The 57,671-nt window shown below is 44.1% G+C and carries 45 protein-coding genes and 1 pseudogene (2 of these 46 running past the window's edge); 20 read left to right on the top strand and 26 right to left on the bottom strand.

The window, feature by feature from the left end; genetic code table 11:
• Both GKS34_RS14210 and GKS34_RS14205 read left to right on the top strand, forming a co-directional pair.
• Positions 1–1,929, top strand: partial view of a TonB-dependent receptor gene (locus tag GKS34_RS14210; RefSeq protein ID WP_163385513.1) — the 3' portion only. The gene continues 498 nt to the left of window position 1, outside the view; 1,929 of the gene's 2,427 nt are visible here — the last part of the coding sequence; the start codon falls outside the window, past its left edge; its stop codon occupies positions 1,927–1,929.
• A 1,950-nt stretch (positions 1,930–3,879) separates the two neighbouring features.
• Positions 3,880–5,313, top strand: coding sequence for a DASH family cryptochrome (locus GKS34_RS14205; RefSeq protein ID WP_163385511.1), 1,434 nt, complete (start codon positions 3,880–3,882; stop codon positions 5,311–5,313).
• A 101-nt stretch (positions 5,314–5,414) separates the two neighbouring features.
• Here the strand turns inward: GKS34_RS14205 and GKS34_RS14200 are convergent, their stop codons facing one another.
• From GKS34_RS14200 to GKS34_RS14190, 3 genes are all read right to left on the bottom strand, one after another.
• Positions 5,415–6,017, bottom strand: coding sequence for a DNA-3-methyladenine glycosylase I (locus GKS34_RS14200; RefSeq protein WP_163385509.1), 603 nt, complete (start codon positions 6,015–6,017; stop codon positions 5,415–5,417).
• Positions 6,018–6,095: 78 nt separating this feature from the next.
• The gene (locus GKS34_RS14195) at positions 6,096–8,615 is read right to left on the bottom strand and encodes a M14 family metallopeptidase (protein WP_163385508.1); all 2,520 of its coding nucleotides are present in this window, start codon (positions 8,613–8,615) and stop codon (positions 6,096–6,098) included.
• Between the two features lie 112 nt (positions 8,616–8,727).
• Entirely contained in the window at positions 8,728–9,390 is a 663-nt protein-coding gene (locus tag GKS34_RS14190; RefSeq protein WP_163385506.1) for a Tll0287-like domain-containing protein, read from the bottom strand.
• A gap of 477 nt (positions 9,391–9,867) precedes the next feature.
• On the opposite strand from GKS34_RS14190, the gene prfA reads away from it, so the two are divergent.
• Positions 9,868–10,944 carry a peptide chain release factor 1 gene (gene prfA, locus GKS34_RS14185; RefSeq protein ID WP_163385505.1) on the top strand — a complete coding sequence of 359 codons (1,077 nt, stop codon included), beginning with the start codon at positions 9,868–9,870 and terminating at the stop codon, positions 10,942–10,944.
• On the opposite strand, the gene GKS34_RS14180 is transcribed toward prfA, so the two are convergent.
• The 3 genes from GKS34_RS14180 to mfd form a co-directional block, all read right to left on the bottom strand.
• On the bottom strand, positions 10,941–13,748 hold the full coding sequence (locus GKS34_RS14180; RefSeq protein ID WP_163385503.1) for a YCF48-related protein: 2,808 nt from the start codon (positions 13,746–13,748) through the stop codon (positions 10,941–10,943). The genes prfA and GKS34_RS14180 overlap by 4 nt on opposite strands.
• Before the next feature lie 286 nt (positions 13,749–14,034).
• The gene (gene gldJ / locus GKS34_RS14175; RefSeq protein ID WP_435380170.1) at positions 14,035–15,207 is read right to left on the bottom strand and encodes a gliding motility lipoprotein GldJ; all 1,173 of its coding nucleotides are present in this window, start codon (positions 15,205–15,207) and stop codon (positions 14,035–14,037) included.
• Between the two features lie 399 nt (positions 15,208–15,606).
• Positions 15,607–18,951: a transcription-repair coupling factor gene (mfd, locus tag GKS34_RS14170; protein ID WP_163385500.1), complete on the bottom strand. Its 3,345-nt coding sequence runs from the start codon at positions 18,949–18,951 to the stop codon at positions 15,607–15,609.
• 152 nt (positions 18,952–19,103) lie between these two features.
• Here mfd and GKS34_RS14165 point away from each other — a divergent pair, with 152 nt between their 5' ends.
• The 4 genes from GKS34_RS14165 to GKS34_RS14150 all read left to right on the top strand — a co-directional run bounded on the left by GKS34_RS14165 (position 19,104) and on the right by GKS34_RS14150 (position 22,233).
• Positions 19,104–19,715, top strand: a complete 612-nt coding sequence (locus GKS34_RS14165; RefSeq protein ID WP_163385498.1) for a cytochrome c oxidase subunit 3 — start codon at positions 19,104–19,106, stop codon at positions 19,713–19,715.
• Positions 19,716–19,805: 90 nt separating this feature from the next.
• Entirely contained in the window at positions 19,806–20,783 is a 978-nt protein-coding gene (hflK, locus tag GKS34_RS14160) for an FtsH protease activity modulator HflK (RefSeq protein ID WP_163385497.1), read from the top strand.
• Between the two features lie 29 nt (positions 20,784–20,812).
• The gene (gene hflC / locus GKS34_RS14155; protein ID WP_163385495.1) at positions 20,813–21,751 is read left to right on the top strand and encodes a protease modulator HflC; all 939 of its coding nucleotides are present in this window, start codon (positions 20,813–20,815) and stop codon (positions 21,749–21,751) included.
• A 29-nt stretch (positions 21,752–21,780) separates the two neighbouring features.
• On the top strand, positions 21,781–22,233 hold the full coding sequence (locus tag GKS34_RS14150; RefSeq protein WP_163385493.1) for an SRPBCC family protein: 453 nt from the start codon (positions 21,781–21,783) through the stop codon (positions 22,231–22,233).
• An 18-nt stretch (positions 22,234–22,251) separates the two neighbouring features.
• Here GKS34_RS14150 and GKS34_RS14145 read toward each other — a convergent pair whose 3' ends face one another.
• The gene (locus tag GKS34_RS14145; RefSeq protein ID WP_163385492.1) at positions 22,252–22,725 is read right to left on the bottom strand and encodes a Fur family transcriptional regulator; all 474 of its coding nucleotides are present in this window, start codon (positions 22,723–22,725) and stop codon (positions 22,252–22,254) included.
• Between the two features lie 205 nt (positions 22,726–22,930).
• On the opposite strand from GKS34_RS14145, the gene GKS34_RS14140 reads away from it, so the two are divergent.
• Both GKS34_RS14140 and GKS34_RS14135 read left to right on the top strand, forming a co-directional pair.
• The gene (locus GKS34_RS14140; RefSeq protein WP_240459305.1) at positions 22,931–24,190 is read left to right on the top strand and encodes an aspartyl protease family protein; all 1,260 of its coding nucleotides are present in this window, start codon (positions 22,931–22,933) and stop codon (positions 24,188–24,190) included.
• Between the two features lie 140 nt (positions 24,191–24,330).
• Positions 24,331–27,405, top strand: a complete 3,075-nt coding sequence (locus GKS34_RS14135; RefSeq protein WP_163385490.1) for an ATP-binding protein — start codon at positions 24,331–24,333, stop codon at positions 27,403–27,405.
• On the opposite strand, the gene nagB is transcribed toward GKS34_RS14135, so the two are convergent.
• From nagB to GKS34_RS14055, 16 genes are all read right to left on the bottom strand, one after another.
• Entirely contained in the window at positions 27,365–28,087 is a 723-nt protein-coding gene (gene nagB / locus GKS34_RS14130) for a glucosamine-6-phosphate deaminase (protein WP_163385488.1), read from the bottom strand. The genes GKS34_RS14135 and nagB overlap by 41 nt on opposite strands.
• Positions 28,088–28,183: 96 nt before the next feature.
• Entirely contained in the window at positions 28,184–28,786 is a 603-nt protein-coding gene (locus GKS34_RS14125; protein ID WP_163385627.1) for a trimeric intracellular cation channel family protein, read from the bottom strand.
• A gap of 35 nt (positions 28,787–28,821) precedes the next feature.
• Positions 28,822–29,439 (bottom strand): class I SAM-dependent methyltransferase, encoded by a 618-nt coding sequence (locus tag GKS34_RS14120; RefSeq protein WP_163385486.1) that lies wholly within the window; start codon positions 29,437–29,439, stop codon positions 28,822–28,824.
• Positions 29,440–29,468: 29 nt separating this feature from the next.
• On the bottom strand, positions 29,469–30,620 hold the full coding sequence (locus GKS34_RS14115; protein WP_163385484.1) for a BamA/TamA family outer membrane protein: 1,152 nt from the start codon (positions 30,618–30,620) through the stop codon (positions 29,469–29,471).
• 27 nt (positions 30,621–30,647) lie between these two features.
• A complete protein-coding gene (locus GKS34_RS14110; protein WP_163385482.1) occupies positions 30,648–33,050 on the bottom strand; it encodes a TonB-dependent receptor in 2,403 nt (800 codons plus the stop codon).
• Between the two features lie 66 nt (positions 33,051–33,116).
• Positions 33,117–33,830: a fatty acid desaturase gene (locus GKS34_RS14105; RefSeq protein ID WP_163385481.1), complete on the bottom strand. Its 714-nt coding sequence runs from the start codon at positions 33,828–33,830 to the stop codon at positions 33,117–33,119.
• A gap of 31 nt (positions 33,831–33,861) precedes the next feature.
• A complete protein-coding gene (locus GKS34_RS14100) occupies positions 33,862–34,707 on the bottom strand; it encodes a 4-hydroxy-3-methylbut-2-enyl diphosphate reductase (protein WP_163385480.1) in 846 nt (281 codons plus the stop codon).
• 15 nt (positions 34,708–34,722) lie between these two features.
• Complete coding sequence (locus GKS34_RS14095; RefSeq protein WP_163385479.1) at positions 34,723–35,424, bottom strand: lycopene cyclase domain-containing protein; 702 nt, start codon at positions 35,422–35,424, stop codon at positions 34,723–34,725.
• Positions 35,424–36,269 carry a phytoene/squalene synthase family protein gene (locus GKS34_RS14090; RefSeq protein ID WP_163385478.1) on the bottom strand — a complete coding sequence of 282 codons (846 nt, stop codon included), beginning with the start codon at positions 36,267–36,269 and terminating at the stop codon, positions 35,424–35,426. The genes GKS34_RS14095 and GKS34_RS14090 overlap by 1 nt, the downstream gene beginning before the upstream one ends.
• Before the next feature lie 25 nt (positions 36,270–36,294).
• Positions 36,295–37,776: a bifunctional phytoene desaturase/3,4-desaturase gene (crtID, locus tag GKS34_RS14085; protein ID WP_163385477.1), complete on the bottom strand. Its 1,482-nt coding sequence runs from the start codon at positions 37,774–37,776 to the stop codon at positions 36,295–36,297.
• A gap of 3 nt (positions 37,777–37,779) precedes the next feature.
• Positions 37,780–38,292, bottom strand: coding sequence for an RNA polymerase sigma factor (locus tag GKS34_RS14080; protein WP_163385476.1), 513 nt, complete (start codon positions 38,290–38,292; stop codon positions 37,780–37,782).
• A gap of 219 nt (positions 38,293–38,511) precedes the next feature.
• Positions 38,512–39,588 (bottom strand): dipeptidase, encoded by a 1,077-nt coding sequence (locus GKS34_RS14075; RefSeq protein WP_163385475.1) that lies wholly within the window; start codon positions 39,586–39,588, stop codon positions 38,512–38,514.
• Between the two features lie 20 nt (positions 39,589–39,608).
• Positions 39,609–40,721: a D-TA family PLP-dependent enzyme gene (locus tag GKS34_RS14070; RefSeq protein ID WP_163385474.1), complete on the bottom strand. Its 1,113-nt coding sequence runs from the start codon at positions 40,719–40,721 to the stop codon at positions 39,609–39,611.
• A 4-nt stretch (positions 40,722–40,725) separates the two neighbouring features.
• The gene (locus GKS34_RS14065) at positions 40,726–41,190 is read right to left on the bottom strand and encodes a RidA family protein (RefSeq protein ID WP_205602077.1); all 465 of its coding nucleotides are present in this window, start codon (positions 41,188–41,190) and stop codon (positions 40,726–40,728) included.
• A gap of 22 nt (positions 41,191–41,212) precedes the next feature.
• Positions 41,213–42,532, bottom strand: a complete 1,320-nt coding sequence (locus tag GKS34_RS14060; RefSeq protein WP_163385625.1) for a gluconate:H+ symporter — start codon at positions 42,530–42,532, stop codon at positions 41,213–41,215.
• Between the two features lie 284 nt (positions 42,533–42,816).
• Positions 42,817–45,147 (bottom strand): hypothetical protein, encoded by a 2,331-nt coding sequence (locus GKS34_RS14055; RefSeq protein WP_163385472.1) that lies wholly within the window; start codon positions 45,145–45,147, stop codon positions 42,817–42,819.
• A gap of 238 nt (positions 45,148–45,385) precedes the next feature.
• On the opposite strand from GKS34_RS14055, the gene GKS34_RS14050 reads away from it, so the two are divergent.
• The 4 genes from GKS34_RS14050 to GKS34_RS14035 are packed head-to-tail and all read left to right on the top strand — an operon-like array spanning position 45,386 to position 49,779.
• Positions 45,386–46,606: an Lnb N-terminal periplasmic domain-containing protein gene (locus tag GKS34_RS14050; protein ID WP_163385471.1), complete on the top strand. Its 1,221-nt coding sequence runs from the start codon at positions 45,386–45,388 to the stop codon at positions 46,604–46,606.
• Between the two features lie 55 nt (positions 46,607–46,661).
• On the top strand, positions 46,662–48,701 hold the full coding sequence (gene uvrB, locus GKS34_RS14045) for an excinuclease ABC subunit UvrB (protein WP_163385470.1): 2,040 nt from the start codon (positions 46,662–46,664) through the stop codon (positions 48,699–48,701).
• Positions 48,698–49,138, top strand: coding sequence for a hypothetical protein (locus tag GKS34_RS14040; RefSeq protein WP_163385469.1), 441 nt, complete (start codon positions 48,698–48,700; stop codon positions 49,136–49,138). Before uvrB ends, GKS34_RS14040 begins: the two co-directional genes overlap by 4 nt.
• A 5-nt stretch (positions 49,139–49,143) precedes the next feature.
• Complete coding sequence (locus tag GKS34_RS14035; protein WP_163385468.1) at positions 49,144–49,779, top strand: AlbA family DNA-binding domain-containing protein; 636 nt, start codon at positions 49,144–49,146, stop codon at positions 49,777–49,779.
• Here GKS34_RS14035 and GKS34_RS14030 read toward each other — a convergent pair.
• Positions 49,769–50,275, bottom strand: coding sequence for a regulatory protein RecX (locus GKS34_RS14030; protein WP_163385467.1), 507 nt, complete (start codon positions 50,273–50,275; stop codon positions 49,769–49,771). The two genes, GKS34_RS14035 and GKS34_RS14030, sit on opposite strands and share 11 nt — an antisense overlap.
• Before the next feature lie 73 nt (positions 50,276–50,348).
• Between GKS34_RS14030 and tpiA the strand changes: the two genes are divergently transcribed.
• Both tpiA and prmA read left to right on the top strand, forming a co-directional pair.
• Entirely contained in the window at positions 50,349–51,110 is a 762-nt protein-coding gene (gene tpiA, locus GKS34_RS14025) for a triose-phosphate isomerase (RefSeq protein WP_163385466.1), read from the top strand.
• A 77-nt stretch (positions 51,111–51,187) separates the two neighbouring features.
• The gene (gene prmA, locus GKS34_RS14020; RefSeq protein ID WP_163385465.1) at positions 51,188–52,024 is read left to right on the top strand and encodes a 50S ribosomal protein L11 methyltransferase; all 837 of its coding nucleotides are present in this window, start codon (positions 51,188–51,190) and stop codon (positions 52,022–52,024) included.
• A gap of 14 nt (positions 52,025–52,038) precedes the next feature.
• Here the strand turns inward: prmA and GKS34_RS14015 are convergent, their stop codons facing one another.
• On the bottom strand, positions 52,039–53,421 hold the full coding sequence (locus tag GKS34_RS14015; protein WP_240459304.1) for a DUF4270 family protein: 1,383 nt from the start codon (positions 53,419–53,421) through the stop codon (positions 52,039–52,041).
• Positions 53,381–54,193, bottom strand: coding sequence for a glycogen/starch synthase (locus GKS34_RS14010; RefSeq protein WP_163385464.1), 813 nt, complete (start codon positions 54,191–54,193; stop codon positions 53,381–53,383). The genes GKS34_RS14015 and GKS34_RS14010 overlap by 41 nt, the downstream gene beginning before the upstream one ends.
• Before the next feature lie 129 nt (positions 54,194–54,322).
• Between GKS34_RS14010 and panC the strand changes: the two genes are divergently transcribed.
• The 5 genes and pseudogenes from panC to GKS34_RS13985 all read left to right on the top strand — a co-directional run.
• Positions 54,323–55,180, top strand: a complete 858-nt coding sequence (gene panC / locus GKS34_RS14005; protein ID WP_163385463.1) for a pantoate--beta-alanine ligase — start codon at positions 54,323–54,325, stop codon at positions 55,178–55,180.
• Positions 55,181–55,188: 8 nt separating this feature from the next.
• Positions 55,189–55,536, top strand: coding sequence for an aspartate 1-decarboxylase (panD, locus tag GKS34_RS14000; protein ID WP_163385462.1), 348 nt, complete (start codon positions 55,189–55,191; stop codon positions 55,534–55,536).
• Positions 55,533–56,561, top strand: coding sequence for a lysylphosphatidylglycerol synthase transmembrane domain-containing protein (locus GKS34_RS13995; RefSeq protein WP_163385461.1), 1,029 nt, complete (start codon positions 55,533–55,535; stop codon positions 56,559–56,561). Before panD ends, GKS34_RS13995 begins: the two co-directional genes overlap by 4 nt.
• A 3-nt stretch (positions 56,562–56,564) precedes the next feature.
• Complete coding sequence (locus GKS34_RS13990; protein ID WP_163385460.1) at positions 56,565–57,257, top strand: zinc metallopeptidase; 693 nt, start codon at positions 56,565–56,567, stop codon at positions 57,255–57,257.
• 189 nt (positions 57,258–57,446) lie between these two features.
• Positions 57,447–57,671 (top strand): annotated as a pseudogene (locus GKS34_RS13985) (acyl-CoA dehydrogenase family protein); its annotated part runs 78 nt beyond the window's last position; the annotation flags it as partial.

The raw sequence follows: 57,671 nt of genomic DNA, 5'->3' as shown, positions 1-57,671 counted from the left end.
GACCCGGAAGGTGGTGTCAGCCTGAGGGGATCCAGCAACGTACGGATTCTGGTAGACGGCAAACCCTCTGGTTTGGTTAGCTTCAAAGGCAGCAGCGGCCTGCAACAACTCCCTGCGAGCATGATCGAAACCGTAGAAGTCATCACCAATCCCTCTGCCCGCTACGAAGCGGAAGGCATGGCCGGTGTCATCAACATTATTCTCAAAAAAGAAAACAACCAGGGCTTCAATGCCTCCTTCGAGGGAATTGCCGGAAACCCAACCAATTTTGGGTTGGCCGCAAACCTGAACTACCGCCACAAGAAAATCAATTGGTTTGTCAATTATGGCGTGGCCTACCGCCGCGTACCCAGGGAAGGAACCATTCGCCAGGAGGTCAGCAACGCCGATACCAGCTTTTACTCCTATCAAACCACTACGGGTACGGTGAATGGGCTGAACAACAATATCCGGGCAGGCCTGGACTATTTTTTCAGCGAAAACAGCATCCTTACCGGCTCCTACTTGTGGAGAAGAAGCGATGCCAGGCGTTTGACCAATATCCGATATAACGACTACGCGGCAGAAGGTGCCCCACTCGACAGTTACACCCTACGGACTCAGGATGAAGATGAGAAAGAACCCAATTCCGAGTTTAACCTGACCTATAAGCGAAGCTTTGACCAGAAAGGGCATGTTCTTAGTACGGCCATTACCTACCTGGATTACTGGGAAAATTCCGATCAGGTATACACGCAGGATGCTTATTTTCCCGATGGAACAGCCATTCCCGGAGGCTCCCTGCTCCAAACCTCTGTCAACGACGAATTTGACAGGCAATGGCTGCTCCAACTGGACTATACCAAACCTATTGGGTCGGAAGGTAACTTTGAAACCGGAATACGAAGCAGTATCCGCAACATGGAAAATGATTTTATCGTCAGCGAACGGACTGAGTCGGGAGACATGGTAGCCCTGCCCGGTCTGGACGATATTTTCCTATATGATGAAAACATCCATGCCGCCTATGCCATCCTGGGCAATAAGAGCAATAAACTTTCTTATCAGGGAGGTATACGGGCGGAATACACCGATGTGAGCACTACCCTGGTAAAAACCAATGAGGTCAATCCCCGGGATTATGCCAACCTGTTCCCTTCTGCCCATCTAACCTATAACATCAGCCCAGACGATGCCCTGCAGGTCAGTTATAGCCGCAGGATCCGCCGGCCCGTTTACAACGATCTCAGTCCCTTTATGACATTTTCGGATGCCCGGAATTTCTTTAGCGGCAACCCGGACCTGAATCCGGAATACACGGATGCTTTCGAACTCGGCCATATCAAATACATGGAAAAGGGCTCTATTTTCTCCACCTTGTATTATAGAGATACCGAGGACAAAATTGAGCGCATCCGTAGCGTGGATGAGGAGGGTAATGCCACCACCTTGCCTTATAACATAGTGGGCGAACAGTCCATGGGCTTTGAATTCACTACGGACTATTACCCGGTGGAATGGTGGAAGCTGGATGCCAATTTCAACTTTTTTTATGCCAAAATTGACGGCAGCAATGTATTGGACACCTACACGGCCGACACCTACTCCTGGTTTACCCGCCTGACTTCCCGCTTTACCTTAGCCAATGGCCTGGACCTGCAGCTCCGGGGAAATTATGAGGGTCGCAGAAGGGTGGCCCAGGGGGTACAAAAGGCCATTACCTACCTGGACATTTCTGCCAGCAAGGACATCATGAAGGGCCGGGGAACGCTCATTCTGAATGTAATGGATGTATTCAATTCCCGCAGAAATCGTTATGTATTTGAGGGACCTGGCTTTATGACCGAGGGGGACATCCTGCCCAGAAGAAGGCAAATCAACCTGACGCTCAACTACCGGATCAAGCAATCCAAAGCCCAAAGCAAGCCGACTATTTTGGGAGAGGATTAGGTTTTAAGAATGCAAAATTGCTCGCCTTTAAAATATGAGGTTTGAGATATATGGAGATTTTTCCCTCAATAGGATGGTGGCTTTAGCCCCATCCTGATGATTGGATTTCATGATTCTGGCCTTATCCGAAATTGGGGAGAGATTATGGGGGAAATGGGAAATAAATGCTTTACCGGATAAAGGATTTGGCTAAAGCCAATAGGTTTATTGCCTCCTTTTTACCCATAGCTAAAGCAGTTGTCAATTGAGTAATAATTGATTGCTAATCTTTTCTTAATAGGAATGCGGCTTTAGCCCATTCTCTAGAATGAGATTTCATGGACCCCGGCTTTAGCCAAAATTGAGGAGGGTTGTGGGGGAAATTGGATATAAAGGCTTCCCGAATAAAGAGTTTGGCTAAAGCCAATGATGCTAATAATCCAATTAATTGCCTCCAGCTGAAGCAGGAGGCAATTGATCAGTACGGTCCTGTCTATTGTTTTTGATCAATAATCTTTGACCTGTCCCCTTCAATAGGGTGGCGGCTTTAGCCCCATCCTATTGATAATGCCCGCCACCCAGGCTTTAGCCAAAATTCGAGAGAGAATATGGGGGAAATGGTAAATAAATGCTTTACCAGATAAGGGATTTGGCTAAAGCCAATTAGGTGTATTGCCTCCTTTTTACCCATAGCTAAAGCAGTTGTCAATTGAGTAATAATTGATTGCTAATCTTTTCTTAATAGGAATGCGGCTTTAGCCCATTCTCTAGAATGAGATTTCATGGACCCCGGCTTTAGCCAAAATTGAGGAGGGTTGTGGGGGAAATTGGATATAAAGGCTTCCCGAATAAAGAGTTTGGCTAAAGCCAATGATGCTAATAATCCAATTAATTGCCTCCAGCTGAAGCAGGAGGCAATTGATCAGTACGGTCCTGTCTATTGTTTTTGATCAATAATCTTTGACCTGTCCCCTTCAATAGGGTGGCGGCTTTAGCCCCATCCTATTGATAATGCCCGCCAACCAGGCTTTAGCCGAAATTGGGGAGAGAATATGGGGGAAATGGTAAATAAATGCTTTACCAAATAAGGGATTTGGCTAAAGCCAATAGGTGTATTGCCTCCTTTTTACCCATAGCTAAAGCAGTTGTCAATTGAGTAATAATTGATTGCTAATCTTTTCTTAATAGGAATGCGGCTTTAGCCCATTCTCTAGAATGAGATTTCATGGACCCCGGCTTTAGCCAAAATTGAGGAGGGTTGTGGGGGAAATTGGATATAAAGGCTTCCCGAATAAAGAGTTTGGCTAAAGCCAATGATGCTAATAACCCAATTAATTGCCTCCAGCTGAAGCAGGAGGCAATTGATCAGTACGGTCCTGTCTATTGTTTTTGATCAATAATCTTTGACCTGTCCCCTTCAATAGGGTGGCGGCTTTAGCCCCATCCTATTGATAATGCCCGCCACTCAGGCTTTAGCCAAAATTGGGGAGAGATTATGGGGGAAATGGGAAATAAATGCTTTACCGGATAAAGGATTTGGCTAAAGCCAATAGGTGTATTGCCTCCTTTTTACCCATAGCTAAAGCAGTTGTCAATTGAGTAATAATTGATTGCTAATCTTTTCTCAATAGGAATGCGGCTTTAGCCCATTCTCTAGAATGAGATTTCATGGACCCCGGCTTTAGCCAAAATTGAGGAGGGTTGTGGGGGAAATTGGATATAACGGCTTCCCGAATAAAGAGTTTGGCTAAAGCCAAGGATAAATTAAACATTTCCTGCCTTTACCAACAGCTAAAGCTGTTGGTAATTGATCAAAAGGGATCCTGATTTCTATTTTTGATCAATAATCGATGTCGAATCTTTTTTCAATAGGAAATCGGCCCCCATGAATTGGATTTCAAATTCCTGACTTCAGCCAAAATCAGCTTTATGTAAAAAACACTTTGGCTGAACAGGGAGTTTGGTTACCGTATGCGATACGAAAAAGCACTTGTCTGGCTGAGAAATGATCTGAGATGGGATGACAACCTCACCATTAAAAAAGCAACCGAACTTGCCAAGAGCATTGTACCCGTTTATTGCCTGGACCCCCGTCAATTTGGACCGGGAGATTTTGGGTTGCAGAAAACCGGTATTCACCGGGCCAGGTTCTTATTGGAAACCCTCCGGGACTTGCAGGAACAAATCGCTGCAAAAGGAGGAAAACTCCTGCTGCTCAGGGGCCATCCTGAAAAGGAAATACCTGCCCTTGCCCGAGATCTTGGCGCCGGGGTAATCTGCTTTTCCCAGAAAGTTACGGAAGAAGAAATCAAGGTAGAAGAAGTTCTGGAAAAAGAAGCCTGGCAACATGGGATAGCAACTGAAAGCTATTGGCAATCTACCCTTTTCCATATCGACGACCTTCCCTTTCCCGTAACCCAACTACCGGAAATGTTTACCCGCTTTCGCAAAGAATGTGAAAAATTGGTGCAAATTCGGCCGATGGAAACCATTTCCGATCCAGTTCGTTTCACTCCCTTGCCAGAAAATCACAGCATCGAATTACCGGACTTGCAGGAGCTGGGCTGTTCCCATGCCGGGCAGGAGCCGGCAGGGGATATGATTTTCAAGGGTGGTTCTGGTGCTGCCTGGGAAAGAATTCATCACTACTTCTGGCAAACGGAGGCATTGGCCAGTTACAAACAAACCCGAAATGGCCTGCTAGGCGCCGACTATTCCAGTAAATTTTCTCTCTGGCTGGGATTAGGAGCCCTATCTGCCCGGCAGATCTATTGGGAAATCCGGCGTTTCGAATCGGAAAAAACAAAAAACCAGTCCACCTATTGGCTGATATTCGAACTGATCTGGCGGGATTTCTTCCGTTTTATAGCCAAAAAACACGGGAATCGCATTTTCCAAATCCAGGGTATCCAGGACAAGCCGGGGTATTGGAAGGAGGATCGGGAAGTTTTTTTAAAATGGACAGCAGGGGAAACGGGGATTCCCTTTATTGATGCCAACATGAGAGAACTCAACCAAACAGGTTTTATGTCCAATCGGGGCCGACAATTGGTCGCTAGTTTCCTGGTAAACGACCTGGAAATCGATTGGAGATGGGGAGCTGCCTATTTTGAGCAGCAACTGATTGACTACGACCCCTGCAGTAATTGGGGCAACTGGATGTACATTGCCGGGGTGGGCAATGACCCCAGGCAAGATCGCTATTTCAATATCCTGCTGCAAGCCAAAAAATACGATCCTCAGGGGGAATACATTGCCCGGTGGATTCCGGAACTGGCAAAACTAAAGGGATTTGACCGGCACGTTCCCTTCCAGCTTACTTCGGAAACGTTGAAAAAAAACCGCTTGAGGCTGGGGAACGGGTATCCGGTACCACTGGTTTCTTTGGAAAACTGGAGCATCTAGTCCGGAAGAATTTCTAAAACCAACTTTATCAATTCGGTTTTTGGCGCATTCTTGATCCAAAAGTATCGGTAGTAGGGTCCTGTCATGATTGCTTGCTGATTTTACCGTGCCATGCGCTTGACTTCCTGATGCCGGAAGCATTGGACCAGATGGTCGCTTACAATACCGGTCGCTTGCAAATGGGAATAAACAATGGTGCTTCCCAAAAATTTAAACCCCTTTTGCTTCAGGTCACGGGCTATTTGGTTGGAGAGTTGGGTGGCCGCAGGAACCATTGAAAGGTCCTTCCATTCGTTTTGAAGGGGTTTTCCATTCACAAAACCCCAGATATAATCGGTAAATGTCCCGTAATCCTTCTGTATATCGATAAACTTACCAGCATTGTTAACCGCTGCCTCGATTTTCAAACGGTTTCTTACAATGGCCGAATTTTGAAGCAGATTTTCTATGTCAGCCTCGGTAAAAGCAGCCACTTTTTGATAGTCAAAATCATTAAATGCTTGAGCATATCCCTCCCGTTTTTTAAGGATGGTGGCCCAACTCAAGCCCGCTTGGGCACTCTCCAGCACCAGAAATTCGAAATGCTTGCGGTCACTGTATACGGGCACACCCCATTCTTCATCGTGATACTGAATGTACTGTTCGAATCCCAAACACCAGGGGCAGCGAAAGGTGTCGGTTTGGTTGAGGATAAAGTCGGCCATAGGTACGGAAAATTCCTAGGCAAGATAGGAAATAATTGAGAAAAAACGGTCATAGATTAAATCTATGACCGTTTTTTCTCAATTTCCGGAAAGGAAAAGGGCATTGGCAAGGATCAACTTGCCATCTTCCCAAAAACTACGAAATACGGGGTTATCAACCAGGTAAATCAATTGTCCCCTGCCTTTAGCTTCCACACCAAAAACCAGGGAACGTGCCATGCCGCCTTTGATTTTATATCCTATAAAACCGGTGCGGTGGCTGTCAGTTCCGGAGATATAACCTGCATTGATTCCCTGATCCATCAGCGCATACCGGTTGGAACTGTTTTTAAGGGTGTAAAAGGTTCCGTTTTTTCCGTAACCCAAAGGGTGGGTGGAATCCAATTGTACCTCAAATATCGCTCCGGCAGCATAATTGGATATGTCTAGCCGCTCTCGCTCTAGAAACGGAGCGATTTTTTCTGCCTCCATCGCCTTACCCTTGATGCTGTCCTGCAGGGCCTTTTCGTCCTCATCGGCAAAGGTACGTAACATCCCTTCTTCCTTGTCGGCAAATAGTGTCAGGGCCTCATCCAGTGCCAGTAACTTTCCACCCGCAGTTACCCATTCGGTAAGCGTTTCGTACAGCTCATCGGGATAACTCCCCGAAGGCAGCACCATTACATCGTATCGGCTCAAATCAGCGCTTGCTAATTGATCCCTTTCCAGAATCACCACCGGATACCTTAGTTCACTGTCCAAAAAATGCCAGATTTCACCAAAATTAAGCGATGAAACACCCTCTCCGCCTACCAGGGCAATGGAAGGTTTCTGAATGACGCGTACATGAGAAGAACCAAAATCTTTCCCACTGTCCACATATGCCGTATTCGTCTGGCCCAGGGAAATCTCAAATGAATTGGCCAAATCAGTCACCTTCTGGTGAAAGTTGGGTACATAATCATTTCCCCCACGGGTAATGATCAGCGAACCGGTAGGATAGCTATTTCCGGCCACTTCAAAGGGATACTCGTTGTAACGCACCCGAATTCCTTCCTGCAACAAAGCCGCGAGAAATTTGACATGAAGGGTGGCATTCCAGGGCGCAATATAGGCAAGTGTCTCCACATCAGGCTGGTTTGGCTCAAAGGCTGCTGCCTCGTAGGGCTGCCCCGCATCCAGGCGGCTTTCCATGGCAAAGGCCTCCAGCCCATAGGCATAAGGAAGGGCCCAGGAAGTAATGTCATAGGTTATACTATCGTTTAGCACCGGTTCGGGCTCAAAAAGCACCTGGGTCAAAACGGATTTGGGCTGGTAGGCGTTGATGATAATGTCATTTTCTTCCAGATTCAGGCGTTCTGACTGCCCGTTTTGATACGAAAAGCCGGTCAGGCTTGCGCTCTTCCCGCTGAGTCCATAGCGAATGTTGTTTTTGTCGAGCAAGTCCAGTAAGGCATGGACTTTTGCTGGAGGGTTGCTACCCTTGATTACAAAACTCTTGTACGGACCTACAGGATCCGAGCTGCTTCCTTCAAAATAATTAGAATAGGCTTCCAGTACCTTCTCCTTTAGATCAAATGTGGTTTGAATGGCAGAAATCCCGGTAGTGTGGTGGTGGATAATCCGGTCTTTAAGGGTAACAGTGTCCCCATCGGCCGTATATCCGCCTATTCCGGCACTTCCCGAGCCTCCTTGCTCAATCGTCATACCAATGGCCCCGTTGTACATGGGGTAGGTATCTCCGTAGCTGGGATAGAGTAAATCAAATCGCTCTTTGGTAAAATAAAACCAATCGTTTGCATCAAAATAAGTAGCCGTATTCCGGCCAAAACGTTCCTGATATTCCTGTTGAAAATCGGTCAACTGCACGTGAAGGGGCTCTGCAGCAGGGGCAAAATAATAGGGGGAATTGATTCCCTGCTCGTGAAAATCCAGGTGTACCTGAGGCAACCATTCGTTATAAAGTGCCAGACGCTGCTGAGATTCCACCTGTGTCTGCCAGGCCCAGTCCCTGTTCAGGTCAAACAAATAATGGTTGGGCCTTCCCCCCGGCCAGGGTTCGCGGTGTTCGATGGATTGCAGGTCGGGCTGCAGCACTTTATTCATTTTTTGTTGGTACCAGTTGACGTACCTTTCCTGCCCGTCCGGATTCACACAGGGATCTAAAACGACCAACATCTCATCCAGCCAGGGTCTGTATTGGGAACTATCGGGATCCACGAGCGAAAAAAGGGTCATCATGGTAGCTTCAGAAGAGACGGCTTCGTTGCCATGAACATTATAACTCATCCAATGTACCGGAATGGAAAGCTCCGGAGCCCCTTCCAGCATTCCTGCCCTCTTTAAATTATCCGTACGGATGGTTTCTAGTTGATTGATATTCTCTACCGAAGAGACAAAGGCGACAAGCAGCGGGCGCAATTCATTGGTTTTTCCATATTCTCGAAGCTTGACGGCGGGATTTTCCGATGCCACATGCTGAAAGTAGGCAACCACTTTATGGTGAGGTGTGAACCGTTCTCCTAATTCATATCCTAAAAATTCGGCTGGACTTTTGATTTGAGCCAGCAACATGGTCTGAAACATGAGTAAACCGGCCACTAAATAGACTTTTTTCATAAACAGATGAATAGGTAACAATACGTGTTCGCTTCACCATACGCGAAGGCGAATTTCTTTGCGAATATATAAAGGAAACTTTAAAAAGAAGGAAACAACCAAAGGGGTTGCTTTACATGTTTTTCACCACTTCTTTTTTGGGAATGGAAATGCTCCACATGCCCCGCAGGTCACCTACCTTAAAATTGATGGCTTTATCGTTAGGGTAGAGGGAATTGATTTTTTCAAGGGTCGCTTCGCTGATATCTTTGCCCGGCTCCCCGTGGCAATTCAAGCAAAGCCCTCCCGGGATGGTAATTGCTTTGGTAAACAACAGCACTTCTCCATCCTCTGCTTTCTGAATATTGGAGCGGCTATTGATATCGTTTTCGACATTGTACTGGTAAGCATCCAACAACGTTTTTTCCAGTTCATTGGGCTGGTTTTCAGGGTTCCGGTTTTTAACCGAGACCCTTCTAATTTCTACCTTGTGCTTTTCGGCTACCTTGTCCGTGATGGGCAATGCTTCTACCTGGCAAAAATCAATTGCTCCAGGCACTCCTCTTTCTTCTATTGCCTTTTGAAGGGCACCGATCAGCGTCGCCTGTGCATCCTGGCTAATTTCGTCCCCCCACTTCATGGCATGTGCGATGATTTCTGACTCGGCCACTTTTTTTACCTCATTTGCCTGGTTTACCTGTTCTACGATATCCCGGTCGATTTTTTTATTATTCCCACAGGAAATCAGAAAAAAAGAAACCGCTCCTATTGAAAGAAATGTCTGAATACTATTCATAAAAACCGTCTATCTATGTCTGCTAGTTAAAGATACACACTTGCTGCCAAAATTGTGCAATGGATGATTAAAATCATTTATGGCTTCTGTTTATGGGGTATAATTGGGAAACAGGGTTACTGGCGGTGAACCCATGGAACAACTCAAAGAGGCGGCAACGAAACGCCAATCTGAGGACGTTTTCCTTTGAATTTCTGCGCTAGGAAAATGGGAAAATTTGAACCGGTAAAAGTACCTTCCGCCCTCCCCGCGACGCCTTTGCACCCACCACTAGAAACAAAGCTGCTTCTATCTGGGACTAACAGGTATAGGATCGCAAAGTTCTATCCATCTACCCAATTTTCGAATTTTTTAAGATGATAAAGAATACTGGTCCCCTATTTAAAGCTAAAAGCACACTGCTACACCTTTCTGCTCCGCCGGGAGGGTATTCGTCAACAATATTGTTTATTTTTGCCCTTCAAACCATATCGTACCATGCTGGATAAACTGGAAGCCATAAAAGAAAGATTTGAAGAAGTAGCCCAGCTGATCATTCAGCCAGAAGCCATGTCGGACATGGGAAAGTACACCAAGCTTTCCAAAGAATACAAGGACCTGGAAAAGGTAGTAAATGTTTATGAAACCTACCGACTGACGCTGGAAAACATCAGCAGTACCAAAGCCCTTTTGGAAAAAGAAAAAGACCCGGAATTCAGGGAAATGGCGAAATTGGAATGGGAAACGCTCAAAGACCGCAAAGAGGAGCTGGAGGAGGAGTTGAGAAAAATGCTCATTCCAAAGGATCCCAACGATTCCAAGGATTGCATTCTGGAAATCCGGAGTGGTACGGGTGGTGATGAAGCGGCGATCTTTGCAGGGGATTTGTTCCGCATGTATGAAAAGTTTTGCGAAAAGCAAAACCTGAACCTTACTGTGCTGGATCTCACCTTTGGCACCTCTGGCGGGTACAAGGAAATCATCAGCTCCGTCTCTGGAGCTGACGTTTATGGTATGCTGAAATACGAATCTGGTGTACACCGGGTACAACGAGTACCAACTACAGAGACACAAGGAAGGGTTCACACCTCCGCTGCTACCGTAGCGGTGCTTCCTGAAATGGAAGAGGTGGACGTACAGATCGATATGAATGATGTGCGAAAAGATACCTATTGCTCCTCCGGACCGGGTGGACAATCCGTCAATACTACCTACTCTGCCGTGCGACTAACGCATGAACCTACCGGGCTGGTCGTTACCTGTCAGGATCAAAAATCCCAGATCAAAAACTTTGAAAAGGCCCTGAAGGTATTGCGGTCACGAATATACGAAATCGAATTGGCCAAGCACAACGAAACGGTAGGCGCTCAAAGAAGATCCATGGTGGGTAGCGGAGACCGATCCGATAAAATACGGACCTACAACTACCCTCAAAGCCGGGTCACCGATCACAGGATAAACAAAACCGTTTACAACCTGCCCGAAGTAATGGAGGGCAATATCGAAGAATTTATCAGTGCCCTTCGTTTTGCAGAAAATGCGGAAAAAATGAAAGAGGGAGGAATAGAGGACTAAAAAACAATGATTTTTCGTTTATAAGTAACTGTTCGGGTACGCAGAACCACGACATGCAATCCTTTGGGTAGGTCGGTAATGGGATACACAAACTGGCCTTCCTGCGTCTGAATCTGTCTGATTTTTTGGCCGCTTGCATTAAATACCTCCAGCCGGATCAATGATGGTAAGCCCTCCACCTGTAGGTGAATATCCCCAAATGAGGGGCTTGGAAATAGACGAATATCCGCATTAGCATCGTTTTCCGGCAGAGAAGTTATCAAGTTCACATTCACGGAAAGTACCTGACTAGGTCCCTGGTTACAGGCATTCATAGGCGTGACCTCCAACTGATGATCCCCCTCGTCGCTCCACCTGATACGGACCGAAGCAGTTCCCTGCCCATCGATTATTTCGCCTCCACCGTCCAGGGACCACTGGTAGTTGATATCCTGCACTGCTGCCACTTCATAATCCGCATCCTGAAAGCCGACTCTTCCGGGACCGGATATGGGTGCAGGCTGCTCCGGAATGGTAATCACCTGAATTAGTTTTTCCGTGGTCGGACCCTGTCCGCAAGGGTTCGTAGTGGAAACCGAAATGGACTGCTCGTTTAAATTAGTCCACTCAAGGGTAATTCGAGCCGTTCCCTGTCCGGAACGTACCACGCCACCGGTAGTTTCCCAAAAATACTGGGTTCCGGGGATGGAATCCACATAATATTCCTCCAGCGTATTCACACAAACTACTCCCTCGCCCTGTATGGCTGCGGTTTGCTGGGGTTGCTCTGACACGACCACTTCCAGCGCGGTAGTGGTTCCATTTCCGCAGTTGTTTTGGCCCCTCACCATGACCGCATTCCTTCCTGGTCCATCCCATCGTACGACAATCCGGGTGCTTCCCTGTCCTTCCAGTATCGTTCCCCCGTCTACTCTCCATTCATAACTGGTTCCCTCTTCTTCCAAATCCTGAATGGTATAGATTTGCTGACTAAGGCAAATGTCGACCTCTCCAAAAATGGTAGCGATGTCTAGTGGAACCTGGCAGGTATACTGATAAAAAATCCCATTTTCTCCCGCTGCATACCCAACGTTCAAGTCACCAAAACTCAGGCCGGTAAAATCCTGAAAGGTACCGGTAGGAAGCTTTTCCCAGGTTTCACCCGCATCAAAGGTCCGCATGATGGTGCCCTCATCTCCGGTAATAAATCCTACCGATTCATCCAGAAACTCCACATCACTGAAGTGTACCGGGACGCCTGTTTGGAGAGCAGACCAGGAATTGCCTTTATTAACGGTCTTCAAAACTGTTCCCCCATCCCCCACAAGCATGGCCGTATTTTCATCCAGCATTGTTACAGCATTTAATTTTGCGGTCTGGTTCAGGGGCACCCGATCCCAATTGACTCCTCCATTTTCGGAGCGAAGCAGGTATCCCTGATCCCCAATGATCAATCCGGTACCGTCATCAAAAAACAGAATGTCGCTGAAATTTATGTCGCTGTATCCGGAGGGAACCATCTCCCAGTTGACTCCTCTGTTTTCGGTTTTAGTAATCAGGCCCCTCTCTCCCACGGCAAAGCCCCTGTTGAAATCAAAAAAATACAAACCGTTGACATTCCGGTTAGTACCGGGATTTAAGGTGGTCCAACTTGCTCCTGAATTGGTAGTACTTAGAATATTCCCATTGTTTCCCGAGACAAAACCAGCATTACTGGTAACAAAATAAAGGTTATTAAAGGGAAGAGAAATGGGTCTGGACCGATCTGCAAACGTATTACCTCCATTTCCTGTCAATAGGATCAACCCCTGATCACCCGTAAGGTAACCTCTTAGGTCTGTGGTAAACTGAATGGATGTATAATCATTGGCCCTTCCTGACAAACGAATGCCCCAACTAGCACCCGAGTTATTCGAGGTTATTAAATTTCCACTGGCGCCAACTCCAAGCAGGTTATTGGTTTCAGGTCTGAATGCCAGTCCTTTGATGCTTTGTTGCGTACGGGAGTTTGCCGCGACAAAGGTAAGGCCACCATTATCAGTCCTCAGTATGGTGCCGTTATCCCCGCTAACCACACCAATTTGAGGGAAAGCAGGATTGAATACTACCTCGTGAAGATCGCTATCGATCCCACTATTGATGTATTGCCAATTTCTCCCTCCGTCCACCGTCTTAATGATGGTCCCCAAGTTTCCTACCGCGTACCCGGTGGTATCATCGGTAAAATGAATACCGTTTAAAGCTGCCTGAAATCCAGAAGAAAATGTTTCCCAGTCCTTGCCTGAATTCGTCGTTTTTAGGATCGCTGCATCAGAGGTAGCCGCATAACCCAGGCTGTCATTGACAAAAGTTAACCCGTTGATGTCGGCAGTGGTATTTACCGGTACCTCCTTCCAGGAAATCCCTCGGTCATCAGACCGTATGATGGCTCCTGAACTTCCTGTGACTACCAGAATATTATCGGTTACAAAGCGAATTTTCTTCCAGGATGCGGTATCTGAATGTTGGTAACTGTTCCAATTCGATCCGCCATCTATTGTACGGTGGAGCTGTCCCTCATCATCGATTACCAGACCAAATTGTTCATCATAAAAGGAGAGGTCCAGAAGGGTTCCATGGGAGGGCGATTTGATTTCAACCCAGCTAAGTCCGCCGTCAATGGATTTTAAAAATATATTTTCTCCGGCAATATACCCCACATTCTCATTGACCCAATGTATAGCAGAATAGTCATTGCCCCAGTCTCCTACTCTTCTCCAGCTTTGGCCAATACTTTCCTGAATACATACCAACAGGACGAAACCTAAAAATAAAGCCCGCTTCATACAAATGCCTAAGTTTAAATAAATTATGCTTACAAAAATACTATTAAATTCATGATTACACAGCAAAACACTATTTATTGCCTTCACCAATTCCAAAAGGCTTTTTTGTAGCTATCAATGAAAAAAATAAGGTCATGAAATCGAGCATGACGCAAGCGACACACGGAGGGATGATTATCCAACATGCGAGATTCCATGTGACCATTAAGAAACAATTATAGACATATGAAAAAAGGGGCGATTTGCCCCTTTTAAAATTTTTGGTAACCGGTATTCGTATTTCCAATTACCTGTCTTTTCCGCCAACAGCGATCATGGCACATCTAAATCCAATGTGATTAGAGGAAGAATCCTGATGCATAAACCTTCTGGTTCCAGGGGCAAGCCAATAGGCCACGTCTCTCCACGAGCCTCCTTTGTAAACCCGGTAGTTATCGTCTATCAACGTGGTATTGTACGTGTCTTCTTCGTCATAAACCCCATCTTTCCTTAGCGGATTCAAATCGTCAAAATCCTGAAAAGATAGCGGACGATACACATCCTGCACCCACTCGTTCATATTGCCGGCCATATTGTATAAGCCAAAGTCATTGGCGGGAAAATCGTATACGTTGGTAGGAATAATTTCTCCGTCATTGGATACACTACCGGGGATACCGGCATAATCTCCTCGTCCTCTTTTAAAGTTGGCCAAAAAATCCCCTTGTCTTGATTTTCTTTTAATGTTATATGGATTTCTGGGTCCCCTACCGTCCCAGGGATAAATTCGTCCGTTTTCCTGGTTCTCATCCATGTATTGTGTACCAATCATCGCTTTCGCTGCAAATTCCCATTCAGCTTCGTTTGGAAGTCTGTAATCGGGAAATACAGATCCTCTTTCGATTAGCTGATCCTTCGTAAGAGTTGAATCCAATTCATTCTTTTGCCTTTCCAATTCGTTTACATAAGCCGTCCGCCATTCACTGTAGGCATTGGCTTGCGTCCAACTTACCCCTGCCACCGGATAAAAATTGAAACCAGGGTATCGGAAATAATAGGTGGCATACACATCATTGTAAGACATCGTGCCATCCCACACATCTTCATTAGGTTCCAACTTTTGAATGGAGTCGGCGCTGACTCCGTCCCGCTTGGCCATGTTGAACAAGAATTCCTTGTAATCGACGTTGGTGACTTCCGTTTCATCCATGTAAAATGATGCGATGGTAACGGTTCGTTCTACATTATCCCGAAACCCCATGATATCCTGTTCCTGAGAACCTAAAACAGCTCTTCCACCCTGGATGAATACAAGCCGGGGACCAACCACCTCCGTAGGTAACCGGAACACTTGAAAAGAAGTAGAATCTTCCTCATCAAAACTATACTGAGCGCCTGTAGAAGCACTTACTCCTCCCGGATCACTGGCAGTCCTACGACCGGATTGATTACCACAGGAAGTAAATAGAAAGCCAAGCATTGCCAGCCCGGCAAAAAAACTAAAATGAAAATTTTTGTTCCCCAATTTCATCTGTTTATATTTTTTTTCAACGGTCAGATAGCCTCTTCCGATATTTAATCGGGAGAATCTCGCATGTTTTATAATCATCCAATATGTGACAGGTACGTCATGCTCGATTTCATGTGACAATTTTTTTGTTTTGCCCTATTAAAACGCTAATATATGATCAATAATATATTATACCAATATTCTTTTTCGCCAGTAGTCTTGTCCAAAAGAAAGGATTGAGCCAATTATGTGAAATACTACAAAAACCTTCATACCATAGTTATAAATGCTGGCATGAAAAATTTTGATTTATTTTGATTATTTCTTTATAAACCTCTCTTTCCCAAAAGGGTAAGGGGGTAGTCGGGATCAAGTCGCCAACATATCTCCCAGCCATCTTTTGGCTTTCCCTATGGAATCTACATCCCTTATTACCAATAGTAAACGATCTTTAGTCTCTTTTATTTTACAATACCTCCCTTTGGACTGTATGAAGGCCATGATATTTTGAAACACGGAAGAGCTGTAATAGGCGTCCTTTTTTGATGAAACGAAATAGCATTTCATTTGTTCGTTTTTCAAGGCCAGTTTTTCAAAACCCAGCCGCTCGGCCATCCAGCGCAATTCCACCGTTTCAAACAAGGCTTGAACCCGGTCCGGAATGGGACCAAATCGATCCCTGATTTCTTCTTTAAATGAAGCAAGTTCCTTTTCTTCCTTAATACCATCCAATTTGGAATACAATCCCAGTCTCTCGGAAATATTGCTAACGTAGTTATCAGGGATCAATAATTCCAGATCCGTTTCTATTACACAATCCTGAACCAGTACGGCGGTTTTTTCCTTCAGGTCTGATTCAAAAAGGGAGGCAAATTCAGTTTGCTTCAACTCCTGTACCGCTTCATCTAAAATTTTATGATACATTTCAAAACCCAGATCGGAAATAAAACCGCTTTGTTCAGCACCTAGCAAGTTACCCGCTCCGCGGATGTCCAGATCTCTCATCGCTAATTTGAATCCATCACCTAAATCTGAAAACTCCTCCAATGCCTGCAAACGTTTCCTGGATTCCGCACTCAGGGTGGAAGTGGGTGGGGTAAGCAAAAAGCAATATGCCTTTTTATTACTACGCCCTACCCTGCCTCTCATCTGGTGTAAATCACTCATGCCAAACATATGAGCCCGGTTTATTATGATGGTGTTGGCATTGGGAATATCGAGGCCAGATTCAATGATGTTGGTAGATATCAAAACATCGTAAGCTCCTTCAATAAAATCGACCATGACCCTTTCGAGTTTTTTTCCATCCATCTGCCCGTGGGCTCCTATTACTTTGGCATCGGGCACCAATCGTAGGATCAGGTTAGCAATGGAATCAATCTCTCCGACCCGATTGTGCACAAAAAACACCTGTCCTCCCCGACTCAGTTCATTTGCCACTGCATCCCGAATGATATCTTCCCTAAACGTATAAATTTCAGTGGTTACCGGCTGACGGTTTGGGGGTGGGGTGGCAATTACCGACAGGTCCCGGGCCCCCATCAGAGAGAAATGCAAGGTCCTCGGAATTGGGGTGGCGGTTAGCGTAAGCACATCGACATTTACCCGGAGCTCTTTGAGCTGCTCTTTTACCTTTACACCAAATTTTTGCTCTTCATCAATGACCAACAGCCCCAGGTCTTTGAACTTTATGTCTTTGTTTACGATACGATGTGTTCCGATCAGCACGTCAATTTCACCGCTGCTTACCTTTTGGATGATTTCCTTGGTTTCTTTGGCCGTCCGAAATCGGTTGATGTACTCCACAACAACCGGAAAATCGGCCAGTCGCTCCTTAAAAGTCTGGTAGTGCTGCATGGCTAAAATGGTGGTCGGGACCAAGACGGCTACCTGCTTGCGATCATTTACTGCTTTGAATACTGCCCGGACTGCTACCTCCGTTTTCCCAAATCCTACATCCCCGCAAACAAGACGGTCCATGGGGTAGGGCTTCTCCATGTCTTCTTTGACATCCGTTGTGGCCGTTGCCTGATCCGGCGTATCCTCATAGATAAAGGAACTTTCTAACTCCACCTGAAGTACACTGTCCTGGGAAAAGCGATGACCTGGGGCCGATTTGCGTTTGGAATAAAGGCGGATCAGGTCTTTAGCAATGTCTTTGACCTTTTTCTTTACCTTCTTTTTCTTGTTTTCCCATTCCTGAGAACCCAGCTTGGACATCGTGGGAAGGGTTCCTTCCTGACTGCTGTATTTGGATATTTTATGCAGGGAATGGATGTTGACATACAACAAATCATCGTCCCGAAAAACCAGACGGATGGCTTCCTGTAGCTTTCCATTTACATCTACTTTTTCTAATCCGGCGAAGCGGCCGATACCGTAATCCACATGCACAATAAAATCCCCCGGATGCAAACTTTTGATCTCTTTCAGCGTGAGGGCTTTGGACTTACTGCTCCTACCGCTGGTTTTGTAGCGGTGAAACCTTTCGAAAATCTGGTGGTCTGTATAACAAGCTAATTTTAATGAGGCATCTATAAACCCTTCCCTAAGGCTGATGGGCAGGGTTTGGATTTCAAGACTCGGGTCTACTTCCGAAAAAATATTCTGGAGCCGACCTATTTGCTTTTCACTTTCCGAGCAGATGATGTTTCGGATTCCTTTGGCCGCATTTTCGTTCAGGTTCTGAACCAACAAATCAAAATGCTTATTAAAGGAAGGCTGTGGCTGTCCCTGATACTGAAACTCGGGGACATCCTTCCAGGCAAACACATGGCCAAAAGCAACTTGCCTGAAAGGTGCAATGGCTTCCTCAAATGCAGCCTTTGACAAGAAAAGCTTTTCAGGATGCATCAGCAAGGTCTTACCGGCATCGCCACCATCCTGATAGTAATCCTGCCCCTTTTCGTATAAGCTCTCCAATACGCCCAGGCAATGCGCATAATCCTTTATCCAAAAACAAGTCTTCTCCGGAAAAAAATCCGTTAGCGGCTGTCGGGATTCTTCCTGCAAACTGGTCTGAATGTTTGGAATGATACTGATTTGATCAATGGGTACGGTGGACAATTGCGTCTCGGGATCAAATACCCGGATGCTGTCTATTTCCTTTCCAAACAATTCCAGGCGATATGGCATGTCATTGGCGTAGGAAAAAATATCAATAATCCCCCCTCTTACCGCAAATTGGCCTGCCTCGTAGACAAAGTCTGCCTTTTCAAAACCATAGGTACTGAATAACTCTTCAACGAAAGCCAAATCCACCATTTCGCCCGTACGAACGGTAAATGTGCTTTCTTTCAGGCTCTTTTTATTGATTACCTTCTCGTAAATGGCCTCTGGGGAAGTGACCAGTATTTTACCTGTCTCTGGTGACTGGGACAACTGGTTAAGTATTTCAGCGCGCAAAAGTACATTGGCGTTTTCAATGTCTTCGTGGTGATAGGGTTTTTTATAACTGGCGGGAAAAAGATAGGGTCGCGACCCTGTCAGGGCCTGCCAGTCTCCAGCCAAATAAGCAGCTTCTTCTCTATCATGCGCCAGCACTACATGAAATCCTCCCGTAAGTTTGACCATTGCCTGCAGCAGAATCATGTCCATACTTCCGGATAAGCCCCTAACCTGCATTCTATTATGGTGGCCTTCCCTCAAGGTTAAAGCCAGGTTCCTGACGAAGGGGTCTTCTTCGTAAAGCGACAAAAACGATTGTCTATCCAACGATATTTTATTTAATGGTCATAAACTAACGGCCGCAATTTATTAATTTCCCCGCAAATAAGGAGCCTTTGTTCCGGAATCCCATTCCTTGAGAAAATTAAATGGTTTGAACCAACAAAGGGTAGATTTGTTTTGTTACCAATTGGTAGGGTATGCAAAAAGAAGACAAAGCTCACTGGTTTCAAAAAATTGAAAACATGCATCCATACAGGACGATCCTGTACTTGGGTATGTTTAGCAGTGGTTTACTTTTTTTCTTTCTTACCACGGCATTTGTCCTTTCACAACCGGGTGCAGGTGTCTATGAGCAGTTTACTATTCCAAAATCATTTATTTTGAGTACCCTGGTTATCCTTGTTAGTACTTACACCTCTGGCAAGATAATTCCCGGATTCCTTTCAGAGCAACCAGAACAGGCAAAGAAATACTTGTTTTATACGCTTCTCCTGGGTTTATTTTTTTCGATTTCTCAGTTTTTGGGATGGACAGAACTTTCGGACATAGGCATAGACTTTCGGGGCATTCCATCAGGTAGTTTTCTTTACCTGTTAAGCGGTATTCACCTTTTCCATCTGGGTGGGGCACTGATTTACGCATTGGTGCTTCTGATCCAAATTGGGAAAACGGAGAAAGACCCTGTCAAATCCCTGATACTCCTGACCAACCCTTATGAGAAAATGAAACTGGAGTTATTTTCAGTTTACTGGAAATTCATGGATGCAGTCTGGTTAATCCTGTTCGTGTTATTTCTGTGGATGTTTTAGATTAGAATTCAGGCAGGCACCTTTGAAATGAGTTCGCTCCCTGGGGTTACTTCCATCAATTAATCGTAAATTGCAAAAAAAATAAATACTATGTCAGACAAACAATTTGAGATCAACGTCAACCCGGATTGGATAAAGAAATATTTATTCAAAATAGTTCTGGTGGTGGCCGCGGTAATTGTGCTGTTTTCAGCCGTTAAAACCGTGGGACCGGAAGAAGAAGGGGTGGTGATTCAATTGGGGGAATACAATCGCACCGTTAATCCCGGACTGAATTTTATTATTCCATTTGCGGAGACCATGTATAAAATTCCGGTTCAGCGACAATTGAAACAAGAATTTGGATTTCGGACCAGCAGTGCTGGAACGCAATCGGAATACGTGAAATCCGGATTCGGGGATGAAAGCATGATGCTTACCGGTGACTTAAATCTAACCGATGTAGAATGGGTGGTGCAGTACCGGATCGTCAATTCCTACAACTATCTCTTTAAAGTCCGAAATGCAGATAAAACGCTGAACGATATGTCAGAGGCCGCAATGAGAAAAATAGTGGGTGACCGCACTGTAAATGAGGTACTGACCGTGGGCAGGCAGGAGATTGCGACCAGTGTCGAAATTCTGCTACAGGAACTATGTGATGAATATGAAAATGGCATCCGAATCGATCAGGTGGTATTACAGGATGTAAATCCTCCGGAACCTGTAAAACCTAGTTTCAATGCGGTTAATGAAGCCCAGCAGGAAAGAGAAACGCTTATTAATGAGGCAGAGGCCGATTACAATCGGGTAATCCCAAGAGCGAGGGGAATAGCAGATGAAACCATCCAATTAGCAGAGGCCTATGCCTTAAACAGAATAAATGGTGCGAGAGGGGAAGCCGAGAGGTTTAATTCCGTCTATGCGGCATATATCAAGGCACCGGAAGTGACCAGGCAGCGTTTGTATCTGGAAACCCTCGAAAAAGTGCTCCCGAAAATCGGAAATACGATCATTACGGATGAAACGGGAAGCAACGTCTTGCCTTTGCTAAACTTAAACAAGGCCATCCAAAATCCTACTCCCTGAGCCTAACGGAATAGAAAAAAAGTCGACAAATGAAAAAAAGTAAAATAGTATACATTGTATTAGTGGTAGTAGCATTGATCTTTATTGGTCAGAGTGTGTTCATCCTCGATGAAACACAGCAGGCTATTGTTACGCAATTTGGTAAACCAGTGGGAGAACCACGCACCAGCCCTGGGGTTAACTTTGTTATTCCCTTTATACAAAAGGTGCAATTTTTTGATAAGCGCTACCTGGAATGGGATGGGGACAAAAATCAGGTACCCACTAAAGACAAGAAGTTTATTTTTGTCGATACCTATGCCCGCTGGCAAATTACAGACCCCTTGCAGTTTTTTATCCGTTTGAGGGACGAACGTTCCGCTCAATCCAGGCTGGATGACATTCTGGATGGAGAAACCCGGAATGCCATCGCCAGCAACGACCTGTTGGATATTGTTCGTTCCACCAATCGGGATCCGGAAGTCACGGAAGACTTTATGGAAGAACTGGAAGTTTTGGAGGACATCGAAGTGGGCAGGGAGGCGATCGAAGAGATCGTTTTACAAAAGGCCAATGAAAGGACTTCAGATTTGGGCGTGCGAATTCTGGATTTCAAGTTTAAGCGTATGAACTACGTAGATGAGGTGCGCGACAGGGTTTATGACCGAATGATAAGCGAACGAAACCGGATTGCGGATCAGTTCCGTTCAGAAGGCCAGGGTGAAGCCCGCAAAATCCAAGGGGATAAAGAACGGGATCTTGCTCAAATTCAATCGGAAGCGGTTAGACAGTCTGAAGAAATTCGTGGTCGGGCAGATGCTGAAGCAACGGAGATATACGCTTCTGCTTACAACAAAAACAGGCAGTCTATCGACCTGTACCAATTTCTACGGTCCATGGAAGCGCTAGAAAATTCGTTGGATGAGAAAACCAATCTGGTAATCTCTTCAGACAGTGATTTATTTAAATACCTGAAAAACATGCAATAAATAATAAATCAACAGCGCCGATTTTATTAATGAAAATCAACCTTAGTACCAGGGTAAGCCAACCCTTTCTAAAAGTAAAAGAAGGGTTCACGGAGGATTTATTTGAATCCCTGAACCCGCCTTTTCCTCCGGTGAAGTTGCTTCGCTTTGATGGCTCATCTACTGGAGACATCGTCAGTCTGGAGTTAAATTTTATTTTTTTCAAACAAGTATGGACGAGTGAGATTACCGAAGATCAAACGGATGAAAAGGAGTTTTACTTTGTAGATGAAGGAAAAGAACTACCTTTTTTTCTCCGTTCCTGGAGGCACAAACACCGCGTGGTAAGGCAGGGTGTTTCTCAATCCTTAATCATCGATGAAATTAACTACCGGGCTCCAAATAGGTTATTGGGGCTGTTGTTATTCCCCGTATTGTACGCTCAGTTTGCCATGCGCAAACCTGTTTATAAAAAGTATTTTAGACATGATAGTCCAATTTAGATCGGAAAAAAGATGTTCTTACAATACGACATGTAAGTTTTCGCATTCGGGAATCTTACAATCCCCATACAGCACCAGGGAATGACTGGTAATGTGGGATGAAAATTCCTTTCCCATGGCGTCCTTTATTAAATTAATCCGCTGATCCGAAAATTCCTTAATCTTTCTGCATTGATTACAGACGTAATGGTCATGATGCTTGTAGGTAAGTGCTTGTTCGTACAGGGCAACCTTGTCCTTAAATTGATGCTTCACTGCCAGACCACATTCTACCAATAGGTCCAGGGTGTTGTATATGGTAGCCCTGCTAATGGAATACCCACTGTTTCTCATTTTTAAAAATAAACCTTCCACATCTATGTGTTCATCCTGGGGCAAGGCATAAAGCTCATCGATTACGGAGAAGCGTTCAGGGGTTTTACGGCTCCCTTGTCGGATGAGGTAATTTTCGAAAATTTTCTTTGCTTTTTCAATTATTGACTTTTCGGCCATGACTCTAGAATTCTAAAGATTAAAGATGAGTTATTTTTTAGATTTATCAAACCTGTTAACTTTCCAATCCTCATTATCCATAGTTATTTTCAATCCTTCTAAATAAGAGATCGGTAAATTCAAACAACATCAAAGAATAGCCGTTAATGACTGAGTACTAAAATTAATTTTCTATATTAAAACAATAAACACGAACCCAGCATCTATGCACCTTGGTATCAAACCGTTTATCTTTTTTTTTCTTTCGTTTTTCATTGCTTTCTCCCTGCAAAGCCAGGTTCCCGGCTTTTACATGAAAAAAGAAAAGAGAAAAGTGAACCTGCCATTTATTGATTCCAATAGCCTCATCATCATGCCCATATCGATCAACGGAGGGCCTGAGGTGAATTTTTTGTTCGATACAGGAGTGAAATCCAATATTTTTTTCAGCAAAACCCTGGCTGATGAATTGGACATGCAATATACCCGAAAATTAAACCTGGTAGGAGCCGACGGAAAAACGGTATTGAGTGCCTCCGTCTCACCAAACAACCATTTTGATCTGGGACCCATCGAAGGGATATTTCAGGCAATATTGGTTTTAGACGAAGATTTTCTGGAATTGGAAAAGGTCATAGGTATTCCAGTTTTTGGAGTAATTGGTCATGAATTTTTTAAAAATAACCCCGTAAAAATTGATTATGACAATGGTATTATTAGTTTCTACAAAAGATCTGCGCTCAAATGGAGGCCTTTGGGCTTTCGAAAAACAGAAATTGAGATTTTGGGAAACAAGCCCTACATTCAAGCCACCATCCGCCAATCAAATGGACCGAACCTAAACTCAAAATTGCTGATTGACACAGGAGCCAATCATGGTTTGTTGCTTAATATGGAGACAAGCGATGAAATTGTTCTTCCTGAGGTCACGCTGGAAAGCGACCTGGGCCGTTCCCTTGGCGGAGATTTGTTTGGCTTTGTGGGCCGGGTAAAAAGAGTGGGTATAAACGGACTGAAATTCAGGAATGTCATCACTTCCTATCCGGAAGAAAACGAGTTTTCAGATGTAATCATCGATACGGGCCGAAATGGGAGTATCGGTTCAGATGTACTTAACCGGATGAAAATCATTATGGATTATCCCAGAAAAAGAATGCTCTTCAAAAAAGGAGCTCGATTCAGTAACGAGTTTAAATACGACATGAGTGGATTGATGGTTCGGGTATATTCAGCTGAAACCAAACGTTTTTATATCAGTCAGGTAAGGGAGGGGTCCCCTGCTCATCAACAAGGCGTTCAGGAATTCGACGAAATCATTTCAATAAATAAAATTCCTGCCCCCTTCTGGAAACTATCCGACATTACCGATCTGCTAAGGTCAAACGAAGGAAAGGTGATTTCACTCGAATTGCTTCGCAGAGATCCTGCTGATGAAAACGTCTCCACTTTACACAAAATCACCTTCTTACTGGAAAAACAATTATAGTTATTTAATCACGTAGGTGATTATATGAATTTCGTACAGTAAATTTTGACTAATATAAATTTATTGTGTATTTTTTGAAATTTAAGTTAAATTTAACTGATCTTTGCTTAAAGACTTTTGATATTCACTGAATGTGGTAAATGCCTGAGAAGAAATTCAATAACTTACTATTAACTTTTAAAAAATCAAGTGAAGGGGTTTTTGAGATTCTTTATGTATCCAAAAGCTTTTTTGGGATTTTTAATGAGCGGTCAAAATTTTACAGGACCGAATTTTTTGATGAAATTTTTCCTACGATTCAATCCCCGGTCTTCGAAAGACTGTTTGATTACCTGGGGAAAGCCGAAGTGTTGGAGGTGCCCTTTTTTTTGGGGCAAAATAAATTTACCTGGGTAAAAATTGAAGGCTTTACCATGGCTCAGGAAGAAAACAGTTACCTGGTCAACGCTATGATTGTACCCAACCGGCCTGCGGAAACCCAGTCTTCCTGGATAGTTCATCCGTTAACGCAAACGATCCTCACAGATATTTCCAATCCCTCGGGGTTTATTCCAAAGGATATGCAAGAATTCTGTCAGCACTTACACGATAAATATCGGTTTTCGGATACGGAAAAACTAAACGAGCTTTGTAAGGGGAATTTATCGGGACAGGTTTTAGATTTGGATGTGCTGAAAATGAACAGCCTTTCTTTAAAAAATGGATACCAGCTTTTGGCTATAAAGAAGCAACGCAACCGTCCGAAATTCCCAAATCTAATTGAAAATAAACCCAACTACATTCCTCATAGTTTTTTAGATATTTTGTATTTTGAGTACCTCAGGGAAGACAAGGAGATGATTTGGTCGGGGGCCATCACTGAGTTGCTGGGCTATGAAGAAAACCAGTTTAAAAACTATTCGATATGGGATTGGTTGGAAATGGTGCACCCCAACGATCGGGTCAAAGTCCGGGAACTGTTTTTTACCCCCAGGTATGAACTGGATTCTTACACCCTCACCTATCGGGTAAAAAACAACAAGGACACATACCTGCATCTAAAAAATAGCTTGAAAGTATTTTATGATATTCCCTCGAAAAGAACGGTACTGGTCGGTATTCTCCGGGATGTATCGGAAATAAACAAGGCCAAAAAGAACCTGCTGGAAAAAGAAGGTATTATCCAGAACCTTAACGAAAAAGAATTTATTCAAAAGACACTCAAAGAGGTCACCGAAATTTCCAATCAATTTAGCGGTAAAGCGCTATTTGATCAAATTGTCCTCTTGTTGTATAAAAAGCTGGGTTTCACCTATTGCATGATTGCCAATACAGACCCCGTCAATCACTCCTTAGAAATGGTTTCCCTGGCTATTTCTGGCACACTGACTTCAGGAATTTCTGAAAAGTGGCGGAAATTTCTTAATCACGATCTACCCACTCCCACCCAGGAAAGGAATTTTTTAATGCTTTCTTCCCAAGACGGAAATGCATTGGATCCGCATCCATTTCTTAAAAAACACCAAATTGCCTCATTGATACGTTTGGACTTGCTGGATAAAGAAAAAACTAAAATTGGCACGCTATGTTTTCTTCATCAGGAACCCCTCCAAAACCGCTCCTTATACCGGGAATTATTTCGGATCTTAGCTGACTGGATAGGAAAAGAACTGCACCGATTCCGTTTTGAATCCACCCTGCAGGAAACCAATTTTATGCACGATGCCATTCTGAACGGAACAGCCTATGCTATTTTTGCAGTCAATCACCAATTTGAAATTACCCTTATTAATAACAAAACCTTACCTGTTTTCAACCTCAAAAGAAAAGATAATCTGCTGGAAACAGTGTTGATAAATAACGGAATTAAACAAAATCTTCGGGAGGTTATTACTCAATTTTCCCACTCAAAAAAAAATACCGCCTACTTGTTACTTCCCAACGGAGCGGAAGATTTTAAAGAACTTAAAATTTCTTTTACGCGTATTCGCTACGGAAAAAGAAATCGGGTTTCCTACGTCGTATTTGTCGATGACATTACTGACCGGACCGTTTCCGAGAAAAGACTGATTGCATCCGAGCAATTGTATCGCAGCATCGCAGAAAACTTTCCCGGAGGTACTGTAGATGTGTTGGACAAGTCCTTTAATTATATTTTTACGGATGGTGAAGAATACCGGCTTGCAGGAAAGGACCCCAAATCCCTGGTAGGTACTTCCCATCTGGACCAGTATACGGGAGAAAACCTCGCCATCACCAGGAAAAACCTGAATAAAATACTGCAGGGTCAACGGGTTTCCTTTGAAACCGAAGCTCAACAGCAGCGGTTTCTTAAAAGCGGTGTCCCCCTTACAAATGATGCTGGAAACATTGATCGGATTTTATTGGTAAAGCAAAATATTACCAAGGCTAAAAAACTGGAATCCGAACGCGAAAAACTAATAAAGGACTTAAAATCACATAACGAAGAATTGCTGCGCTTTGCGTACATTGTATCCCATAATTTGAGGGCTCCCATTGTCAATATTTCCCTCCTGATAGACCTTTTTAATGAGGAAGATCCAGCAGACCCTGAAAACATAGAGGTCATGGAAAACTTAAAAATCTCTACCAACCTGCTCGATGCCACGCTTCAAGACTTGATAGAGGTGGTTTCTATTAAAAAACAAAAAATCCCAAAAGTAGAATTGATCGACTTCAAGTTACTGCTAAATAATGTGGAAAAAAGCCTGTTTAACCAATTGAAAGAGTCAGGAATAAAGATTCACAAGGATTTTACGGACCTGGAAGAAATGAATTATGTCCACGCCCACTTAGAAAATTTTTTTATGAATTTCATGACCAATGCGGTCAAATATAGACATCCGGATCGGTCGCCCGAAGTCTATATCCGCACCTATAAAGAAAAAGGCTATTGCATTATCCACTTTGAAGACAACGGCATCGGACTAGACCTAAAAAGATACGGGGACCGCATCTTTGGCCTTTACCAGCGGTTTCATAATCACGTGGAAGGCAAAGGACTAGGGCTCTACCTGGTAAGGGAACAGATCCGTGTTAATGATGGAAAAATCGAAATCGAAAGTGAAGTGGGAAGGGGCACCATTTTCAAAGTTTACCTTCGGAACCTGATGATGGGAAAAACCAAAAACAACCTTACTTCGCAGGAGCCCCTTCCCAGGGAATCTACTGAATCTAAAGCAGAGAGGCAGCTTCCTCGTCCAAATAGAGCGTGACATCCGGATGATTCTGAAGTATCGATGCAGGCATCGTTTCGGTGATAGGTCCATTCACTGCATCCCGAATCGGAGCTGCTTTTTTGCTTCCATATGCGAGAAGGACAATTTGCCGGGCATCCATAATGCTCTGAATTCCCATGGTGATAGCTTTGGTTGGGACCTCTTCCTTTCCCGAAAAGAATCGGGCGTTTGCTTCTATCGTTTCTTTCAATAGGCTAATTACATGGGTCCTTGAGTCGAAGGAGGTGCCGGGCTCGTTAAATCCTATATGCCCATTGGTACCCAGTCCAAGTAACTGCAGGTCAATACCTCCCTGCTCAAGGATCTCTTTTTCGTACCTTTCGCACTCCTTTTCCAGATCCCCCACACCTGTTGGTACATGGGTTTGGGCTATTGGGATATTAAGATGACGGAACAGATGGGCATTCATAAAGTAACGGTAACTCTGTGGATGACTGCCACTCAATCCCACGTATTCATCTAGATTGAAGGTATGGATTTTACTGTAATCCGTACCATTTCGTTGATGGTCACGGACCAGATTAGCGTAGGTTTCCAGCGGTGAACTTCCGGTGGATAAACCAAGTACACTTTGGGGATTAGCCTTTACCGCGGCAATAAACCTGTCAGCAACGGCTCGGTGTAAGGCTTCCCTGCTTTGAAAGATTTGAATTTGCATAAATTAAAAAGAATAGTTTATGGTGAGTTTTCTATTAGTTATACCTCAAATAGTTGTCAAAATACCATCTCTCAATCCAACCCTTGTAAAAACCTGCTACTTTAAGGTAGGCAAACTAAGTTTAAACCTAACCGCTACCAGACGTATCAGAATGATTAGTGAAATAGACACCAATAGATTGATATTGCGTCCCATTCCGTAATAATTCAGAACAAGGTAAACCACTGCTCCGGTGAGACAAGCTGAAGCATATACCTCCTTCCGGAACAATATGGGGATTTCATTGGTAAGGGTATCCCGGATCACTCCTCCCATGACAGCACTAAACATGCCCATGATAGCGGCTACTTCGGGTCGGAAACCGAGAGCAAGGGTCTTTTCAACGCCTAATATCGTAAAAAAGGCGATACCCAGGGTATCAAACAAAAATAAGGTTTTTCTCAATCTGGCTACCAGGGGAAAAAAAACAAAAGTGGTAATCAATCCTGCAAAGATGGCATACAAAAAATTAACATTACCAATCCAAACCAGGGGATAAGCTCCTAAAATAATATCCCGCAAACTGCCCCCTCCAATGGCTGTGATAAATCCAGTAAAACCCGCACCAAATAAATCGTGCTCCCTGTTTTGAACCGCCAATGCTCCCGATATGGCAAAGAAAAAGGTCCCTATCAATTCGAGGGCATACTGTAAATCCAATGGTATCATGCTCACGATCGTTACCTTCCTGATTACTACTCTTTTTGAAACAAATAAACACCCATTGCTCGCTTACCATGGACCACAACCGATTTTGCAGGTTCTAGAAGGGTCAGGGAGAATTTTTTTATCACTTCTTTCTTTAATTTTTCTGTAAAAACAAACCTTTCGGTGCCATCCGGTAGTTCTTGCCTTAGTTCTTCATTCTCGGATGCCAAAGGAAAACAACCTCCCGCATCCGTGCAGGTCCTTAGCCAAAAAATGCCTCCCTTTTTTAGCACCCGCATTTGCTCCTGTAACATGGCTTCAAAATGAGCTTTGTCGTTCGCGAAATGCATGACAGCACTACTGATCAATACATCAAAAGCCCCCGTATGGAAAGGAAGATCCTCTACCGGCGCCACTAAAAACCGCATGGAGTCAAAAGTCGGGTCCAGGGTTTTCGCTGTAATCCTGGCCATTTGAATAGCTACAGGGTTATTGTCCACTCCCAGGATTTGGTAGCCAGATCGGATAAAATAATGGGTGTTCCTGCCTTCTCCACACCCTGCATCCAGAATAAGCATCTCTTTATCGAAACGCTCTTTTAATAATTGGTCAAGCAAATAAATATCAATGTTGCCTAACAATTGGTTCAATGCTCTTATTTCCATTCGTTCAGATTTTAGAAACGCGCTGTTAGCTAGATCACCTCATTTAGTCCAAAATAAAAGGCCGGCTGATCCCCGTAGGCAAAATCAATCCTTAAATGCAGCCCTTCCTCGTTTAACCGATACCTGAAGCCCAAACCACCGGCCATGCGCAGGTTGCGATTCAGACCAAAGTCCGAAGATTTCCTTCCTACCTGTCCTGCACTACCAAAGGCAACCATTCTCAGATTCCGGTAAACCGGAAAACGCCATTCTGCCTGATATACCATGGCATGCCTGTCGCGGTACCGGCCTTCAAAATACCCACGCATCAAATCACTGCCCCCCATCATCGCTAAATGCTGAAACGGCACCTCTCCCTCCGAAAAGCTAAACCTTGCCTGTCCAACCAGTACCTGTTCTTTCCCAACAGACCAATATTTTCTAAAATCAAAGATCCATTGCGAAAAATCATAATTACTACCAAAAAGTGAATGAAACTTCATCCAGGATAGTTGGTGGTATACTCCCTTGGTGGGCTGGAAAATATTGTCTCTTCTATCAAAATTTACTGCCAATCCCAGACCGGACAAGCGTTGCCCATTACTGCCCGGAATATTCCTGGAATCCAACATCCCTCCGGGAATTTTTTGGTAAAGATCATCCACCCTAAACTCATACCGGGGACCGAGGTAAAGCCCCTTTGCGATTTTTTTCTCGTAATATAGATGAAAGAAAAAATACCTGCTGGCATAGGGTTCAGCTTCCACCACTTCATTTCCTATACCTGAAAATTCGAAAGGATAATCAGAAAACTCCATTCTTGCGTTCAGAAAGGACCTGTTCTCATCCATCCATAACTCCAACTCCCCTGTCAGAATTACCTGGTGGTTTAAGGTATACAAAAAGGTCAGTGGTAAGGATGATGGGCGCGTGGATTCAAATGCGCGGTCTTTGCCTGTCCGGAAAATTTTTAGTGCCCTACCTCCAATACCCAGACTTGTTTCTGGCGAGTAAGTCAAGGCTGGGATAAAAGTCCACGAATCCGTACTCAAAAGCTCTATGGTCCGGTCAGCTAAACCAAAAAGCTTCCCTGCAAAAGACTCGGATTTTCCTAAGTCAACAGTGCTATCCTGCTCCTGCGCAGGAGCAGGATAGCAGAGGAGAAATTGAAGGATTAGGAAAAAAGTAGTTCTTCGCTTCATTAAGCCCCGAAGATACTACATATTGGGTCAAAATTCTATTATAAGACCAACAGTTGGCAATACTGAGCCGGCAGGATTGGGAACTTCGCGAAGTAAATACCGGTTGGGGTCCTCCGGGTTCACGACCAATTCATTTTGGTCATTTCGCTGGGGAATCAGTTCTGGCTGCTGCTCCGCCTGGAAGTTGTAGGCATTTTGAATATCAAAATACCAATTAAGGTTCCACTTGTCAAAAAAGTATTTTTTATCTACGCGCAGATCCAATTGGTGAAAACTGTTAAGCCGCTGACCGTTGATCCGTGAGTAGTCAAAAATTCCCCGGTTAAACAAATCCCAATTGGACCGAAGGGAAGAGGCTTGAAAATCATAGGGCGTATAGGGCGTTCCTCCGAGAAATCGCCAGCGAGCTCCCACTTCCCAGTCTTTGGGCAATCGTTGCCCTGCAGTCAGGCTTACGATAAATCGATTATCCCAGGAGGAGGGAAGGTAATCTGTATTGGGGTTGGTAAACTCACTTCGTACTAAGGTAAGGGCCGCGATTCCATAAAACCCTTTGTAAAGGCGCTGTTGCGCCAACAATTCGAGACCATAAGCACGACCGTCCGCATCAGAATTTACTGGTTCGTTGCCAATCACCCCAAAATCTGCTCCCAAGTTGGCAAGGGCTATCCCGTTTCGGATGGAACTGGGATAATTTGCATATTTCTTATAAAACACCTCGGCGGAAAACTTTCGGTTTTTTTCCGGAAACTGCCATTCCAGACCGGAAATTAGGTGGGTGGCCCGGATAAAGCGGACATCATTATCCTGATTTACAAAGGTCCCCTCGTTGTTTTGGAATCCTAAAACAGTGTAGGGCGGTTTTTGGTAATAAATCCCCGCATTGGCATTCCAAAAAAGATTCTCTTTTAGCTGGTAACTCGCCGATATCCTGGGACTAAATTGATTCAAAGGGTTACTGGCAGTGGAGCCGAAATCACTTCCATCAAGTCGAACCCCAAGATTAACAAGCAATCGCTCATCGTAGAATTTCTTGCTCCCCATGGCAAAGCCCCCGTAACTGTGGAAAAGTGAAACAGAAGATATATTTAACTCCTGCCCATCCTGAACCAATACCTGCCGGTCAAAGTTTTCTATCAAGTACCTGCTGAATTCATAATTGACTCCGTACTGAAGGGTGTAACCATCCTTAAACAGGCTATTCTCTGCGCGGAATTTATTTTCGCTCTCCTGAGACAAGTAATCAAACAACAGGTTTTCCTCCTTGGACTCATCGTTTTGGGCATATTTATAAGAGCGATTATTCAACATGTTTCGGCTTAAAATGAAGGTCCAATACCCGTTATCTCGAAATCGTTTCAGTTTTACGCCTGTAGCGTAGTTCCATTGAGTAGAAATCGGGAGGTTGTCTAACAGATAAAGGCGGTTTTCCCTGTCTTCCGTGGTTTCCTCGTCTGGTACATCAAAATTCAGGGCAAATTGATCGATAGCACCCACACCCAGCACGGTCAACTCTGTTTTATCATTGATTTTGGTTTTTGTTTTGAAAGTGAAATCATTGAAAGTAGGCAGAAACGGAAGTCCTAGCAGCCGGAACAATCCTTGTAAATAAGATCTTCGAGCCGAAAATATATAAGTAGTTTTATCACCTAGGGGCCCTTCGTTAGAAAAGGTCAGTTCGCTGGCTCCTACCGTAACCTGAGAAAACATCTTGTCTCTTCGGCCGTCTTTTAACTGAAATTCAAAAAAAGAACTCAGGGCATTCATACGATTGGCCGGAAAACCACCACTGATTACATCTACATTTTTGATCAGGTTTACGTTCAATATCCCAACTGGGCCTCCTGATGAACCTTGTGTAGCAAAATGGTTGATAACGGGCACCTCGATTTCGTCAATAAAGAACTTATTCTCGTTAGGAGCTCCTCCCCTTATAATGATGTCGTTTCTAAAGCTGGCGGTGCTAGCCACTCCGGGAAGGGATTGAATCACCCTGCTGATATCTCGATTCCCTCCAGGATAACGTTCGATTTCATTCGAGTTAAGCTTTCTTGCCGATAATGGCGTCACCTCTGATCGGCTAAATTCGGAATCAACTACTACTTCCTCCAGGTTGGAAGCATCCTCTTCGAGTTCAAAGTCCAGCTGCAGGGGTCTTGCCAGAGTCACCTGAACTTCATAAAAAGTCTGGGACTTGAAGCCTACAAAGGATGCTTTCACATTATATAAGCCTGGTTCAAGGCCTGAAATCCGGTATTGTCCCCGCTCATCAGAAACAGCCCCCTGGTCAATCCCCTGTACAATTACATTGGCAAAAGGGATGGGTTCGTTGTTGACGGGGTTTACAATTTTTCCTTGAATTACTCCATCCTGAGCCATCGCCATCCGGAAAACGAAAAATAAAATGAACGCAACTGAGAAGTTCTTCATAGTCAACGGTAGTTTTAAAGAATAATCAAAATGAACAAGAAATGTTTGATTGTAAAGAATATTTTTTCAGGTACGAACATTTTTTGTCTTCCAAAGGCGCCACCAGGGAGTATTCGGTGAGTCATGGTGTTCGTAATGGTATCCAAAAAAGTAACAGGAAAGAAATGCCCAAATATGATTTGCGGGCATGGTACCGGAATGATGTCTGTTAGTATGATCTCCTCTATGTGGAAGATAGGTCCCAAAATAAAATAGTTGCAGGGTGGAAAGTATGGCAGGTAACATCCAGAATAAGACCAGATTGGGAACCGGAATCCAGATTTTCAACACATTAAAAGTAACTGCCATTAAAAGGAACTGCCAGATATTGACATAGCTGAACAAAAAACTCAGGTACCAGGGAAGAAACCGGTTGGAAGAGTGATAATCGGGATCTTTGTCCGTAGCAACGTATTGGTGATGTTTGTGATGGTTGGGAAAAAGTTTCCAATAAAAATTATAGGAAAACAAGATGGCGGCGACCCAGCCAATGGCATGGTTAAGCTTCCTGTTCGAAGAAACGACCCCATGCATGGCATCGTGGGCGGTTATAAAAAGCCCGGTGTACAAATGAGTTTGAACCAAAATACCCACATAAACAAGCGGATCGGAAAAATCAGCAGAATAACCCAACAAAAAAACCAATGAGAAAGCCCACAACAACATAATGGACGCTGCTATCAGAATACCTTTTGGGTCGATTTTCGCGGATAGGGGGTGGGCAGCTGGCGAATTATTCATGAAAAAGAAACAACTAAAAAATCGAAATCATTCAAAATTCCCTAATCCTGTCTCTTACTTTTTCCATTAACCACATGGGAGTGGAGGTGGCTCCACAGATCCCTACGGTTTGATTGTTGGCAAACCAGCTAAATTCTACTTCCTCCGGACTGGACACGAAATACGTATTGGGGTTTTTTTCCTTGCACACATTAAAAAGAACCTTACCATTGGATGATTTAGTACCACTAACAAATACAATGTGATCAAATTTGGAAGCAAATTCCCGGAGTTCTTTGTCCCTATTGGAAACCTGTCTGCAAATGGTATCGTTGGTATTTATGGTAATTCCATTGTCTTTAAGGATCTTATTAATTTCGTAAAACTTATCCGTACTTTTTGTCGTTTGGCTGTAAAGCGTGATGTTTTTCGGCAGGGAGGGAATATCCAATTCACTGATATCCTGAAATACTACCGCTTTGTTTCTCGTTTGTCCAAGCAAACCAATCACTTCGGCATGGCCGTGTTTTCCGTAGATGTAAATAGTTTCCTCTTTATCGTAAGAATTTTTGATCCTGTTTTGAAGCTTCAATACCACAGGACAACTGGCATCTACCAGGGTTAAGTTATTTTTTATAGCAAGCTCATAGGTAGAAGGAGGTTCTCCATGGGCTCGGATCAGGACTTTTTCGTTTTTCAGATTGTTAAGCGATTCATGATCGATAATGACGAGTCCTTTTTTAGTCAGTCTTTTTACCTCTTCATCATTGTGTACAATATCACCCAGACAATAAAGCCGGCCTTCATTGTCGAGGATCTCTTCTGCCATTTCAATAGCATACACTACCCCAAAACAAAACCCAGAATGTTGGTCAATATGTACATCCAAATTTAACATAGACTATAAACCATACTATTTTCTAATTGTTTTGCGTTTCAGGATTTTTTCATAAATACTGATATTCAAAAGCAATAACCCCATGGAATAAACGCTATCTTCTATAGGAACGGTTCCAATTCGAATCCCCAGGTTCTCTTCATTATTATATCCCACGATAGGTTCTTCTATCCAGGAGCCCGTTAAAACGCCGTTTACAATCATAAAGGGAATCAAGCTGACCAAATAACCCGCCAGAAAACGACCCAAGATCCTATCTTTAAATATAAGAAAATGGCCTAAAAGTAATAGCGACGTAAAAATAAAATTAAACGAGGTGTATAATTTATCCCAATGGTAAAGGCCTAGGAGAAACAAAACTGGAACCCCAAAAAACACAAAAGGCTTGCCCAGGGGCTTCAGCCAATCTTTCTCCATAAAGTAAATCAATACTTCATAAATAAATATGCAGGCAAAAGGTACGATAAAGAAAAACGATATTTCTTCCAGGGGAAGATCAAAAAGATACCAACCTAGAATATATCGTTCATTAAACCACCACACACCTTGCACTGTAAACCAATGGTCCCACAGGATATAGACAAATGCGGAAATTAGGGCTGCTGGCCATAGAGCATACCACTTTTTATAGTAATAAATCCTTGATTCGAAAGACTGTGCCAGCGGGTAGGAAATGGTGAAAAGCATAAGTCCCAGGTAATAGTATTCCTCTTTCATTAACCAAGTCCCGTTTTGTATCCAAAATAAGTCCTGGCAAGCAGTGCCATTTTTCGAATATTCGGTATGCGTATTCGTTGCCTCTTAATCACTTCAGGCGGTAAGCTTTTTATCTTATGAAAAAGTTTCTGATAATACAAATAGGCTATTTTTACGCCTAACATGGCTCCTTTGGGTAATTGATGAATACCGTCGAGTGCCTCACTGAAATCTTTTGCGATATCTGATTCTATCTCTGTTTTAACGGTATCATTGAATTTTTCAAAATCAACACCGGGAAAATAGACGCGTCCTCTGTCTTCAAAGTCACTCTTCAGGTCCCTTAAAAAATTAACTTTCTGAAAAGCTGAACCTAATTTGCATGCAGCTCCCTGTAATTTATTGTACTGCAAGTCATTTCCTTCGCAAAACACCTTAAGACACATCAAACCAACTACTTCAGCTGACCCGTAAATGTATTCCTTATACTTCGAGTCATTATAGGTAGTAAAGTCCAGATCCATCTCCATGCTGGCCAGAAAGGCATCGATCAGCTCTCTTTCGATCTGGTATTTATTTACCATTAATTGAAACGAATGAAGCACCGGATTCAGGCTGATTCCATCTGCTATGGCCTTATAGGTGTCTTCCCTGAATGAATCTAATAACGCCTGCTTGTCTTTGTCATGAAAGGTGTCTACAATCTCATCAGCATATCGAACAAATCCATAAATGGCATAAATAGGCAAGTGAAACTTTTTATCCAAGGTTTTGATGCCCAATGTAAATGAAGTACTATACCTTTGGGTTATTAGTTTGCTACATTCGAGTGCAGTCTCGTCAAAAAGCCGTTGGTGATCGATCATAACCTCCTCAATATATCTATTTTATTTAACTTGCTAGGGATTTAATTACTTCTTTCGCTACTACTTCCCCTGAAATCAAAGAGGGAGGTACACCTGGACCCGGAACAGTCAACTGACCCGTATAATATAAATTGGAAAGGTTTTTATTTTTCAGGGAAGGTTTCAGGATAGCCGTTTGCTTTAGGGTATTGGCCAGTCCATAGGCATTTCCCTTAAAGGCATGGTAGTCATTTTTAAAATCCTGGTGGGCATACGATTTTTTATAAATGATATGTGACCGTATTTCCTGGTGGGTTAATTTTTCCAATCGGTCCATCACCAGATTAAAATAGTATTCCCTGGTTTTCTCGGGGTCTTCCAGATCGGGAGCCAACGGTATTAAAATAAACAAGTTTTCCATTCCCTCTGGAGCCACCGTCGAATCAGTTTGTGAAGGCACCGAAACGTAGAACAATGGTTTTTCTGGCCAACTGGGATTTTTGTAAATAGCTTCTGCATGCGGGCCGAGAGGTTCGTCAAAAAAGAGGTTGTGATGGTGCAGATTTTGAAGCTTTTTGTCCACTCCCAGGTAAAAAAGCAAGGAAGATGGGGCAAGCGTCCGCTTATCCCAATAGGCATCGCTGTAATTGCTGTACGCCGGATCTAGTAAATTTTTGTCTACATGATGGTAATCTGCACCTGCCACCAGAATATCGAAAGTAATGGTCTCACCATTGCTCAAAACAAGGGATTCGGCTTTCCCACCTTGGGCATTAATCTTAACCACCTCAGCATTCGATCGAATTTCCACTCCTTTTTCCTCTGCCAGGCTTACCATTCCATCAATAATTTTATGCATTCCGCCCATAGGATACCAGGTACCCAAGGCAATATCTGCGTAATTCATCAAACTGTAAAGAGCAGGAATGTTTTGAGCGGTCTCCCCCAGGAACAAAACGGGAAATTCCATCAAGCGGATAATCTTATCATGGGTAAAGTACTTTCGGACATGGGAGGACATTGACTGAAAGATGTCCATTTTGAAAAGATCCTTCAATAAGGAAAGGTCGAAAAATTCGGTAACGGAAAGGCTTGGTCTGTGAACAAGATCATGAATTCCCTTTTGGTATTTGTATTCCGCCTGTTTCAAAAATTTATCCAGTTTTGCACTCGCACCAACCTCTAGTTTCTCCAGAGTTTGTTTGAATTTTTCCAAATCAGCCGGAACATCCATTACATCATGCTCTGCAAAAAAAACCGAATAGGAGGGGTCAAGACGAGTTAGTTCGTAGTAATCGCTAACCTGCTTTCCAAACTTTTCGAAATACCTATCAAACACATCCGGCATCCAATACCAACTTGGCCCCATATCAAAAACAAAACCCTCGGCCTCGAATTTTCTCGCCCTACCGCCGAGGGTGCTGTTTTTCTCCAGTAACAAAACGTTTTGGCCCTCTGCTGCCAGGTGTGTGGCTGTAGAAAGTCCGGCAAAGCCCGAACCAATAACTACAACTTTTTTATGAATCATCCTTTAGTTTTTGGTAATATAGACCTTAAGATCGTCTTTTAATAATTTACGGGCAATATGAATCCGGTTTTTGACCGTTCCAATGGGAATGTCCAGCTTTTCTGCAATCTCATGGTATTTAAACCCCTTGTAATGCATCATAAACGGCGTCTTATATACCGAATCCAGTTTATTAATTGCTTTTGTTATATCTTTCATTGCAAATTCTCCATACGCTCCGTTTTCAATAACCACGGAACCAGAGTTGATAAAATGCAAATTGTCCGACGTATCCACAAATGTTCCCCTCCTTACCATTCGCTGGTAGTTTGTAATGAAGGTGTTTTTCATAATGGTATATAACCAAGCTTTCAAATTGGTCCCGTCGGTAAATTTGTCTTTGTTAGTGAAGGCCTTCACCATGGTGTCTTGCATCAAATCGTTGGCATCATCCATGTCGCGCGTAAGTTTTAATGCAAAGGGCTTTAATGATTTACTTAACTTATTTAATGAATAGCTGAATTCAAGAGTTGTCATGGCTTTGTCTTTTTGTTTAAACAAACTTACTATTTGTTAAACAATAAAACAACTATTTTGTAGAGTTTTTTTAATTTTATTTTAAACAGAAATCTTGGCCTTGACTCTATTTACCCAAAAAACCCCATAAAATGAATTTTATGGGGTTTTTTGGGACTTCAGAAGTGAAGACTAAATCAATATATTTGTTTAATATTTTGATTTAATGTTAAACAAATATTAACTCCAGGCTTTCTGAAGGAACCGCAGCCAGTTTCCGTGCATGACTAATTCAATGTCAGAGGTGCTATAGCCACGCTTTTCAAGCATGGCCGGAATCCGGCCAATATCCGCAATGGTTTCCAGGTCATAAGGACTTTGTTCCCTTCCATAGGCTCCGTCCAGGTCGGTTCCAATACCAATATGCCTGGCATTCCCCGCAATCTGGCAGATATGATCCAAATGATCGATTATTTTTTCCAGGTCGCAGTCCATTTCACGGGGCTGGGACACTCCTTTAATCCATCCTGGAACCATCATCCAGGCGTCAAGGGCTCCTCCAATGACCGCTCCTCTATCAATTAAGGCTTTGATTTGTTCATCACTGTATTGCCGGTTGTGATTTACCAGTGCCCGGCAATTATTATGACTTGCCCAAACCGGACCATTAAAATGATCCAGGGCTTCCCAAAAACTTTCATCGCTAAGATGTGTGGCATCTAAAATAATGGATAAACGCTCCATTTCCCGAAGCAATTCCCTTCCTTCAGGCCCCAATGGGCCCGTAGCGTCTGTCCCCTGAGCATACCGACCGGGTCCATAATGTGCTGGACCTAATGCTCTCAACCCTTTCTCAAAAGCTTTCTCCAAATACCCCAGGTTAACAATAGAATCTGCCCCCTCCAGGGACAAAATATATCCGATGGGTTTTTTTCCAGCATCTGATCCATCATTCCACAATCTCAGGTGATCCTCCAAGGTTTTCAGGTTATTAATTTGCACCATTTCTCCTTTATCTTCCATGGCTCGGTACCATGCCAACTGCCCCTGCGTCTGCGCCCAGGCCTGCTCAGGGCTATGCCAGCCAGGCAAAGGGTTGCCCGGTGCCACGTAGCGAGCTATTTGGGTAGCTACCACCAATCCAATTTCCGCTTTTCTCAATGCAGGCAGAGATACGGTGGCCTTTCCACGATCCGGTTTATCACTCATTTGTAATTCCCGCTCCCTTGCGTTAATCTGCTCCACAGTAAGGGTAAGGTCTCTGTTCCACTCCAGAGCATTCATGCTCAAATCCAGGTGTGCGTCTATTGTAAACATGTACGTTGTTTCGTTAATTGTTAAAATTCGATCCTTCGATCCCGGGAAATGGTCTTCCATACCGCTACCTGCTCCCCATTTTCCACCACCACTGCTTCCTGATGTAAGGCTACCGTCGGACAAATATGGTAAGGGACTCCATATAAAACGTCTCCGATCCGATAGGAATGATCCGGGGAAGTTTGCAATACCAAATGCTCTTCGCTTTGGCTTATCGGCGTAAGATCCGTTGCATTTAAAAAACGAACTCTATTTTCGATGGGGTTTTCGGAAGCAATGGCCTTGTGACCCAGGTCTACACAAACCAGGTTTTCGGCCGGAAGGGATATCACCCGACTCATCACCAATGCAGCGCGCTGAAATTCCTGCTCAGGAAGCCCAAAACCATAGCCATCGTCCCAATAAATAAATGTCCCCGGCCCGCAGGTAACTCGCTCTCGGGCTGCATGAATCGGAAAGGTAGTCGTCCCTCCGGCAATGATTTCCAATGAATAGCCGTAGCTTTTTTCCAGTTCTTCCCGCATCAAGGCGATTGGAGCAAACCCTTCATCACACTCCGATTTCCGGATCTCAAATACTGGATTCCTCAAATGACCATCGTACAAATGAAATCCTCTTACCTGTAGATTTTTCTTCTGGACAAGAACTTCAAATAAACCCATGGCGGCAGGACCGGGAGCGATCCCCGTCCGATTTGTTCCTGCATTGAGATCTATGTAGACCGAAAGTTTACTACCTGCTTCCTTGGCCTTTAGATCCATCGCACCTGCTGCGGACTCATGATCTGTCAGGCAGTGGAACTTGATTTCCGGGTATTTCTGAATGAGGGATAGCAGCCGGTCGATTTTCGGACCCACCGGTTGATAGGCCAGCAGGATATCGTTAGCACCTGCCAAAACCAACATTTCTACCTCTGCGATGGTTGCCCCCTTAAATTTCTTTATCCCGGCATCCATCATCAGACGGCAGGCTTCAATGGACTTGTTTGTCTTCACATGGGGCCGCAATCGGTCTGGCGAACCTACCTCCTGAATGGCTCTTTCAATATTTTCCTTTGCCCGCTGCTTGTATACCAATAAAGCAGGACTATCGATTTTCTCAGGATCTCGCAACTCATACCACTTATCTGTCATACAATTACTGGTTTATTTCGAAAGTAGCTTCTATTTCTACGGAGATATTCCCTGGCAATGAACCGAAGCCCACCGCACTCCTGGAGCCAATTCCATTTTCCTTACCCCAGATTTCTCCAAAAAGCTCCGAACATCCATTGATCACGTAGGGGTGTTCTTCGAAATCCAAGCCGCAATTTACCATCCCCAGTACTTTGATCACACGTTTGATCTTGTTCAGACTCCCCAGCTGGCTTTGCAAGGTTGAAAGCATGGTCAAGCCTACCTGCCTGGCAGCGGCTTTTCCCTGGTCCTTGTCCAAATCAATCCCAACCTTACCCTTAATAAGGCTACCGTCTTCCAAAACCGGTCCGTGACCAGACAGAAACAACAGGTTTCCGGTGATAACAATAGGTCTGTAAACGCCTCCGGGAGGTGGCGCAGGAGGCAGCACCAATCCCAACTCTTTTAATTTTCCTTCTGCAGACATGTTTTCCATAGCTTTTTTCTTTTTATATAATCAGATCCAATATCAACACACCAACGAGGCCTAAAATGGCCACTACCGTTTCCATTAAGGTCCACGATAAAAAGGTCTGTTTAATACTTAAGTTAAAATATTCCTTTACCAACCAAAACCCTCCGTCATTGACATGTGAGAAGATAAGACTGCCGCTTCCAATGGCAAGTACCATCAGGTTAGGATCTCCACCACCACTTGCCACCAAGGGCGAAATGATCCCAGCCGCTGTCAACGCTGCTACGGTGGCAGACCCAACGGAAATTCGAATTACTGCGGCGATCAACCAACCAAGAATTAAGGAATTGACTGCTAATTGTTCCAAAGATGCTCCTATTTCAGCACTCACGCCACTGTCCATCAGCACCTCTTTATAGGCACCGGCTCCGGCAATGATAAGCAAAATCAGAGCAATATCTTTAACCGCCGAGCCGTATCCTTCCATTATCTGCGCCATTCGCTGCCCCCTGCTGATTCCCAGACTGTAGGTGGCCCAAATAAGCGAAACCAACATGACCACATTGGGATCACTGAAAAACTGTATCCATCCGTATCCAGGGCTTTCCGGCGAAAAATTCAAACTCACCAAAGACAGGACAATAAGTAAAAAAACAGGCAGCAAGGCGGTAAAAAGGCTGTTTACTAATCCTGGCAACTCCTCCACAGGCTTTGGTTTCGCACTGAAAACAGCCAGAGGCCTTACCTTCATGGACTTAAAATAAGGGAGCTTGCCATAGAGTGGCCCTGCCAAAATCACCATTGGTACTGCCAGTATCAGGCCGTAAATCAAGGTTGTCCCCATGTGGGCATCAAACTGAGCCACCAGTGCCACGGGGCCGGGATGTGGCGGTAATAATCCGTGAGTTACCGAGAGTGCCGCGAGCATGGGGATGCCTACCACCATTGCCGGGATGTTATATTGATAGGAAACCGAAAATACAAGAGGCACCAGTAACACAAATCCTACATTAAAAAACAAGGGAATCCCAACTATAAATGCAGTAAGCGCAACAGACCACTGCAATCGATGCTGACCAAAACTCTGTGTAAGGAACAGGGCGATTCGCTGCGCTGCCCCACTATCTGCCACCACCTTGCCCAGCATAGCCCCCAGCGAAATAACTATCAATAGGGCACCCATAAGACTCCCTATCCCTCTTTGAATGGACCCGGAAATGGTCTCCAAAGGAATTCCCAGACTCAGCCCTGCAGCCAGGGAAGTAAGAAGAAAGGCAATAAAAGGTTCTACCTTCATCCATACAATTAGCCCTACCAGCAACAATATGCTTAAACCGACAATTAAAAAGGTCATCATGGATTTGAAATGAATCCAAAAAATACAGCATATTCCTCTGAATGCCTATTCAGAGCTGATAAACTTGAAAAAATATTCACCAGGTTTATTGTTTGATATACTTCTTTTCCTTTTTCATTTTCCACTTGTACGAAAAGGATGTACGTGCCTTTTGGCAATTCCTTTAATCCTGCGGAAATGATACCCGCAAGGGACTGAAGCGCTCCTTGCGCAAAATAATACACGGTACCCGGATAGCGCTGATGGAATAACTACCGAATGCTTTGGCTGAATTGGGTAGTTTATTGGTTATGTTTCTGCCATTTGAGTGTATGCACCTCCCTTACCCCTACAAGCTGTATCAGGTAGGTTCCGGCAGGAAGTGATACCAATTTACCTTCCAACATTCCGGAGTGAAAATCCGCTTTAAAGTAAAGGGTGAGAAAATTAACCCCTTCCATATTCCAAACCTTGCAAACGGCTATTCCGTCCGGAGACATACTGCCTAAGACCAGGTTAAGAGGGCCGGAAGTGTAGGGGTTGGGATGGATTTTCGGGCTTTGGTATCGGAACAGAGGATTCGTGACCCGAATCACGGGGCTGTAACTGAGCAGTCCATCCATCTCTTTGCCGACAATCTGGTAAAACCAGAAAGGCTCATCCAGCGGGTAGGAACTATCTTCATACCGAATCAACTGATTATCCTGATGGGTCTGAATATTGTCGATAGGAAAGAACTCCTTTGCCTCTCTATCTGAACGGGTAATGATATAATCAACAGGCTCGCCGGAATTACCCTCCCAGGACAGCACCACCCTGTCGCCAATCCAATTGGCCTGAAGCCCGTTCCAATCCAGGGGCAAAACACTCAAGGAACTGGTACTGCCAATGGTCAGCATACTACTTTGCGCTTCCTGGAAATCAAAAGCTCTTTTTGCCCAGAGCCAGCCATCCATTTCTTCGGCCGGAACATGCAATCCAATAGCCGGCAAACCGTCTCCGACTACCCGCAGGTGATTGATATCCTGAACAGCCAGATCCTCAGCGCCAATCCAGGCTATTAGCTGTCCCAAATCGCTTCCGGTAGTACTGATCTCAAAAAAACTATTCAAATGATACACTACTGCCACCCCTTCATCCAAAAACCCCGGATCATAAGTCACCCCAGGAGCTTCAACATAGCCCAAAACCAAAGATTGGCCGACCGTAGAAAAATTTCCTTCCAGAAATAAATGCCTCGGGGCGTCCAGGAATTGATCAAAAAAAGGAAAACGGGCATTTCCGGCATCTAATGCCAGCGGAAGGTTTTCATAGCGCAGTTCCCCCAGGTTGTACCAATTTCCTCCGGAATAGGTGTAAGTGCCCGAAGCATCAAAATCCAGGGTAAGTTGGTGCTGTTGAAAATCTACATCTCCGCCAACCTGTGAATAGTTTTCTGTAACCGTTAAATCATCATTTATCGTTACGAGCCCTCCTTCTTTGTCTATCAGCAAACCGGAAAGTACCAGTCCGGAAACATCCAATTCCTGATCGTTTGAGCCCGTTAGCTGCAGGTTGGTAGCGGAACCATCCGCCACTCCCCCGGAGACAAATATTAAATCTCCTTGAACCGACAACTGATCCGGTAGATTTTTGGTAGCCGCTCCTTCCATGTATAGGTTTTGGTAGACAAAATCTTGCTGTGAGACTGCCATGGATGCCTGCAAAAATTCCTGGAAGCTCTTTTCGGATGCGTAAAATACGTCCCCATCCAAAACCACGTTTACCGCATCTATCTCCGGCTCCTGCCCGAAGAGAACCAGTTTGGCTCCTTCTTCCAGAATAAAGGAACTGGCTGGCCTGTTTTCAGACCTACGGATCAGTTGGTTAAACTCTTTGGAAGCTTCGGAGATCAAGGTGGCACCGGAAGCGATCCGTAGTTCGCCAAAATCTTCGGTACCAAACAACTCGGTCGTCGTGAAAGAAAAAGTGGAAGTAGCTGGAGCCCCATCGGTATTCACCGTTTGCCGGACCGTTCCACTTTGGATTAAAAAACTACTGGCTTTGAACCCTGCATTAACCACCAGTACCTCTCCCGGATCCGGGTTAAAAACCACGGAAAACCTACTTGCCAGGTTTTGCCCGCTCCAGGAGTTCCGATCCACCACAGTCCTGGAGGTTCCCTTGAAAACAATTCGGCCCGTTTCGGGGTAAATCCAGTCATCCCCCAGCCAGGCGCTGCCATAAAGTACATACTCCCCACCGACATCCAAATCAAAGCTATGTAAAGCCCCATATACATCCAGATCAAAGGTCTGCAAATTCAATTTTTTCCCCGCATCCACTGCTCCAAAAAGGTAGATATTGCCCACTTCCTGGTTCTGAGATAGCCTGACTTCATTTCCTTTAAGAATAAAAACATCGTGATTTCGATTCGGTGGAGTTGCCGCTGCAACCCAGGCTACCCCGTCAAAAAACTCCCAAATCCCGGCATCACTCCAGTCACCTACGCCATCTTGGGGCAATTGCGTACGGTAACTGTTAGTGGTAAGGGTAATCTGAGCATATGTCAAAAAAACACAGAAAAGCAACAGGCAAATGGTACCCATTGCCCGCAGGTACAATTGTCCCCCGTTGGTAATGTAAGGTTTCATTTTATAAAAAATATCCTGAATAAAAATGAATTGGTACTAAAAATAAGGAAATATCCGTAAAAACCAAAGCGTGTAATGCATATTTTTTTATAGAAAATCCATTTTTACTTAGATAAATCTGACTTTTAGTAGGAATGCTTCTGCCCAGGATTTGAATGGATAATTATCCGAAAACTGAATTAATCCCGTAAATTTGTTCCGTCCAATTAGCCCTAATTCCCAATCATTTTCCCTTTCCATGGAACATCCCTTTCACCTTTCATTTGCCAGGCTCTTTTTGTTGGTAAGCTTGACCTTGTTTGTTGGCCTTAGCTCCATTCCTGATTCGGAAGCACAGCGTTATACAATCAGCCTCCTAACCTGCGATCCCGGAGAGGAACTGTATTCTACTTTTGGACACAGCGCCGTTCGGGTCAGGGAACTGGATTCCGGTAGGGATCTTGTGTTTAATTATGGGACCTTCGATTTCAATACTCCCTTTTTTTACATCAAATTTATCCGTAGAACGCTGGATTATCAGTTGTCACTGACTACTACCGAAAACTTTCTCTACGAGTACAATTATTTCAAGCGAAATGTACGTGAACAGGAGCTGGCACTTTCGGAGCAACAAGCCAGGGATTTGGTAGCCTTTCTGCAAAACAATTACCGACCGGAGAACCGGAATTACCGGTACGACTTTTTCTTTGATAATTGTTCCACCAGAATCCGGGAAATGCTGGAAACCGTGCTAGGATCCTCCCTAAAATGGAATCATCCCACCGATGCTCCTTCAAAATCCTTCCGGAATTTGATTGACGAATACGTCTACCCACTGCCCTGGTCGGATCTTGGAATAGACCTGGCCTTGGGTGCGGTAATCGACCGTACTGCTAATGAAAATGAAAAGCTCTTTTTACCCGACTACCTGGAAGCCGCTTTTCAACGGGCTACCATTATCGGGGACGGTCCGGAAAGAGCACTAGTCGCTGAAAACCATACCATCTACGACTTCCCTGCTACAGAAGGGCAAAACTGGAATTTTTCCAATCCGTACCTGGTTTTTTGGGCCTTGGCCATCCTGGTGGGTCTGCTTACTTTTTTCGGGTTTCGGAACAAAAGGCTTTATTACGGCCTGGATATTGGAATCTTTACGATTTTGGGTTTGCTGGGTCTATTAGTGGTTTTTCTTTGGTTTTTTACTGAGCATTCCCAGACGAAGTACAATTGGAACCTGCTTTGGGCTTTTCCCCTACACCTGATTCTGGCTTGGTACCTTTTTGCCAAACCGGTCCATCCTTTGGTAAAAAAATTGCTATTAGCATCGATGATCCTCACCGACCTGGCACTGGTAATCTGGATATTGGGATTTCAGTCTTTTCATCCCAGCATTCTCCCCCTAATGCTGATAATTTTGCTGAGAACCAATTTTCTTTATTATAACCTAAAGGCTTTCATCGGTTTGGATAAAAGGAAGTAATCCCGAAAACTATTCACTACCTATCCGACGTTGTAATTAAATAAATTAAAATTATATGGATTTTAATATCATTTCGGATTACGTACCCACCGGCGACCAGCCCAATGCCATCAAAAACCTGGTTAGCGGGGTGAATTCTGGAGAACCTGCCCAGGTACTTTTAGGCGTAACCGGTTCGGGTAAAACCTTTACCATTGCCAATGTAATCCAGGAAGTCCAAAAACCCACCTTGGTATTGAGCCATAACAAAACCCTGGCGGCTCAGCTTTACGGCGAATTCAAACAATTTTTTCCTGACAATGCCGTGGAGTATTTTATCAGCTACTATGACTATTACCAACCGGAAGCCTTTATTCCCACGAGTGGTACGTACATAGAAAAGGATTTGTCGATAAACGAAGAAATTGAGAAATTAAGGCTTTCTGCCACTTCTTCCCTGCTTTCTGGAAGAAGAGATGTCATCGTAGTGGCTTCCGTTTCATGCATTTACGGTATCGGTAATCCGGAAGAGTTTGGGAAAAATGTGATTAAAATTCAGGAAGGGGACCGGATTCCCAGAAATCAGTTTCTTTTCAAATTGGTGGAAATTTTGTACAGTAGGACTACGGGTGAATTTACCCGGGGAACATTTCGGGTAAAGGGAGACACCGTAGATATATTTGTAGCCTATGGAGACTTTGCTTACCGCATTTTCTTTTGGGGGGATGAAATAGAAGCCATCCAACAGGTGGACCCGGAAAGTGGGAAAAAAATCTCAGATGAGCGTCTCATCACGATCTTTCCCGCCAACTTATTTGTCACCGGCAGGGATGTCATCGATACCGCCATTCATGAAATTCAAGATGATCTGGTATCTCAGATAAGTTTTTTTGAGGAAAACCGTAAATTGATGGAGGCGAAGCGATTAAAAGAAAGGACTGAATTTGATCTGGAGATGATTCGGGAACTGGGGTATTGTTCCGGTGTAGAAAATTACTCCCGCTATTTTGACCGCAGGCTACCTGGAACCCGGCCTTTCTGTTTACTGGATTATTTCCCGGACGACTTCCTGATGGTAATCGATGAGAGTCACGTAACACTCCCTCAGGTAAGAGCCATGTGGGGTGGTGATCGGTCCAGGAAGGTAAACCTGGTGGAATATGGATTTAGATTGCCTTCCGCATTGGATAACCGTCCCTTGAAATTTGATGAATTTGAATCCCTGACCAATCAGACTATCTATGTCAGCGCAACTCCCGCAGATTATGAATTAACCAAATCCGAGGGAGTGGTAGTAGAGCAAATCATCCGCCCTACCGGTCTTTTGGATCCGGAAATAGAGGTCCGTCCCAGCGGTAATCAAATCGATGACCTGTTGGAAGAAATCGACCAAACCATCAAAAAAGGTTTTCGGATCTTGGTAACCACACTTACCAAACGGATGGCAGAAGAGCTGGATAAGTACCTGGCCAAAATAGGCGTGAAATCCCGTTATATCCATTCGGAGGTAAAACCCCTGGACCGGGTAGAAATATTGCGCGAGCTAAGGCTCGGAATATTTGATGTTTTGGTAGGAGTAAACCTGCTACGGGAAGGGCTGGATCTCCCGGAAGTGGCCCTGGTTGCCATTCTGGACGCCGACAAAGAAGGTTTTCTTCGAAATGAAAGAAGCCTGGTGCAAACCATAGGCCGTGCCGCCAGAAATTCCGAAGGCAGGGTCATTATGTATGCAGATAAGGTCACGGACAGCATGCAATCGGCTATCGATGAAACCAACCGGAGAAGGGTCAAACAGAAAACATACAACGAGGAACACGGCATTACGCCAACAACTGTCATAAAATCCAGAGATAGAATTATGGGGCAGACGAAGGTGGCCGATAGCAAAAGGAATGCAAAGATCTATGTAGAAAACAATCCCGAAGAAGTCGATGTGGCAGCAGATCCGGTAATTCAGTATTTAAGCCGGGAGAAACTGGAAAAACTCACCAAACAAACGCAAAAACGAATGGAAGCTGCAGCAAAGGAACTTAATTTTATGGAGGCGGCCCGACTTAGGGACGAGTGGATAGGGCTGCAAAAGCGCCTGGAAACCCTGAATGGAGGTTCCTCATGAAAAAGACAGGATTAATTATTTTTTCGCTACTGGCTTTATCCTTTGGAATAAACAGGGTGCAAGCTCAGCAGGCAGGCGGTAGTTTTTTGATCAGTGCGGGTTTGGATTTGGTCCGATCCGACCTGAATCAGGTGATGGAACGGGCTCAATTTGGAGCTGAGGTCAATTATTTTTACCTGCATCACCTGTCCTTTTCAGGAGGTTACGAATACAATTTGACCCGTCCCAATCAAGTCACCGGCGGAATTCGCTGGTATCCCTTGGAACCGGTATTTATCAGAGCCAGGGCCTTAATCGGCAACAAGGCCGATATCGGTGTCGGGTTAGGGTACACCTACAACTTTACCTACCGGATGAGGCTGGAAAGTATGGTGGATTATTATGTTCAGGAAAAAGCCTTAGGGGCAAGGGTGGCCATTGCAGTATTGATAAATTAACGGGGATGACGCTTCAGGAAATTGGAAAAATAGCACAGAAAGGGGAAGGCCTGCGCGTGGAATTCAAAAAGAAAGCAGCCCATCCGGAAAAAATCGTCAAGGAAATTGTGGCCATGGCCAATACAGAGGGTGGTCACTTGTTAATCGGTGTGGACGATGACGGCACTGTCAGCGGGCAACGATACATTGAGGAGGAAGTCTATGCCATGGACAAAGCCATCCAGGAATTGATTTTGCCTGCCATACACCTGAAAAAACACGTGATTGACCTAAGCTCCAAAAAAGGAGTAGCTGTATATGAAATCAGAAAAAGTAAATCTGCCCCGCATTATATTCTAGAGAACCAACGAAAAAAGGCCTTTGTGCGGGTAGCGGACAAAAGCATCCAGGCAAGCAGGGAAATGTGGGAAATCATGAAACGCAAACAGCGACTGGACGACATCGTCTTCAAATATGGAAAAAAGGAGGAGCTACTGATGAAAGCCCTGGTCTCACGTCCCCACATCACATTAAAAGAATACATGGCATTAGCCAAAATTCCGGTCTATATTGCCTCCAGGACCCTGGTAAAGCTGGTATTGGCAAACGTAATCGAGGTGATCCCACGGGAATTGGAGGATCTATATGTGCCTAAGTACTAGCCAGCTCATCCACCGTATTTCGGATTAGGTCGGGTTCAAAGCCCCTGAAAGCTAAAAAACGGGTAACTTTTGCTTTCTTTTTGTACAGATCCGGTTCTCTGGTCAACTTCCATTTTCTATCAGCCAGAAACTTCAAGGTTTCTTGGTATTCCCTTTCATCAATGGCTTCCAGCGCATCCCTTATCAAATCATCGGATATTTCCCGCATTTTTAATTCCTGTCGGATACGTACCTTGCCCCATTTTTTGAGACCGAATTTTCCTCGTACATAACTTTCCACGAAGCGACCTTCATTAAGAAAATCATTTTCCAGGAGCTTACCAATGATTTTATCCGTATCTGAAGAGGTCAACCCCCATTCCTCAAGCTTATTCTGAACCTCCATAAGGCATCGTTCCTGATAGGCACAATAGGAAGAGATTTTTTTTAGGCCCTGAGAGAAACCTACCTTCTTTTTTGAGCTGGAAACTGCATTTCCTTTTTCTGGAATTGACATTTTGCGTATTTTTAGCTTTTGGTTTACCAACGGGATAATCCTGACCAAATATATAAATCTTAACTAACATATCATGCGAAAAAAAATTGTAGCAGGAAATTGGAAAATGAATTGTCTCCAGGAAGAAGGGCAAAAACTAACTTCGGAGATTGTGAATATGATAAAAGATGAACCAACAGCCGATGTAACCGTAGTATTAAATCCGCCGTATGTCCACCTCCATGCCGTAAATAAATTGATAGCAGGTGTAGATCGTCTCCATTTAGGAGGACAGAACTGTTCGGATCAGGCATCCGGAGCCTACACAGGTGAGATATCTGCGAGCATGTTGGCCTCTTTTGGCGCAAGCTATGTCATCATAGGCCACAGCGAGAGAAGGCAGTATTTCAACGAAACCAATGAGTTGTTGACTGCAAAAACCCGCCAGGCACTGGATAATGGACTACAACCGATATTCTGTTGTGGTGAACCTTTGGAAATCAGAGAAGCAGGAACTCATGAAGCCTATGTAAAAGAGCAACTTACAGCCAGTCTTTTTAATTTTTCTGAAGAGGAATTAAAAAAGATCGTCATTGCATATGAACCCATCTGGGCCATCGGCACTGGCAAAACGGCTTCTTCAGATCAAGCACAGGATATGCATGCCGCTATCCGGAAACACCTAGCTGGAAAATACGGTGACGCTGCTGCCAATGAAATTTCCATTCTCTATGGAGGTAGCTGCAAGCCCGACAATGCCAAAGAAATTTTCTCTAAGACTGATGTTGACGGGGGATTGATAGGAGGAGCTTCTCTGAAATCCAGAGACTTTGTAGCGATTATTCAATCATTTTAAAATACAGCACACGTTAAGGCCCGGGCATAATCGTGTCCGGGTTCTATTAAACTGGCATTTATTTAATCCTTTCAGCAGTGGAATACCTGGACATTAACATCTCTTGTAAATCGGAATACAAAGACATACTGATAGCCGAAATGGCGGATATTGGTTTTGATGCCTTTCTGGAAACAGAAACCGGTTTTGATGCCTGTATTTTGTCGGAAGCGCTCGATAGCTCCCTCTGGAAAAAATTCCTTAGGCGTTACAAAAAGCCAGCCCAAATTACCGTAAGAGAAAGGCGGTTACCCAAGATGAATTGGAACGAAGAATGGGAAAAAAATTACGATCCTATCTCCCTGGCTAAGAAGGTATATGTCAGAGCCACTTTTCATCCGAGTAGGAAAGACGAATTCATCCACGAAATCATCATTAATCCAAAGATGTCTTTTGGTACCGGCCACCATGCCACTACCTTTCTCATGCTGGAGTGGATGCTTACCCTGGACCTTCAGTCGAAAAAAGTCATGGACGCCGGCTCAGGAACCGGTATTTTGGCTATTATGGCTAAAAAGCTGGGAGCCGAAAAGGTTATTGCCTTCGATATAGACGAATGGAGCGTGGAAAATGGTAATGAAAATTTTGAAATAAACGGCATGTCCGAATTGCGCATGCAAAAAGGCACCATTTCCACGGTGGAAGCCCCCGGACAATATGATTTGATATTGGCCAACATTAATAAAAACGTACTGTTGGAGGAGATTAAAACCTACAGCCAGAAACTAGCCCCCGGGGGCCAGCTCTTACTAAGCGGCTTTTATGAAGGGGATTGCGAAGATATACGCCTGGAGGCGGACCTTCACAACCTGAAACCTGTAGGTCAAAAAATAAACAACCATTGGGCCGCTATGCTATTTACTAAAACCCCGTGAGTTTTAAAAAAAAGTTACCTGACCCTGGTATAATAAACTTTTAACTTAATATTGTCTTTGGCCAGCTTAAATTCCCGAAGCGAGCGTTTGAATGCATCCGAGGTAACCGGGGCCCTTTCTGTACTGGGAACATTGGGATACAAAAATAAATCTGTTCGCACCAATCCGGAGCGGTATATCGCATTTACGTAAGAAGTAATCTGATTGGCATACACCCTGTCCTCGGTATTATATATCAAACCGGTTTGATTGTTGGTCGTAGGGACCACATTTCCTTCTGGATCCAGGCCTGTATGCCCCTGTCCTTCGGCTTGTATGGCTACTTCAGCTCCATCAAATCTTCGGTAGATTTCATTATCCTCGGTCGCAAAATACATGACCAGGGGATTGTAAGGAGCTTTAAATTCGGGGTATTCTTCAACCGGTCCTACCTCCAGCATGATCTGGTTGAAAGTAATGTTTTCAAGGGTATCCAAAAACCCATGTAAAGGGCTCATATCCAATTTAAGCATGAGTCCTAAACCTGCCTTAGTACCAACCCGATCTCCAGGTACATCATACGCCTCTCCTCTTTCTACCACAGAACCAATGGCCGAACCCTGCCGATCGCTCAAAATGCCGTTGAAATGTCGGGATTGGATAGTATTGATTGGATAAGCTGTGGACACGGTATCTCCATCGTAGTGGTAGTACAAAATCATGCCTGTTCCACTTCCGGTAGCTAGTGACAAGGATGCGTTTTGTTCGGGATCACCCGTAATCGCTATCCCAGGAAAATAATCCCGAAATGCGAAAATATCATCAAACACAGGATCATCAGTAGTGAGCTTTCCAAAAAGCTCGGCAGACAGATCCGGAGAAACTTCCATTCGCAATTGGTTGACCGTATCGGGTGCTAACAGGAAGGATCCGGAGGCGATGGTATTGTCCTCCTCAAATGAAAGGTGGTTGAAATTGTAATACGCAGTATCCAGGATAGGTTCGGTAAGCCGATGAACCTGAAAAGCTTTTTCTTCATCAAAATCTTCTCCGATCAAATCCACCACGTTCATAGTGAAGACTGCGGAATCAAACAAGGCTTCGGGTCTGGGGGGGATGCCGTTGGGATTGAAAGAAAGCCGGCTATATCCGATGGCTTGCGTCGTCCCAAAGAACTCACTTTGGTCACCACCTACCAATAGCCTGCCCTGGCTCGTGGTGTTAAATGAATCCGCAAGGACCAAATAAGGAGAAAGGGGTATTTCTTCATAGAAAACCCCTATCTGATTAGAGCCCGGCTCCAGCACCAATCCAATTTCGGATGGATCGGAGCAAGCACTTGTGAAAATGAGTAAGGCAATTAAAAATACATGGGCTTTAGCCAGCAAGCTCCGTGTAGATATTGTAATAACTTTCAAAAAGCTGGTCTTTTTCTTCACTGTTAATTTCAAACTGCTTGTCTTTTGATGATTCCTGTATCATGGCGGTCAGGCTTTCGGAAATATCCTCACCCTTAACGACAACATCTGCATATTCCATACCCAATTTCAGAAATCCTTCATAATCTTTGGACTTCAAAGGGGCGAGGAGCTTGTCGTCAATATCCACCATTTTAATTTTTTCAAATAAATCGTCCCCAAATTTATGACTAAATCCGTTATTATAAATGGCAAACACGGATTTTGTTTCCTTGAAAAGGGGCTCGTTTTTGTAGGTCGTTTTCAGGTACAAAGGAATCAAACTGGTCATCCAATCATTACAATGCACGACATCAGGCGCCCAACCTAATTTTTTAACGGTTTCAAGTACCCCTTTGCAAAAGAAAATGGCTCTTTCGTCATTATCTTCGTAAAACTTATTTTGCTTATCAAAGAAAACGCTTTTCCTCTGAAAATAGTCTTCGTTATCGATGAAATAAACCTGAAGCTTGGCGTTGGGAATGGATGCCACTTTTATAATCAGCGGCTTTTCCTCTTCTCCCACGGAGATATTGATTCCGGAAAGCCTTACTACTTCATGCAACCTATTCTTTCTTTCGTTGATTAATCCGAATCTGGGAACCAAAATTCGAATTTCCATTCCTTTTTCCTGCATAGCCTGAGGCAAGGCCCTGACAAAATTGGCTACCTCTGAAGTTTGAAGAAAAGGATTGATTTCACTTGCTACGTAAAGAATACGAAGTTTAGACATATCTAGTGTGTTTTGTTAAAGGGATATAACGGGACTACAAATTTACAAAAAAAATCAGAAAATCCCATTGTTTTTATTCAGAATAATATACTTTTGCACCTATTTTCCTAAACTACCCCAACGAAGCACTTGGAAAAATTTGACACCATACTCGCTGTCAGACAGCAAATAAAGAGATTAAGAGGCCAGGGAAAGTCTATAGGGTTGGTGCCGACTATGGGAGCCCTTCATCCGGGACATTTAGAACTGATTCGCCGATCAAAGAAAGAGATGGAGGTAACCATCGTCTCTTTATTTGTTAATCCCATTCAATTCAACAGCCCGGAGGATCTGGCAAACTATCCAAGAAACCTGAGCCAGGATATGCAAATGCTCGTTGAGGAGGGGGTCGACCTCCTTTTTATCCCGGATGAAAAGGAAATGTACCCGGAAGCGGTCATTACCGAATTTGATTTCGGGCCCATAGAACAAGTTTTGGAAGGTCGATTTCGTCCCGGCCATTTTAACGGTGTCGGCATCGTAGTGTCCAAACTCTTTCATATCCTGCAGCCCGATCAAGCTTATTTCGGTCAAAAAGACCTTCAACAAGTAACCCTGATTCGCAGGCTTGTAAAGGATCTCTCTTTCCCTACCTCTATTGTTACAGTGGCTACCGTTAGAGATGAAAGTGGTCTGGCGCTTTCCTCCAGAAATCTTCGGCTTTCTGAGAAGGGAAGAAAAACTGCTCCCCTCCTTTACGAAACCCTGCTTTTTTGCAAAGAGGAACTATTGAAAGGAAAAGATTGGTTATCCCTCAAAAATGAAATAATTGAACGAAAGCTTAGACCTGCATCGATTGAACCAGATTACCTGGAATTGGTGGAATTAAGCCGGTTTTCTCTAATTAGTTTCCCCATTCCGCACGTCCCATTCGCCATTTGTATTGCTGCTTACATTGAAAATATCCGTTTAATTGACAATATTGTCATCAGGGAGAAGCAGAATTAACCATTGCCATGCACATCCAGCTATTAAAGTCAAAAATACACCGGGTAAAGATAACCCAGGCCGAACTTCATTATGTGGGCAGCATTACCATCGATGAGGATCTGATGGATGCCGCCAATATCATTGCCAATGAGAAAGTTCAGATAGTCAACATCAATAATGGAGAGCGCCTCGAAACGTACGTTATCAAGGGAGAAAGGGGCAGCGGCCAGGTTTGTCTCAATGGCCCGGCTGCGCGTAAAGCGCAGGTAGGGGACATTGTGATCGTCATTTCTTATGCCAGTATGGAGTTTGAAGAGGCGAAAGTCTATAAACCAATCGTGATTTTTCCAGACGAACAAAACCGGCTGATTTGAATAAAAAATTAAAAAGGGGAATCCAACTGACCCTACCCCTCCTTATGGCTGTGGGTATTTTTTACTTCCTGTATAAAGACGTAGAAAAAGAAACGATCCTATCTGCCCTAAGAGAGACGAACCTGTTTTGGCTGGGGGCTTCCCTTTTTGTTGGAATCATCGGCTACGCACTTCGCGCCTGGAGATGGAAATTACTGATTTCCACAAAGGAGGCCTTTTCTGTAAACACAGTCACCGTATTTTGGGCCCTTATGCTGGGATACCTTATAAATTTATTGGTCCCGAGAGCCGGAGAATTGGCCAGGTGCGGGGCAGTTAATCGCGTCTACCCCATTCCCACTGGCAAATTAATTGGAACGGTCGTTATGGAACGAACCATAGACCTGGCTTTAATGCTATTGATGGTTACCCTGGCTTTTCTGCTCCAGGGAACGGTATTTTTGGAGATCTTTGGCATGCTGGTTTCTGTTCCTGCTCTGAGCCAGTTTATCCAGAGCTATTTTGCGCTGGGGATGGTGGTTCTCGGTGGTTTGGCTCTCGCTCTTTACCTGAGCTATATAAAATTCAAAAACCACCGCCTGGTAGGGAAAATACGACAGTTTTTGCGACAATTTGTCAGTGGCATCGAAACGGTATACCAGATGAAAAATCAATGGGGTTTTTGGATTGCCTCTTTATTGATTTGGTTAATCTATTTTCTTATGATGTACTGGATCGCTCTTGCCATGCCCGCTACCAGCTCATTATCAATGGGTTCTGTACTAATGGTTTTAGTCATGGGTAGCTTAGGCATGGTCGCACCAGTACAAGGCGGAATCGGTACCTTCCATGCCATGGTCGCCTTCATACTATTGTTTTATGGTATTTCTGAGGAGCAGGGCAAGATATTTGCAATGGTAGTCCATGCCTCCCAAATGCTAACCATTTTAATATTGGGAGGTATCGGCATGCTTTATTTCTTACCAAAAAAGAAAGCAACCTTAACATTGAAAGAAACGTTTATTAGCAAAAAAATAATTAAATAAAAAATGGGAATTATATTAATAGTCGTAGTATTTGGAGTTTTGGGTTACTTAGTAAGTAACAAGCTCAAAAGTAAATTCAAGAAATATTCTCAGACTTCCCTTAAGGCAAATCTTTCTGGTAAAGAAATTGCGGAATTGATGTTAGCGGATAACAACATCCACAACGTACAGGTGAATTGCGTGGATGGTCAGCTTTCTGATCATTACAACCCCATGAACAAAACCGTGAATCTGAGTCCGGATGTGTATTATGGAAGAAACGCAGCTGCTACAGCAGTGGCTGCCCACGAATGTGGTCACGCCGTTCAGCATGCGCAATCCTATGCCTGGCTGAAGCTACGATCTGCTCTGGTACCTATTCAAAACGTGAGTGGAAAAATTCTAAACTTCGTTTTAATTGCTTCGCTTTTCGGTGGTATCGCCTTGCTTGGACTTCCTTATGAAGCAGTAGGTGTGGTGGTCGTAGGTGCATTTAGCATGCTGACATTGTTTAGTCTGGTAACGTTACCCGTAGAATTTGATGCCAGCAACCGTGCTCTGGCATGGGTAAAGGAGCGCAATATCGTTACTCCTGATGAATATGGCATGTCTAAAGATGCATTGAAATGGGCTGCCATGACCTATGTGGTAGCTGCCCTTGCCTCCCTGGCTACACTGGCCTATTATTTCTTTATTTTCTTTGGCGGAAGGGATTAGAAACCAACAATATAAATTAAGATTTAAAGGGGCATCAATTGCCCCTTTTTTTGTTTTTAGCGTATTACCATTTCCATTGTACTGGCCATGGAGGAGATTTCAAAAACCGATGCGTCCGCCGGTGTGATCATGCCTGCCAATAATTCCCTGGTATGCTGGGGAATTGAGAAATATGCCAGCGGACAGCTGGCTATTCAATTTAAACTAGCAGATATGGCTACCGAAATTGAGGCAGCCTACCTGCTGTGCTACGAGGCTACTTTCGCCTAAGACAAGGGAGGGGATTACTCGAAATTGAATGTCATGGCCAAATTGTACTCCTCAAAGGTGGCGATGGACGTCATCACTGATGCCATTCAGATTCACAGAGGTTATGGATACGTGAGGGAATACCAGGTAGAAGGCATGATGCGG

It is taken from the genome of Cyclobacterium jeungdonense, from assembly GCF_010994275.1.
GTDB classification, from domain to species: domain Bacteria; phylum Bacteroidota; class Bacteroidia; order Cytophagales; family Cyclobacteriaceae; genus Cyclobacterium; species Cyclobacterium jeungdonense.
Note: the sequence above shows the minus strand (reverse complement) of the source record. Positions and strands in the feature narration are given on the sequence as shown.

What these genes read in the sequence shown, in the direction of transcription:
- GKS34_RS14205 (WP_163385511.1), top strand. Translation starts at nt 3,880, where the DNA reads ATGCGATACGAAAAAGCACTTGTCTGGCTGAGAAATGATCTGAGATGG.
- GKS34_RS14200 (WP_163385509.1), bottom strand. Translation starts at nt 6,017, where the DNA reads ATGGCCGACTTTATCCTCAACCAAACCGACACCTTTCGCTGCCCCTGG.
- GKS34_RS14195 (WP_163385508.1), bottom strand. Translation starts at nt 8,615, where the DNA reads ATGAAAAAAGTCTATTTAGTGGCCGGTTTACTCATGTTTCAGACCATG.
- GKS34_RS14190 (WP_163385506.1), bottom strand. Translation starts at nt 9,390, where the DNA reads ATGAATAGTATTCAGACATTTCTTTCAATAGGAGCGGTTTCTTTTTTT.
- prfA (WP_163385505.1), top strand. Translation starts at nt 9,868, where the DNA reads ATGCTGGATAAACTGGAAGCCATAAAAGAAAGATTTGAAGAAGTAGCC.
- GKS34_RS14180 (WP_163385503.1), bottom strand. Translation starts at nt 13,748, where the DNA reads ATGAAGCGGGCTTTATTTTTAGGTTTCGTCCTGTTGGTATGTATTCAG.
- gldJ (WP_435380170.1), bottom strand. Translation starts at nt 15,207, where the DNA reads ATGCTTGGCTTTCTATTTACTTCCTGTGGTAATCAATCCGGTCGTAGG.
- GKS34_RS14165 (WP_163385498.1), top strand. Translation starts at nt 19,104, where the DNA reads ATGCAAAAAGAAGACAAAGCTCACTGGTTTCAAAAAATTGAAAACATG.
- hflK (WP_163385497.1), top strand. Translation starts at nt 19,806, where the DNA reads ATGTCAGACAAACAATTTGAGATCAACGTCAACCCGGATTGGATAAAG.
- hflC (WP_163385495.1), top strand. Translation starts at nt 20,813, where the DNA reads ATGAAAAAAAGTAAAATAGTATACATTGTATTAGTGGTAGTAGCATTG.
- GKS34_RS14150 (WP_163385493.1), top strand. Translation starts at nt 21,781, where the DNA reads ATGAAAATCAACCTTAGTACCAGGGTAAGCCAACCCTTTCTAAAAGTA.
- GKS34_RS14145 (WP_163385492.1), bottom strand. Translation starts at nt 22,725, where the DNA reads ATGGCCGAAAAGTCAATAATTGAAAAAGCAAAGAAAATTTTCGAAAAT.
- GKS34_RS14140 (WP_240459305.1), top strand. Translation starts at nt 22,931, where the DNA reads ATGCACCTTGGTATCAAACCGTTTATCTTTTTTTTTCTTTCGTTTTTC.
- GKS34_RS14135 (WP_163385490.1), top strand. Translation starts at nt 24,331, where the DNA reads ATGCCTGAGAAGAAATTCAATAACTTACTATTAACTTTTAAAAAATCA.
- nagB (WP_163385488.1), bottom strand. Translation starts at nt 28,087, where the DNA reads ATGCAAATTCAAATCTTTCAAAGCAGGGAAGCCTTACACCGAGCCGTT.
- GKS34_RS14120 (WP_163385486.1), bottom strand. Translation starts at nt 29,439, where the DNA reads ATGGAAATAAGAGCATTGAACCAATTGTTAGGCAACATTGATATTTAT.
- GKS34_RS14115 (WP_163385484.1), bottom strand. Translation starts at nt 30,620, where the DNA reads ATGAAGCGAAGAACTACTTTTTTCCTAATCCTTCAATTTCTCCTCTGC.
- GKS34_RS14110 (WP_163385482.1), bottom strand. Translation starts at nt 33,050, where the DNA reads ATGAAGAACTTCTCAGTTGCGTTCATTTTATTTTTCGTTTTCCGGATG.
- GKS34_RS14105 (WP_163385481.1), bottom strand. Translation starts at nt 33,830, where the DNA reads ATGAATAATTCGCCAGCTGCCCACCCCCTATCCGCGAAAATCGACCCA.
- GKS34_RS14100 (WP_163385480.1), bottom strand. Translation starts at nt 34,707, where the DNA reads ATGTTAAATTTGGATGTACATATTGACCAACATTCTGGGTTTTGTTTT.
- GKS34_RS14095 (WP_163385479.1), bottom strand. Translation starts at nt 35,424, where the DNA reads ATGAAAGAGGAATACTATTACCTGGGACTTATGCTTTTCACCATTTCC.
- GKS34_RS14090 (WP_163385478.1), bottom strand. Translation starts at nt 36,269, where the DNA reads ATGATCGATCACCAACGGCTTTTTGACGAGACTGCACTCGAATGTAGC.
- crtID (WP_163385477.1), bottom strand. Translation starts at nt 37,776, where the DNA reads ATGATTCATAAAAAAGTTGTAGTTATTGGTTCGGGCTTTGCCGGACTT.
- GKS34_RS14080 (WP_163385476.1), bottom strand. Translation starts at nt 38,292, where the DNA reads ATGACAACTCTTGAATTCAGCTATTCATTAAATAAGTTAAGTAAATCA.
- GKS34_RS14075 (WP_163385475.1), bottom strand. Translation starts at nt 39,588, where the DNA reads ATGTTTACAATAGACGCACACCTGGATTTGAGCATGAATGCTCTGGAG.
- GKS34_RS14070 (WP_163385474.1), bottom strand. Translation starts at nt 40,721, where the DNA reads ATGACAGATAAGTGGTATGAGTTGCGAGATCCTGAGAAAATCGATAGT.
- GKS34_RS14065 (WP_205602077.1), bottom strand. Translation starts at nt 41,190, where the DNA reads ATGTCTGCAGAAGGAAAATTAAAAGAGTTGGGATTGGTGCTGCCTCCT.
- GKS34_RS14060 (WP_163385625.1), bottom strand. Translation starts at nt 42,532, where the DNA reads ATGACCTTTTTAATTGTCGGTTTAAGCATATTGTTGCTGGTAGGGCTA.
- GKS34_RS14055 (WP_163385472.1), bottom strand. Translation starts at nt 45,147, where the DNA reads ATGAAACCTTACATTACCAACGGGGGACAATTGTACCTGCGGGCAATG.
- GKS34_RS14050 (WP_163385471.1), top strand. Translation starts at nt 45,386, where the DNA reads ATGGAACATCCCTTTCACCTTTCATTTGCCAGGCTCTTTTTGTTGGTA.
- uvrB (WP_163385470.1), top strand. Translation starts at nt 46,662, where the DNA reads ATGGATTTTAATATCATTTCGGATTACGTACCCACCGGCGACCAGCCC.
- GKS34_RS14040 (WP_163385469.1), top strand. Translation starts at nt 48,698, where the DNA reads ATGAAAAAGACAGGATTAATTATTTTTTCGCTACTGGCTTTATCCTTT.
- GKS34_RS14035 (WP_163385468.1), top strand. Translation starts at nt 49,144, where the DNA reads ATGACGCTTCAGGAAATTGGAAAAATAGCACAGAAAGGGGAAGGCCTG.
- GKS34_RS14030 (WP_163385467.1), bottom strand. Translation starts at nt 50,275, where the DNA reads ATGTCAATTCCAGAAAAAGGAAATGCAGTTTCCAGCTCAAAAAAGAAG.
- tpiA (WP_163385466.1), top strand. Translation starts at nt 50,349, where the DNA reads ATGCGAAAAAAAATTGTAGCAGGAAATTGGAAAATGAATTGTCTCCAG.
- GKS34_RS14010 (WP_163385464.1), bottom strand. Translation starts at nt 54,193, where the DNA reads ATGTCTAAACTTCGTATTCTTTACGTAGCAAGTGAAATCAATCCTTTT.
- panD (WP_163385462.1), top strand. Translation starts at nt 55,189, where the DNA reads ATGCACATCCAGCTATTAAAGTCAAAAATACACCGGGTAAAGATAACC.
- GKS34_RS13990 (WP_163385460.1), top strand. Translation starts at nt 56,565, where the DNA reads ATGGGAATTATATTAATAGTCGTAGTATTTGGAGTTTTGGGTTACTTA.